Source organism: Streptomyces sp. MGP-P1, from assembly GCF_057766565.1.
In genome coordinates this window covers 225,411-280,845 of the sequence record NZ_JBYMEM010000005.1, presented here as the reverse complement: position 1 = coordinate 280,845, position 55,435 = coordinate 225,411, and the positions used below count along the sequence as shown (strand labels likewise).

51 protein-coding genes, 1 tRNA gene and 2 pseudogenes (2 of these 54 only partly in view) are annotated in these 55,435 nt (G+C 73.2%); 28 read left to right on the top strand and 26 right to left on the bottom strand.

The features are described from left to right. Both AC3CH1_RS10600 and AC3CH1_RS10595 read left to right on the top strand, forming a co-directional pair. A protein-coding gene (locus AC3CH1_RS10600; protein ID WP_488462664.1) for an MFS transporter crosses the window boundary here: on the top strand, positions 1–791 show its 3' portion. The gene continues 589 nt to the left of window position 1, outside the view; 791 of the gene's 1,380 nt are visible here — the last part of the coding sequence; its start codon lies beyond the left edge, outside the window; it ends in the stop codon at positions 789–791. Beyond that, a complete protein-coding gene (locus tag AC3CH1_RS10595) occupies positions 788–1,282 on the top strand; it encodes a ribosomal maturation YjgA family protein (protein WP_488462663.1) in 495 nt (164 codons plus the stop codon). The genes AC3CH1_RS10600 and AC3CH1_RS10595 overlap by 4 nt, the downstream gene beginning before the upstream one ends. Before the next feature lie 69 nt (positions 1,283–1,351). On the opposite strand, the gene AC3CH1_RS10590 is transcribed toward AC3CH1_RS10595, so the two are convergent. Then, positions 1,352–1,477 carry a hypothetical protein gene (locus AC3CH1_RS10590; RefSeq protein WP_488462662.1) on the bottom strand — a complete coding sequence of 42 codons (126 nt, stop codon included), beginning with the start codon at positions 1,475–1,477 and terminating at the stop codon, positions 1,352–1,354. A 190-nt stretch (positions 1,478–1,667) separates the two neighbouring features. On the opposite strand from AC3CH1_RS10590, the gene AC3CH1_RS10585 reads away from it, so the two are divergent. Continuing rightward, entirely contained in the window at positions 1,668–2,975 is a 1,308-nt protein-coding gene (locus AC3CH1_RS10585) for an MFS transporter (protein ID WP_488462661.1), read from the top strand. A 3-nt stretch (positions 2,976–2,978) separates the two neighbouring features. Here AC3CH1_RS10585 and AC3CH1_RS10580 read toward each other — a convergent pair whose 3' ends face one another. Continuing rightward, entirely contained in the window at positions 2,979–3,569 is a 591-nt protein-coding gene (locus AC3CH1_RS10580; RefSeq protein ID WP_488462660.1) for a TetR/AcrR family transcriptional regulator, read from the bottom strand. A gap of 81 nt (positions 3,570–3,650) precedes the next feature. On the opposite strand from AC3CH1_RS10580, the gene AC3CH1_RS10575 reads away from it, so the two are divergent. Continuing rightward, positions 3,651–4,667, top strand: a complete 1,017-nt coding sequence (locus AC3CH1_RS10575; RefSeq protein WP_488462659.1) for a saccharopine dehydrogenase — start codon at positions 3,651–3,653, stop codon at positions 4,665–4,667. On the opposite strand, the gene AC3CH1_RS10570 is transcribed toward AC3CH1_RS10575, so the two are convergent. The 3 genes from AC3CH1_RS10570 to AC3CH1_RS10560 form a co-directional block, all read right to left on the bottom strand. Further along, complete coding sequence (locus AC3CH1_RS10570) at positions 4,607–5,629, bottom strand: TIGR03571 family LLM class oxidoreductase (RefSeq protein ID WP_488462658.1); 1,023 nt, start codon at positions 5,627–5,629, stop codon at positions 4,607–4,609. The two genes, AC3CH1_RS10575 and AC3CH1_RS10570, sit on opposite strands and share 61 nt — an antisense overlap. Before the next feature lie 91 nt (positions 5,630–5,720). Beyond that, the gene (locus tag AC3CH1_RS10565) at positions 5,721–6,365 is read right to left on the bottom strand and encodes a pyridoxamine 5'-phosphate oxidase family protein (protein WP_488462657.1); all 645 of its coding nucleotides are present in this window, start codon (positions 6,363–6,365) and stop codon (positions 5,721–5,723) included. Between the two features lie 10 nt (positions 6,366–6,375). Then, positions 6,376–6,912, bottom strand: a complete 537-nt coding sequence (locus tag AC3CH1_RS10560) for an HPP family protein (protein WP_488462656.1) — start codon at positions 6,910–6,912, stop codon at positions 6,376–6,378. A gap of 101 nt (positions 6,913–7,013) precedes the next feature. Here AC3CH1_RS10560 and AC3CH1_RS10555 point away from each other — a divergent pair, with 101 nt between their 5' ends. Beyond that, on the top strand, positions 7,014–7,661 hold the full coding sequence (locus AC3CH1_RS10555) for a CGNR zinc finger domain-containing protein (protein ID WP_488462655.1): 648 nt from the start codon (positions 7,014–7,016) through the stop codon (positions 7,659–7,661). A 127-nt stretch (positions 7,662–7,788) separates the two neighbouring features. Here AC3CH1_RS10555 and AC3CH1_RS10550 read toward each other — a convergent pair whose 3' ends face one another. Together AC3CH1_RS10550 and AC3CH1_RS10545 are read right to left on the bottom strand one after the other, a co-directional pair. Beyond that, on the bottom strand, positions 7,789–9,195 hold the full coding sequence (locus tag AC3CH1_RS10550; protein ID WP_488462654.1) for a vanadium-dependent haloperoxidase: 1,407 nt from the start codon (positions 9,193–9,195) through the stop codon (positions 7,789–7,791). A 212-nt stretch (positions 9,196–9,407) separates the two neighbouring features. After that, the gene (locus tag AC3CH1_RS10545) at positions 9,408–10,046 is read right to left on the bottom strand and encodes a CGNR zinc finger domain-containing protein (RefSeq protein ID WP_488462653.1); all 639 of its coding nucleotides are present in this window, start codon (positions 10,044–10,046) and stop codon (positions 9,408–9,410) included. Between the two features lie 265 nt (positions 10,047–10,311). Between AC3CH1_RS10545 and AC3CH1_RS10540 the strand changes: the two genes are divergently transcribed. The 6 genes from AC3CH1_RS10540 (at position 10,312) to AC3CH1_RS10515 (ending at position 17,715) form a co-directional block, all read left to right on the top strand. Then, positions 10,312–11,229 (top strand): LysR family transcriptional regulator, encoded by a 918-nt coding sequence (locus tag AC3CH1_RS10540; protein ID WP_488462652.1) that lies wholly within the window; start codon positions 10,312–10,314, stop codon positions 11,227–11,229. Between the two features lie 217 nt (positions 11,230–11,446). Next, positions 11,447–11,863: a cupin domain-containing protein gene (locus AC3CH1_RS10535; protein WP_488462651.1), complete on the top strand. Its 417-nt coding sequence runs from the start codon at positions 11,447–11,449 to the stop codon at positions 11,861–11,863. An 85-nt stretch (positions 11,864–11,948) separates the two neighbouring features. After that, the gene (locus AC3CH1_RS10530) at positions 11,949–12,467 is read left to right on the top strand and encodes a cobalamin B12-binding domain-containing protein (protein ID WP_488462650.1); all 519 of its coding nucleotides are present in this window, start codon (positions 11,949–11,951) and stop codon (positions 12,465–12,467) included. A 2-nt stretch (positions 12,468–12,469) separates the two neighbouring features. Beyond that, positions 12,470–13,795, top strand: a complete 1,326-nt coding sequence (locus AC3CH1_RS10525) for a methylaspartate mutase (protein ID WP_488463463.1) — start codon at positions 12,470–12,472, stop codon at positions 13,793–13,795. A gap of 87 nt (positions 13,796–13,882) precedes the next feature. Next, positions 13,883–15,985, top strand: a complete 2,103-nt coding sequence (locus tag AC3CH1_RS10520; protein ID WP_488462649.1) for an FAD/NAD(P)-binding protein — start codon at positions 13,883–13,885, stop codon at positions 15,983–15,985. Continuing rightward, entirely contained in the window at positions 15,982–17,715 is a 1,734-nt protein-coding gene (locus tag AC3CH1_RS10515; protein ID WP_488462648.1) for an AMP-binding protein, read from the top strand. The genes AC3CH1_RS10520 and AC3CH1_RS10515 overlap by 4 nt, the downstream gene beginning before the upstream one ends. A gap of 75 nt (positions 17,716–17,790) precedes the next feature. On the opposite strand, the gene AC3CH1_RS10510 is transcribed toward AC3CH1_RS10515, so the two are convergent. Next, on the bottom strand, positions 17,791–18,375 hold the full coding sequence (locus AC3CH1_RS10510; protein WP_488462647.1) for a CGNR zinc finger domain-containing protein: 585 nt from the start codon (positions 18,373–18,375) through the stop codon (positions 17,791–17,793). A gap of 160 nt (positions 18,376–18,535) precedes the next feature. Between AC3CH1_RS10510 and AC3CH1_RS10505 the strand changes: the two genes are divergently transcribed. The 4 genes from AC3CH1_RS10505 to AC3CH1_RS10490 all read left to right on the top strand — a co-directional run bounded on the left by AC3CH1_RS10505 (position 18,536) and on the right by AC3CH1_RS10490 (position 21,470). Then, on the top strand, positions 18,536–18,991 hold the full coding sequence (locus AC3CH1_RS10505) for a VOC family protein (RefSeq protein ID WP_488462646.1): 456 nt from the start codon (positions 18,536–18,538) through the stop codon (positions 18,989–18,991). A gap of 104 nt (positions 18,992–19,095) precedes the next feature. Next, complete coding sequence (locus tag AC3CH1_RS10500) at positions 19,096–20,031, top strand: pyridoxamine 5'-phosphate oxidase family protein (RefSeq protein WP_488462645.1); 936 nt, start codon at positions 19,096–19,098, stop codon at positions 20,029–20,031. 42 nt (positions 20,032–20,073) lie between these two features. Further along, complete coding sequence (locus AC3CH1_RS10495; RefSeq protein ID WP_488462644.1) at positions 20,074–20,265, top strand: ferredoxin; 192 nt, start codon at positions 20,074–20,076, stop codon at positions 20,263–20,265. Further along, the gene (locus AC3CH1_RS10490; protein WP_488462643.1) at positions 20,262–21,470 is read left to right on the top strand and encodes an NAD(P)/FAD-dependent oxidoreductase; all 1,209 of its coding nucleotides are present in this window, start codon (positions 20,262–20,264) and stop codon (positions 21,468–21,470) included. Before AC3CH1_RS10495 ends, AC3CH1_RS10490 begins: the two co-directional genes overlap by 4 nt. A gap of 4 nt (positions 21,471–21,474) precedes the next feature. Here the strand turns inward: AC3CH1_RS10490 and AC3CH1_RS10485 are convergent. Continuing rightward, a pseudogene (locus AC3CH1_RS10485) lies at positions 21,475–21,579 on the bottom strand (enoyl-CoA hydratase); the annotation flags it as partial. A gap of 188 nt (positions 21,580–21,767) precedes the next feature. On the opposite strand from AC3CH1_RS10485, the gene AC3CH1_RS10480 reads away from it, so the two are divergent. Then, positions 21,768–21,841, top strand: a tRNA-Met gene (locus AC3CH1_RS10480). Between the two features lie 163 nt (positions 21,842–22,004). Next, positions 22,005–22,871 (top strand): NAD(P)H-binding protein, encoded by an 867-nt coding sequence (locus AC3CH1_RS10475; protein ID WP_488462642.1) that lies wholly within the window; start codon positions 22,005–22,007, stop codon positions 22,869–22,871. Positions 22,872–23,001: 130 nt separating this feature from the next. On the opposite strand, the gene AC3CH1_RS10470 is transcribed toward AC3CH1_RS10475, so the two are convergent. After that, entirely contained in the window at positions 23,002–24,009 is a 1,008-nt protein-coding gene (locus tag AC3CH1_RS10470) for an AraC family transcriptional regulator (RefSeq protein ID WP_488462641.1), read from the bottom strand. 101 nt (positions 24,010–24,110) lie between these two features. On the opposite strand from AC3CH1_RS10470, the gene AC3CH1_RS10465 reads away from it, so the two are divergent. Next, positions 24,111–24,962, top strand: coding sequence for an NAD(P)H-binding protein (locus tag AC3CH1_RS10465; protein WP_488462640.1), 852 nt, complete (start codon positions 24,111–24,113; stop codon positions 24,960–24,962). Between the two features lie 36 nt (positions 24,963–24,998). Here the strand turns inward: AC3CH1_RS10465 and AC3CH1_RS10460 are convergent, their stop codons facing one another. Further along, positions 24,999–25,472, bottom strand: coding sequence for a carboxymuconolactone decarboxylase family protein (locus AC3CH1_RS10460; RefSeq protein ID WP_488462639.1), 474 nt, complete (start codon positions 25,470–25,472; stop codon positions 24,999–25,001). A 165-nt stretch (positions 25,473–25,637) separates the two neighbouring features. Further along, positions 25,638–28,553 carry an AfsR/SARP family transcriptional regulator gene (locus tag AC3CH1_RS10455; protein ID WP_488462638.1) on the bottom strand — a complete coding sequence of 972 codons (2,916 nt, stop codon included), beginning with the start codon at positions 28,551–28,553 and terminating at the stop codon, positions 25,638–25,640. Between the two features lie 104 nt (positions 28,554–28,657). On the opposite strand from AC3CH1_RS10455, the gene AC3CH1_RS10450 reads away from it, so the two are divergent. Continuing rightward, complete coding sequence (locus AC3CH1_RS10450; protein ID WP_488462637.1) at positions 28,658–30,352, top strand: MFS transporter; 1,695 nt, start codon at positions 28,658–28,660, stop codon at positions 30,350–30,352. 85 nt (positions 30,353–30,437) lie between these two features. Here AC3CH1_RS10450 and AC3CH1_RS10445 read toward each other — a convergent pair whose 3' ends face one another. The 4 genes from AC3CH1_RS10445 to AC3CH1_RS10430 form a co-directional block, all read right to left on the bottom strand. After that, positions 30,438–31,631 carry a flavin-containing monooxygenase gene (locus AC3CH1_RS10445; protein ID WP_488462636.1) on the bottom strand — a complete coding sequence of 398 codons (1,194 nt, stop codon included), beginning with the start codon at positions 31,629–31,631 and terminating at the stop codon, positions 30,438–30,440. A gap of 172 nt (positions 31,632–31,803) precedes the next feature. After that, positions 31,804–33,519, bottom strand: a complete 1,716-nt coding sequence (locus tag AC3CH1_RS10440; RefSeq protein WP_488462635.1) for a hypothetical protein — start codon at positions 33,517–33,519, stop codon at positions 31,804–31,806. Positions 33,520–33,684: 165 nt separating this feature from the next. After that, the gene (locus tag AC3CH1_RS10435) at positions 33,685–34,524 is read right to left on the bottom strand and encodes a class I SAM-dependent methyltransferase (RefSeq protein ID WP_488462634.1); all 840 of its coding nucleotides are present in this window, start codon (positions 34,522–34,524) and stop codon (positions 33,685–33,687) included. A 14-nt stretch (positions 34,525–34,538) separates the two neighbouring features. Further along, positions 34,539–36,407, bottom strand: coding sequence for an NAD(P)/FAD-dependent oxidoreductase (locus AC3CH1_RS10430; RefSeq protein WP_488462633.1), 1,869 nt, complete (start codon positions 36,405–36,407; stop codon positions 34,539–34,541). Positions 36,408–36,877: 470 nt separating this feature from the next. On the opposite strand from AC3CH1_RS10430, the gene AC3CH1_RS10425 reads away from it, so the two are divergent. Further along, positions 36,878–37,042 carry a hypothetical protein gene (locus AC3CH1_RS10425; protein ID WP_488462632.1) on the top strand — a complete coding sequence of 55 codons (165 nt, stop codon included), beginning with the start codon at positions 36,878–36,880 and terminating at the stop codon, positions 37,040–37,042. 26 nt (positions 37,043–37,068) lie between these two features. On the opposite strand, the gene AC3CH1_RS10420 is transcribed toward AC3CH1_RS10425, so the two are convergent. After that, positions 37,069–37,485, bottom strand: coding sequence for a hypothetical protein (locus AC3CH1_RS10420; RefSeq protein ID WP_488462631.1), 417 nt, complete (start codon positions 37,483–37,485; stop codon positions 37,069–37,071). Between the two features lie 78 nt (positions 37,486–37,563). On the opposite strand from AC3CH1_RS10420, the gene AC3CH1_RS10415 reads away from it, so the two are divergent. Next, positions 37,564–38,385: a helix-turn-helix domain-containing protein gene (locus AC3CH1_RS10415; RefSeq protein ID WP_488462630.1), complete on the top strand. Its 822-nt coding sequence runs from the start codon at positions 37,564–37,566 to the stop codon at positions 38,383–38,385. Next, positions 38,382–38,636 (top strand): DUF397 domain-containing protein, encoded by a 255-nt coding sequence (locus AC3CH1_RS10410; RefSeq protein WP_488462629.1) that lies wholly within the window; start codon positions 38,382–38,384, stop codon positions 38,634–38,636. Before AC3CH1_RS10415 ends, AC3CH1_RS10410 begins: the two co-directional genes overlap by 4 nt. Before the next feature lie 33 nt (positions 38,637–38,669). Here the strand turns inward: AC3CH1_RS10410 and AC3CH1_RS10405 are convergent, their stop codons facing one another. Continuing rightward, positions 38,670–39,647, bottom strand: coding sequence for a cytochrome P450 (locus tag AC3CH1_RS10405; RefSeq protein WP_488462628.1), 978 nt, complete (start codon positions 39,645–39,647; stop codon positions 38,670–38,672). Between the two features lie 679 nt (positions 39,648–40,326). Between AC3CH1_RS10405 and AC3CH1_RS10400 the strand changes: the two genes are divergently transcribed. After that, a complete protein-coding gene (locus AC3CH1_RS10400) occupies positions 40,327–41,544 on the top strand; it encodes a cytochrome P450 family protein (RefSeq protein WP_488462627.1) in 1,218 nt (405 codons plus the stop codon). 31 nt (positions 41,545–41,575) lie between these two features. On the opposite strand, the gene pspAB is transcribed toward AC3CH1_RS10400, so the two are convergent. The 4 genes from pspAB to AC3CH1_RS10380 all read right to left on the bottom strand — a co-directional run bounded on the left by pspAB (position 41,576) and on the right by AC3CH1_RS10380 (position 44,865). Continuing rightward, the gene (gene pspAB / locus AC3CH1_RS10395) at positions 41,576–42,169 is read right to left on the bottom strand and encodes a PspA-associated protein PspAB (protein ID WP_488462626.1); all 594 of its coding nucleotides are present in this window, start codon (positions 42,167–42,169) and stop codon (positions 41,576–41,578) included. Between the two features lie 60 nt (positions 42,170–42,229). After that, positions 42,230–43,138: a zinc metalloprotease HtpX gene (htpX, locus tag AC3CH1_RS10390; protein WP_488462625.1), complete on the bottom strand. Its 909-nt coding sequence runs from the start codon at positions 43,136–43,138 to the stop codon at positions 42,230–42,232. A 121-nt stretch (positions 43,139–43,259) separates the two neighbouring features. Further along, on the bottom strand, positions 43,260–43,940 hold the full coding sequence (locus AC3CH1_RS10385) for a pyridoxine/pyridoxamine 5'-phosphate oxidase (protein ID WP_488462624.1): 681 nt from the start codon (positions 43,938–43,940) through the stop codon (positions 43,260–43,262). A 277-nt stretch (positions 43,941–44,217) separates the two neighbouring features. Further along, positions 44,218–44,865, bottom strand: a complete 648-nt coding sequence (locus tag AC3CH1_RS10380) for a TetR family transcriptional regulator (RefSeq protein ID WP_488462623.1) — start codon at positions 44,863–44,865, stop codon at positions 44,218–44,220. A 356-nt stretch (positions 44,866–45,221) separates the two neighbouring features. On the opposite strand from AC3CH1_RS10380, the gene AC3CH1_RS10375 reads away from it, so the two are divergent. Both AC3CH1_RS10375 and afsK read left to right on the top strand, forming a co-directional pair. After that, a complete protein-coding gene (locus tag AC3CH1_RS10375) occupies positions 45,222–46,031 on the top strand; it encodes a VOC family protein (protein ID WP_488462622.1) in 810 nt (269 codons plus the stop codon). Positions 46,032–46,430: 399 nt separating this feature from the next. After that, positions 46,431–48,854, top strand: coding sequence for a protein serine/threonine kinase AfsK (gene afsK / locus AC3CH1_RS10370; RefSeq protein WP_488462621.1), 2,424 nt, complete (start codon positions 46,431–46,433; stop codon positions 48,852–48,854). A gap of 287 nt (positions 48,855–49,141) precedes the next feature. On the opposite strand, the gene AC3CH1_RS10365 is transcribed toward afsK, so the two are convergent. Continuing rightward, positions 49,142–49,819 (bottom strand): hypothetical protein, encoded by a 678-nt coding sequence (locus tag AC3CH1_RS10365; protein ID WP_488462620.1) that lies wholly within the window; start codon positions 49,817–49,819, stop codon positions 49,142–49,144. 204 nt (positions 49,820–50,023) lie between these two features. Here AC3CH1_RS10365 and AC3CH1_RS10360 point away from each other — a divergent pair, with 204 nt between their 5' ends. Next, positions 50,024–50,551, top strand: coding sequence for a hypothetical protein (locus tag AC3CH1_RS10360; RefSeq protein WP_488462619.1), 528 nt, complete (start codon positions 50,024–50,026; stop codon positions 50,549–50,551). Between the two features lie 66 nt (positions 50,552–50,617). On the opposite strand, the pseudogene AC3CH1_RS10355 reads toward AC3CH1_RS10360, so the two are convergent. Then, positions 50,618–51,293: pseudogene (locus AC3CH1_RS10355) on the bottom strand (enoyl-CoA hydratase/isomerase family protein); the annotation flags it as partial. A 153-nt stretch (positions 51,294–51,446) separates the two neighbouring features. On the opposite strand from AC3CH1_RS10355, the gene AC3CH1_RS10350 reads away from it, so the two are divergent. Together AC3CH1_RS10350 and AC3CH1_RS10345 are read left to right on the top strand one after the other, a co-directional pair. Beyond that, on the top strand, positions 51,447–51,725 hold the full coding sequence (locus AC3CH1_RS10350) for a hypothetical protein (protein WP_488462618.1): 279 nt from the start codon (positions 51,447–51,449) through the stop codon (positions 51,723–51,725). Continuing rightward, positions 51,725–52,120, top strand: coding sequence for a hypothetical protein (locus AC3CH1_RS10345; RefSeq protein WP_488462617.1), 396 nt, complete (start codon positions 51,725–51,727; stop codon positions 52,118–52,120). The genes AC3CH1_RS10350 and AC3CH1_RS10345 overlap by 1 nt, the downstream gene beginning before the upstream one ends. A gap of 136 nt (positions 52,121–52,256) precedes the next feature. Here AC3CH1_RS10345 and AC3CH1_RS10340 read toward each other — a convergent pair whose 3' ends face one another. Beyond that, positions 52,257–52,433, bottom strand: a complete 177-nt coding sequence (locus tag AC3CH1_RS10340; RefSeq protein ID WP_265599980.1) for a hypothetical protein — start codon at positions 52,431–52,433, stop codon at positions 52,257–52,259. 203 nt (positions 52,434–52,636) lie between these two features. Further along, positions 52,637–55,435 carry the 3' portion of an SARP-family global regulator AfsR gene (gene afsR / locus AC3CH1_RS10335; protein WP_488462616.1) on the bottom strand. 159 nt of this gene lie beyond the right edge of the window, so 2,799 of the gene's 2,958 nt are visible here — the last part of the coding sequence; the start codon falls outside the window, past its right edge — the gene reads right to left on this strand; the stop codon is at positions 52,637–52,639.

Sequence of the window (55,435 nt, the reverse complement as noted above, 5' to 3'; positions counted from 1 at the left end):
CGGTGCTGAGGGTCGCCGAGGCGCTGATGACCATGGCCGGGCCCGCCTTCGCCGGAGTCCTCGTCGGCCTCGCCAGCGCCGGCGCCGTCTACGCGGCGAACGCGGCGACCTTCGCGGTCTCCGGGGTCTGCCTCTTCCTGATGCGGCTGGCCCCGGCCCCGCACGACGATGCGGCGCGCGGCACGTTCGCCGCGGAACTGGTCGACGGGTGGCGGGAGTTCCGGGCCCGGTCCTGGCTGTGGGGAGTGATCGCGGTCTGGACGGTGTACGGCTTCGCGGTCCTCGGCCCGATGCTCCCGCTGACCGCCGTCCTGGTCACCGAGGCGCACGGCTCGGGGGCGTACGGCATGCTGATGGCGGTCAACGGGGCGGGCAGCGTCGTCGGCGGACTCCTCGCCCTGCGGCTGCGCCCGTCGCACCCGCTGGCGGCGGGGGCGGTCGCGCTGCCGCTGGTGGCGGTGAGCCTGCTGGTGCTGGCGCTCGGGATGCCGCTGCCGGTGCTGGCGGCGGGGCAGTTGCTGGCGGGCGGTTCCGCCGCGTTCTGGCTGGTGATGTGGTCCACGACGGTCCAGACGCACGTCCCGCCGGAGGCCCTGAACCGGCTGCACGCCTACGATGTGGCCGGCTCGCTCCTGATGGTCGCGGCGGGCCGCGCCCTGGCGGGCCCGGTGGCCGAGGCGGTCGGGGCGCCCGAGCTGCTGGTGGCGGCGGCCGTGATCAACATGGGGGTGGTGGCGGTGCTGCTGGTGGCCCGGCCGATCCGGCAGCTCAAGAGGATCGGGCTGGTATGAGGCCGTCGGCGCGGCGCCCGGAGCGCGCGGACGATTCCCCGGGGCGACGCCCGACCCGCGTCTCCCCGGTCCGCCCCTCCCCGGCCCGCGTCTCGCCGCCCCGTGTCTCCCCGGCCTGCCCCTCCACGGCCCGTGTGGTCGCGGCGGGGGCGGCCGTCGTCACCGTCGCCGCGGGCGTGGCCGTGCGTGCCGGGGCGGACGGCGCCTTCGCCAAGTACGCGGGGAGCGCGCTCTACACGGTGCTGCTCTGCACCCTCGTCGCGTTCTGCGCGCCCCGCGCGCGGCCGGCCGTGGTGGCCGCCACGGCGCTCGGCCTGAGCTGGGCGGTGGAGTTCGCGCAGCTCACCGGCGTACCGGCCCAGTGGTCGGCGCACAGCACGGCGGCCCGACTGGTGCTCGGCTCGACCTTCAACGCACCGGACCTTCTCTGGTACGCGGTGGGCGCGGCCTGCGCGTGGGCGATGCTGCGGGCGGCCGGCCGGCGCCGCTGACCGCCCGGAGCACTCCTGGGCGTGGGCCCGGTCCCCGGCTCACGTCTTGGCGCGGGCCCGGACCCCGGCTCACTTCTCGGCGCGGGCCCGCTCCTCGCTCGCCCGCGCCTCCAGCACCTCGAAGACATGGGCGCTGACGCACCGTCGGGAGGTGCCGCTGACCACGATCGCCGCGCCCGCCGCGGTCGTGGGCACGGACAGGGCCAGGATGCCGAGCGGTTCCGGCCACGCGCCGGGCTGAGATCGTACGCAGGCCCCGGGCGGAGCCCGGTCGGGGGCGGTGGGCGGGAGCGGGCGGTCCGGATGGCGGGACAGGGTCCTGGTGTGGCCCGATCCCTGCGAAGCATGTCCTCCGGGCCGCTCGCCCCCCTCTGTCCGGCCTCGGATGCTGGCTGACGTGACCTACCTGACCAAGACCGCAGGCCCCGGGGCCGACGCCGCCGGCAGACCCGGCCGCCGGTTCCCCTTCTCCGTCCACCGGGCGTGGCTCGTCGCCGCCGTCACCTTCGTGACGATCATCGGCGGGGCGGCGTTCAACTCCCTGCCCGGGCTGCTCATCGACCCGCTCCACACCGACTTCGGCTGGACCCGGGGCGAGATCGGGCTCGCGGTCTCCATCGACATGGCGCTGTACGGGCTGACCGCGCCGTTCGCCGCCGCGCTCATGGACCGCTTCGGCATCCGGCGGGTCGTGGCGGTCGCGCTCACCATGGTGGCGGCGGGGGCGATCGCCAGCGTCTGGATGACCGCCTCCTGGCAGCTGATGATCTACTGGGGGCTCCTCGTCGGCCTCGGCACCGGGTCGATGGCGATGGCCTTCGCCGCGACCGTGACCGACCGCTGGTTCGTGGCCCGCCGGGGTCTGGTCACCGGCATCCTCACCGCGGCGGGGGCCTCCGGACAGCTCGTCTTCCTTCCGCTCTGCGCCTGGATCGTGGACCGACACGGCTGGCGGCCCGCCTCGGTCACCGTCGCCCTGGCCGCGCTCGTCGTCGTCCCGTTCGTCTGGTTCCTGATGCGCGACCATCCGGCCGACGTGGGGCTCGCCCCGTACGGCGGTACGTATCTGGCGAAGCCCGCGCCGGTCCGGGGCGCCGCGCGCCGGACGGTACGCGTGCTGGTCGACGCGGCCCGCACCGGCCCGTTCTGGCTGCTGGCGGGCGCCTTCGCGATCTGCGGGGCCTCCACCAACGGCCTGATCCGCACCCACTTCGTCCCGTTCGCCCACGACAACCACATGCCCATCGTCGTGGCGGCCTCGCTGCTCGCGGTGATCGGGGTCTTCGACATCATCGGCACGATCTTCTCCGGCTGGCTCACCGACCGCTTCGACGCCCGCAGGCTGCTCGCCGTCTACTACGCGCTGCGCGGGATCTCCCTGCTGTTCCTGCCGCTGCTGATCGGCCCCGAGGTCGAGCCGCCGATGATCTTCTTCATCGTGTTCTACGGGCTGGACTGGGTCGCCACGGTCCCGCCGACGCTGGCGCTCTGCCGCGAGCAGTACGGCGACGACAGCGCGATCGTCTTCGGCTGGGTGCTGGCCTCGCACCAGGTGGGCGCGGCGGTGGTGGCGTTCCTCGGCGGGGTCGCGCGGGATGTCTTCGGCGGCTACGACGTGGTCTGGTACGCGGCGGGGGCGCTGTGCGCGATGGCGGCGCTGATGTCGTTGGTGATCCGCAGACGGACCGCCTAGAAGTCAACGGCCGGCCCGGGCGTCGAGGCTGCCCGTGATCAGGTCGGTCAGGGTGGCGACCGCGTCGGCGGTGGATGCCCGTCCTCGGTTCAGCTCGGCGGCCATCGCCTCGGCCGCGCCCAGCACGCCGACGCACCGTAGCCGGAGGGCGTCGGGAGTGAGGCCGGAGTGCGGCAGCAGGGCGGCGGCCACCAGGTCCGTGTACCGGTCGAGCATCTCGCGCTGGATCGCCTCCATCTCCGGATTCCCCTTCAGGGCGGCGGAAACGGCGGCGAGTTCCGGCAGGTCCGTGGCGCAGGCGAAATACGCGGTGCTGATGAGGCGGGCGACCTCGTCCGCGGTGGGTTCGACCTCCTGCAACGCCTGGGCGATCGCGGCGCGGTGACGTTCGTCGAGGCGTCGGTAGAGCGCGAGCAACAGGCCGGGGCGCGTGCCGAAGTGGTCGTACACGATCGGCCTGCTCACCCCGGCCGCCTCGGCGAGCGTGACCAGAGTCAGCCCGTCGGTGCCCTGGGCGCGCACGATCGCCACGGCGGTGTTCAGCAGCTGCTCCCGCCTGGCCTGCTTGGAGAGGCGGGTCGAGGTGGTGGCCATGGTCCTCCGTTGTGTCGCACCCCAGGCTATGTTACAAAATGTAGGCTACAAAATGTAGCTTCAGGGGAGTGGGGATCTGCGATGGAGCAGTTGAAACCGGTACTGATCTTGGGTGGCTCGGGGCAGGCGGGCTCGGGGGCAGCCGCGCTCCTGCGTCAATGGCATCCGGGGCTGCCGCTGACGATCGCCGGGCGCGCTATCGACCGCGCGCAGCGGGTGGCCGACGGACTCGGCGCCGCCACGGCCGTCACCATCGACCTGCGGCGCAGCGATCTCGGCCTGCCGGCCGAGCGCGGCCACCGCTACTCGGCGGTGGTCGCCGCCCTGTGGGACGACCGCCTGAACGGGCTGCATTACGCGCAGGACCACGGGTTGCCCTACCTCAGCATCTCCAGCGGGCTGGTGGAGATCGCGCCGGAGGTCGTCGCGGGTGCGCGGCGGGCACGTGCCTCGTCGATCCTGGTGGCCAGCCACTTCTGCGCCGGCGTCGTCGTCCTCGCGGCGTTGGGGCCGGCCCGGGAGTTCCGCCGGGTCGACTCCGTCCGGATCGGCGCCGTGCTGGACGAGCTGGACACCGGCGGACCCGCGGGAGCCGCGGATCTGGAGCGGTGGTCCACCGCCACCACGGCGGGGACGGTGCGCCGTGACGGGGTCTTCACCTGGGTCAACGACCCCGACGCCCAGGCGGATGTGCCCAGTGCCGACGGCGTCGTCCTGCCCGGCCGGAGCATCGCCATCCTCGACGTACCGAGCCTCGCCCTCGCGACGGGCGCGCCGAACGTCCGTTTCGACATGGCCGTCGGTGAATCCGCGGCCCGGCGCCGCGGCGACCGCCCCTCCATCGAGATCCGGATCGACCTCGAAGGAACAGGTCCGACGGGTGCGCCGCTCAGGACGAGCCGCTGTCTCGTCCACCCGGCGGGGCAGCGCCCCCTGACCGCACTCGGCATCGCCCTCGGTGTCGAGCGGCAGCTCGGTCTGCGGGGCGAAGCCGCCCCGCCGGGCATCCACACACCGGAAACCCTGCTCGACCCGGCCTACGTGGCCGAGCGGTTGGCGGAGATCGGCGCCACCTTCGTCGACGCACCCTCCACCTGACCGAAAGGTCGAAGCGGGCGGTGGCGGACCGTCCCGGCCGAAGGCCCGGGCTCGGCGGCTGCGGGTGCTGGGTCCGGGGTGGGGAAGTGCGGCAGCAGATGGGCCGCGAGTTCCGCCATGACGTCCTGCGCCGGGCGGGAGTTGAGCCGGAGGTTCAGCATCAACTGGTCGACCCCGCCCGCCTCGTACGTCTTGAACAGATCCAGCAGCGGCTCCCGCCCCATGGCCCACCCCTGCGGCAGGGGTCGCGGCGCGGCGCGGGGGTTCTCGTCCAGGACCAGATAGCCGGCCTGCGCGTACGGCTTGAAGCCCGGGGAGTCCGGCTCGCCGGTCAGCCGGCGCCAGCGCGCGGTGTTCGCCCGCTGGATCTCCGGGGGGAGAGCCGAGTACAGCCAGCCGTCCGCGTGTTCGGCGATCCACTCGGCGGTCCGCCCGCCCCGCCCGGTCATCAGCAGGGGCAGCCGGCCGAAGGCGGGGCCCGGCACCATGCCGATTCCCGGGGCCAGTTCACCGAGCGGTGAGGAGTGCCCGGCGGTGACCGCTCCGCCGGTCAGGTGCCGCAGGTACGCCCAGCTCTCCGCCAGCCGTCCGGCCGGGTCCGCGGCGGCGGGGCCGAACGCCGGAACTTCGCCCGGCCGGTCGCCCACCGCGAGCCCGAGGAGCATGCGTCCGCCGGAGAGCAGGTCGACCGAGGCGGCGGCCTTGGCCACATGGATGGGGTGGCGCAGCGGGAGGACGGTGCTCGCCGTCCCGAGCGTGATGCGGCTGGTCGCCGTGGCCAGGGCGCCGAGATAGACCCAGGGGTCGAAGAGCTGCCCGCCGTCGCCCTGGCCGGGCACCAGGAGCGGGACGTCGCGCAACCAGAGCGAGGCGAACCCCGCCTCCTCCGCCGCGCGGGCCCGCGCCAGGTGGCCGGTCATGGTGGGGACGTCGCCGGTGAACGACTCCAGCGGTGCGATCAAGCCGAGTGTGGCCCGACCGCCGCCGGGGAAGGCCCGGCGCATCCCCGGATGGGCTCCGGGACCGGGCCCCGGACAGCCGCTCCCCTCCGCGTCAGGTCGCACGGCGCGCCGATCCGGCCTCGGCGAGAAGCTCCTTGAGCCGGGTGTTCTCCCGCTCCAGGGCGTCCATCCGCTCGCGGACCGGTCCCAGCGCCTCCTCCAGCTCGGCCGGCGTGTAGCGCGGCTGGATGTGCTGCGGACAGTTCCAGTCGTACGCCTCGACGTCGATGAGCACGACCCGTTCCGGCTCGGCCCGGTAGCCGTCGGGGACCAGGGGGCCCGCCGAGGCCGGCCAGGCCGCCACGTCGGCGGTACGGGCGCGGCCGAGGATCTTCAGCCGACGGCGTGCCGGGTAGTCCATCAGCAGCAGCGAGACCCGGCGGTCGGTGTCGAGGTTTCCGGTGGTGATGTACTGCTTGTTCCCCCGGAAGTCCGCGAAGGCCAGGGTCCGTTCGTCCAGAGCCCGCAGGAAGCCCGGGGGGCCGCCACGATGCTGTACGTACGGCCAGCCGGTCGACCCGGTGGTGGCCAGGTAGAAGCCGGTGCTCTCCGCGGCGAACGCGGCCTCGGCCGGGGTCAGCCGGTCCGCGACGGCCGGGCCTTCGCCCATGGCCGCGTAGTTCCGTCTGCTGCCGTGCCGTTCCTGGTGGACCTGGACCGGTTCGGTGAAGAGGAGTTGGGCGTATCTGCTGGTCATCGAAGCGGCCCTACCACCAGTAGGTGGGGTAGCGGGCGGTCTTGCCGCTGCGGCCCGCGAGGACGCCGATGCCGGCGATCACGACCGTGGCGAGCAGCAGCAGAGCGAGGAAGAGGACCGTCGAGGGCTGGGCCACCACGACGATGACGGCGGTGGCCGCAGCGGGGGAGTGCGCGGTACGGGCCAGGGCCATGGCGCCGATCGCGAGGCCGCCCGCGACCGCCGATGCCCAGACCGAACTGCCCGCGACGGCCAGAACGGCGAAGCCCACGAGGGCCGAGACGAGCTGGCCGCCGATCACGTTGCGCGGCTGGGCCAGCGGCAGCGTGGGCGCGGCGAAGACGAGCGCGGCACTCGCGGCCAGCGGCGGGATGAGCACCGTCTGGTCGAGTGCGTACCCGATGGCGACCAGCAGGACCAGGGCGGCCGTCCCGCCCAGGGTCGCCACGGAGACGAAGGGCAGGGAGGGGCGCGGCGGGGCCTTGCTGGTCAGCAGGGAAGGAGAGCGCGGCGGAGCGGCGAGCGTGGTTGCGGGGGCGTCGGGCACAGGGGTTCCTTTCACGACGGCGTGATCACATGAACTAATGGATGCAGCATAGTTTCATCCATTAGCTTTGCAGGGGCTTTTCCGCGAGAAAGGATGGGGGGATGGCTGAAGGCGTCGCGGAGGAGCGGGGAGAGCGGGAGTGGTCGATGGCGGTGCCGTTGACCGGCGAGCCGCTCCCTCTGGAACTGGTCAACACCACGTACATCAAGGGGGGTGTGCGGGGGCGGCTCAGGGACGTGCTCGCCGCCGGGCCGGAGGCCCTGGACAGCTGGCTGGCCGCGGAACGGCACCGCTTCGCGCCCGGCGTCGCCGACGCGCTGGCCGCGGCGCCGCCCGCGGGCCCGGCGCAGTACCAGGAGTTCCTGGTACTGCGCCGGGCCCTGCGGGCGCTGGCCGGGGCGCGGACCTCGGGTGAGGGCCCGGACCCCGAAGCGCTGGCCGTGGTGAACGCGTACGCGCGGACGGCCGCCGACTGGCGGGAGCTGGCTCCCGGACCGGAGTTCCGGGCCGTCGTCCGCCGTGCGGTGGAGGACCCGTTGCGGCTGGCGCTCGGGGCGATCTCCGCAGCCGCCGTCGAGCTCTTCACGGGCGAGGGCGCGGAGCGGCTGAGGGCCTGCCCCGCTCCGGGGTGCATCCTCTACTTCGTCAGGACCCACGCCCGGCGCGAGTGGTGCACCGTGGGGTGCGGGAACCGCGTGCGCGTGGCGCGCCACAGCAGGCGTGCCCGCGAGGACGACGAAGCGGTGTGACGGGCGAAGCGGTGTGACGGCCGAAGCGGTGTGACGGGCGGAACGGCGTGACGGGCCGGCCGGGCGACGGCCGTGGGGACCGGTCCTCCGGGCCGGCCCCTCCGGCACGTCACCACGGACGTCGGTGTCAGCCGAGGATCGTGCTGTGGACCTCGTCGGAGACCTGGTAGCCGAGGGTCAGGGCCGCCGCGTTGTCCCACTCGAAGTGGACGCCGATGTACTTGCGGCTGGCGGCCTTCTCCTTGGCGGCGGCGCTCAGGCTGGGGAACGTACGGGTGACGCCCTGGGCCAGCGGGTCGTCGGTACCGGCGGTGAAGGACAGGTTGTCCGTACCGAAGTAGTGCTTCACGATGCCGGCCCAGGCGGCGCCGATGCCGGAGTGGCCGGAGACGTAGGTCGGGAAGTTGGGCGAGAAGCTGTTTCCGGCGGTGTCCTGCTCCTCGGGCTCCCAGCTCGGGTCGGCCACGATGTTCGGGTTCGGGACCTCGTCGGCGCGGTTGATGGCCGCGGCCGGACGCCACACGTCCCAGTCGGTGTTGAACTTGGAGTCCCAGATGGCTATCGCGGCGTCGGCGAGCGCGGCGGAGGTCAGGCCGAACAGCTTGGCGCTCTCGAAGGAGCTGCCGTGGGGGCGGTACTTCCGGAAGATCACCGCGGTGTGGTCGAACTGCTGGCCCACCGGCTTGTACGTGCCGTCGAGGTCGTTGGCCCAGTAGTGGGCGAGCTTCGTCTGGTCGGCGGTTCTGGCGGTGGAGTTCTTGCCGCCGATGGTCTTGATCTCGTTGACCTGGGCCGCGTACTGCGGGCTCTTCAGCAGCTCCTGGGGGGTGGTGAACCCGCCGATCGGGCCGGGACGGTACTTGCTGCCCGAAGTCAGCGCGAACGGCTTGACCTTGCCCCAGTTGGGCGCGCCGACCGGCTTGCCGGGGGCGGGCGTCCAGTGACCGGGGCCGGTGGTCGCCACGTACGGGGCGGTGTTCGCGGAGCCGTCGTTCGCGCGATTCAGCAGGTGGGCCTTGGCGATCTTGACCCCGAGGGTCTTGCCCTGCGCGCGCTGGGTGGCGTTGCCGATGTCGGGCAGGGCGAGGGCGGCGGCCAGTTTGGCGTCGAGGTCCGCCACCGGGTAGTTCGGGAACGCGCCGCGCAGGGCGGAGTAGGCGGCGTGGTCGATCGCCGAGTTGAGGGCTCCGTAGGCGCCCGCCGCCGTCGAGTCCTTGACGAGGTAGGGCTTGCCGATGGTCCGGATCGAGTTCACCGCGTCGTAGATCGACAGGTCCATGATGGCGCCGCCGCGGGTCAGCGGGCCCGGGGTGCCGCCGGTGTGCCGGAAGACGTCGAGCAACGCGTTGTTCCAGTACAGGACGTGGTCCTTGGAGCCGCGCGAGGTCTCCGGGATGGTGTCGGTGGACGAGGCGCCGGGGGACGAGGTGGCGGCGGCCGGCGCGGAGGGGGCGAGCGTCGCGACACCCGCGAGAGCCAGGCCGGCGACGGCGGCCCGGAACGTTGTCCTGCGCTGATGGACGGTGCGAAGCATGAAGACATCCCTGTCTGTCGGTACCGGCGGCGGCCCTGTCGGACGCCGTCGCTGTGGCGTGCGTGTCCTTCGCCAGAAACGTAGGGCGCTGTCGAGTTCCGTCACCGATGGCTTCGCAGATGCCCGTCATCGGTAATTCCGATGACGGCAGGTAGGGGGCGGCGTTCATGTGCCCGCCATGGTCCTCTAACGCCTGAGCTGCCTTCGAGGCGTTAGATTGGAGAATGGCTGGAAGTCGAGCCGCTCTGATGCCGTGCGTAGTGCCGGGCCGCCCGGGCCCGGTTGCCGCAGCCCTGCGAGCACCACTGTCGCCGGGCGCGTCCGGCGTCGAAGAAGAAGACGCAGCCGGGCGCCGGGCACGCGGTCGGGCGGACCTCGGTGATCCCGGCGAGCAGTTCGATCAGGGCCTGGGCGATCTCGGTCTGCACGGCGACGGCGGGCGGTGCGGTGCTGCAGTGCAGGGCGGCGGGCCGTCGGCCGGCCTCCCAGCGCAGGCTGGGCCAGGGCCGGCCCAGCGCGGAGACGCGGTTGACCTGGGCGATGTCCCACCGTTCGGGGTCATGCCCCTGGACGTGGGCGTCGATCAGCCGGCGGGCGGAGTCGCGCAGGAGCACGAAGCAGTGGGCGTCCGTCTCGTCGATCTCGACGAGGTCCGGTTCACGGAGGGGGGTGGTGAAGAGGTGTCGGCAGGAACGCAGCCACCAGGACACGTGTTCCGGGGTGCGGAACCCGTCGTGGAGGACGCCGCGCATCGGGAAGACGGTGTTGGAGAACTCCAGGGGAAGCGGTTCTCCGTTGAGTGGAGGGACGCCCTCCGGAGCGATGGCCGGGGACGGGTGACGGGACGGCATGGGGAGGCCTCACGAAGGGGTGGTGGATGGTGGGCGCATCGGGCTTGTCCGTGGCACATGCCACATGCTTAGATCTTCAACCTAACGTAATATTGTGGATGTATCCGTTAGGTTACTGAGTCGGTTGGGTGAAAAGGGAGGCGTTTATCCGCCTCCCCGATCCGCACGTCCGGCTCCGGTCGTACCTCGCCGCGGCTTCCGGTTGCGGCGAAGCGGCGCCGGTGCCGCCGCTGTTCGGAAGAAGCTGCGTTTCTTGGGGGGAAACATGACTTTGGATCTTGCTCTGTACCAGCTGAGAACCTTTCGGGAGGTTGCCCGGTTGGGGAGTCTGACGAAAGCCGCCAGGAGCCTGGGCTACGCCCAGTCCAGCGTTACTTCACATATTCGCCTGCTGGAAACCCGCATGGGAATGCCCTTGGTCCAACGGTTACCGCACGGCGTACGGCTCACTCCTTCCGGAGTCATATTCCACGAGTACGCGAAGCGTATATTCAACGTCGTCGACGAGATGGCCACTGCCCTTAATCCGCCGGGTGAGCCCGAGGGGCGTGCGACCGTCGGCGCATCCGCCCTGTTGCTGGAAACCCGCCTCGGGTCGCTGATCAAGGAGAGCCGCTACCGCTACCCGAAGGTGCAGGTGTCGCCCCGTCAGCTGTCGATCGGCGCAGCCGCCACGGCCGTTCGTGACGGGGAGCTCGATCTCGCCCTGGTCCACGGCGACTTCATCGGGAACGAAAGCGATCCGCCCGGCGTGGTGGTGGAGCGACTGCCGGACCTGGAGGTCCTTCCCGTCGGCTCCGTCTCCCTGGTCGACGCCGTCGACCGGCGGGCGGCCCTGGCCTCGGTGAAGGTGCTCGCGGTCGATCCCGACTGCGCGTCGCACCAGGTCCTGGTCACCGCCCTCCGCGAGGTGTACGGCATCGACCCGCAGGTCATCGAGGCGGGATCGATGGGAGGGGCGCGGGAGTTGGCGCGCGCCGGGTACGGCATCGCGATGCTGCCGGCCGAATCCGTGGGGCCGGAGGGCGAGGGGCACGGCCTGACGGTGCTGCCCGGACTGCCCCGCGTCCGGCTCGGGGTGCGGGCGATGTGGCTCGGTCCGGAGATGGCCGTCGCGGCGGTCTCGGCCGTCCGCGAGGTCGCGATCCGGGTCGGCAGGGAGAGGCAGCCGCAAGCGGCTTGAGGAGCCGGGGCCGCGAAGACGGCGGACCGGCTCGTCCACGGGCGGGTGGGAGAGCGGATGATTCCGCCTCTCGCCCGCCCGCTGCTGTGTGTCCGACCTCTGCGGTGCGAGCGATCGGGAAAAGCGATAACGCCTATCGATGTCTGTGCGGAACGGTGCACGAGGTTCGCTGACAACCTTGTCGGTAAATGCGGATCATCTCGCGAGAGGCGTACACGTGTCAGACATCAGCTATATACCCAACGTATTCCGTAGCGGCTTCGCACTCGACGACCTCAAGTGGGTCACCTGGGACGAGCCCGGCCGTACCGGGGTCGAGCACCACGTCCTGTGGGCGCCGGACGAGGAAGTGGACGAGCGGTCGGTCGGCCTGCTGCTGCGTTTCCCGCCCGGCGCCCACGGCGACTTCCACGAGCACCTCGGCTACGAACTGATGCTCGTGCTCGACGGCGTACTGGACCACAGCGACGGCATTTCGTACGTCAAGGGAGACCTCGTCGTCGAAGGACCGGGCACCGAGCACCAGATGTCCAGCCGCACCGGCTGCACCGTGCTCGCCATCCGCACCCGGCCGGTCGAGGCCCGCGCCCCGCAGAAGCCGGTCCGCCCCGTCGGCGTGTCCGCCGCCCTCTGACCGCCGGCAGGGCAGGCCGCGCCCCTTCGGCCCGGCCGCCCTGCCCGCCCCCGTACGTTCCCGCCCCGAGCGAAAGAACAGTGTCTTGTCGTCGTACAGCGTCCAGCCCCTGAACCTGAACGGACAGGCCGTGGAGCCGGGGGCGGCCCAGCCGGCCGCCCAGACGCGTCCCGGCCGCCGGGTGCTCGTCTCCAGCGTCTCCTCCGACTCCCACACCTGGAACCTGGTCTTCCTGCAATTGCTGCTGGAGGAGATGGGCCACGAGGTCACCAACATCGGCTCCTGCGTTCCCGACGCGCTCCTGATCGAGGAGTGCCGACGCGTCCGGCCGGACCTCGTCGTCATCAGCAGCGTCAACGGCCACGGCGCCCTCGACGGCAGCCGTGCGGTGCGCCGGCTCCGCGAGCAGCCGGACCTGAGGGACCTCCCCGTCGTCATCGGCGGCAAGCTGGGGGTCCAGGGAGCCGACGCCGGCTCGTACGGCCCGGAGCTGCTGGCCGCCGGGTTCGACGCGGTCTTCGAGGACGGCGCTGGGATCGCGGAGTTCCGCCGCTACGTGGACCGGCCCGCCCGCCCCGAACTCCTCACGTCGGGTGCCCGGTGAGCCTGCCCGCTTCCCACCCCGCCCCCGCGGCGCCGGCCGGCCCGCCCGCACCGGCCCGGGGTGCCTTCGCCGAGGCCGTCGCCGATGCCCGGCGCGCCGGGGAACTCCTGGTGCAGCCCCGCATGGGCTTCGCCGACCTGCCCCGGATGCGTGAGGGACTGCTCGCGGTCAAGAACGCCCGTGCCCGGACCGTCGGCACCCTGACCATCGACAGTTACACCCGCGTCGGTGACGACGAGTCGGCCGCCCGCGCGCTCGCCGAGGGCACCGACCTCAACGGCTACCCCATCGTCGCCCACGGCGCCGACACCACCCGGCGGCTCGTCTCCGGACTCGGCGGCGACGGATTCGCCGTCCAGGTACGGCACGGCTCCGCCAACCCGATCGGCATCATCCGCGCCCTGCTGGACGCCGGACTCGACGCCACGGAGGGCGGGCCGATCTCGTACTGCCTGCCCTACAGCCGTACCCCGATCCACACCTCCGTCGAGGCGTGGGCGCGCAGCTGCGAACTTCTGGCGTCCCGGCCCGGCACCCACCTGGAGAGCTTCGGCGGCTGCATGCTGGGGCAGCTCTGCCCGCCCGGCCTGCTCGTCGCGCTCTCGGTGCTGGAGGGCGTCTTCTTCCGGCAGCACGGACTGCGCAGCGTCTCCCTCAGCTACGCCCAGCAGACCCACCACGGCCAGGACGTGGAGGCGCTGCTGGCGCTGCGGACCCTGGCCGGGGAGCACCTGGCCGGACTCGACTGGCACGTGGTGCTCTACACGTACATGGGCGTCTTCCCCCGTACCCCCGGCGGAGCCCTCGGACTGCTGCGGGACAGCGCCGTGCTGGCCATGCGGACCGGAACCGAGCGCATGATCGTGAAGACTCCGGCCGAGGCGCACCGCATCCCCACCATCCAGGACAACATCCATGCCCTGGAGGAGGCGGCGCTCGCCGCGGCAGGACCGCACGCGCGAGCCGGCGCGGCGGGGACCGAGTTCGGGGTGCTGGCCGAGGCCAGGACCCTGGTCGACACCGTCCTCGGCCTCCACCCGGATGTCGGGCGGGCGCTCGCGGAGGCGTTCCGGCGGGGGCTGCTGGACGTTCCCTACTGTCTGCACGCCGACAACGCCAACCGCTCGCGCAGCTACATCGACGACCGCGGCTCGCTCCAGTGGCACTCCACCGGGGCCATGCCGATCGGGGCCACGCCCGTGCCGGGCCGGGATCGGCTGCGCGCCGACGACCTGCTCGGGATGCTCTCGCACACCCAGGAGTCCTTCGACCGGGCCGCTGTGGCGCGGAGTGAGGGGCCCGACGGCCGGACCGCCCTGCCGGTCTGACCTCCCGTCGCGCGCACCGGCCCGGCCCCTGGGGCCGGGCGGTGCGCCCATCGCCGTGTGTTCCCTCCTCACTCCAAGGAAGCTCCTGTGTCCGGACTCAACTCCGTTACGCGTCCCCTGGTCATCGCCGTCGTCGGCAGCGGCCCACGCGGCATATCCGTGCTGGAACGGATCGCCGTGCGCGCCGCGGCCGAAGTCGCAGAAGCGGCCGGCGCCGCCGAACGGGGCGAAGCCGTCGCACCCGCCGAACCCTCCGCGGCGGCCGGCGGCGGGGCCCCTCGCCCCGTGCGCGTCCACCTCATCGACGCCACGGAGATCGGCGCGGGCCGCGTGTGGCGCACCGACCAGGACGACTGGTTCACCATGAACACCGTCATCAGCCAGGTGACCATGTACTCCGGCGGGCCCGACGGAGGCCCCGACCGGCCCGGCGCGGGCCCCTCGCTCGGCGAGTGGATCGCCCACCGCCACGCAACGGCGGGCGAACCGGCGCTCGGCCCCGACGACTACGCCTCACGCGTCCGCTACGGCCAGTACCTCAAGCACGTCCACCGGACGATCGCCGAGCACCTGCCGTCCCACGTCGAGCTGGTCCCGGTGACCGGCCGGGTCACCGCCCTGCGCACCGGCCCGGACGACGGCTACCTGCTGAGCCTGGACGCCGCGCCGCACCTCCTGGAGGCGGACCGGGTGGTCCTCGCCACCGGCCATCCGTTCAACGCCCCCGACGCGTTCGAGCGCGCCATGCTCGACTTCACCGGGCGGAACCCGGGCACCCACTACCTCTGCGGCGACTCGGCCGCGGACATGGCGCTCGGCGAGGACACCGTGCCCCCGGGCAGCGCGGTCGGGATCAAGGGCCTCGGTCTGTCCTTCTACGACGTGATGCTCTCCCTCACGGTCGGCCGCGGCGGCACGTTCCGCCACGAGGAGGGGGCGGTCGGCGGCGGGCTGCGCTATCTGCCCAGCGGCCGGGAGCCGCGCATCGTGGCCGGCTCGCGCAGCGGTCTGCCGATCCCCGCCCGCGGCCGTAACCAGAAACGGCCCGACTTCAGCCACCGGGCCCTCTTCCTCACCCGCGACGCCCTGCTGCACGCGCGCCGGGCGCGCGGGGGCACAGGCCAACTGGACTTCGCCGAGGACGTGCTGCCGCTGCTGCGGCGGGAGATCGACCACGTCTTCTACGTCACCCATGTCAGGAACTCCTCCGGCCGGGAGGCGGCCGACGCCTTCGCCGAAGCCCACGCCGAGCTGCTGCGGGCCGGACGGGACCCCGGCCCGCTGCGGGCCTCCGCCGGGCTCGGGGACATACCTCCGGTCGATCTCGACGCGCTGGCCCGGCCGTTCGGCGACACCCGGTTCGCCTCGGCGGAGGAGTTCCGCGAGCGGCTGCTCGCCGTGATGGACGAGGACCTCGCCGAAGCGGAGCTCGGGACCCTGGACGGCCCGCTGAAGTCGGCGCTCGACGTGCTGCGCGACATCCGCAACGTGGTGCGGCTGGCGGTGGATTACGGCGGTCTGCTGCCCGCCTCGCACACCGGCTACTTCCACGGGCGCTTCCTGCCGGTCAACGCCCTGCTCTCGGCCGGTCCGCCGATGGCCCGGGTCGAGCAGCTCAGGGCGCTCGTCCGGCAGGGGATCGTGGAGGTCGCGGGACCCGGCACCCGCTTCGAGGCGGACGACGAGGCCGGCGCGTTCCGGGTCGTCTCCCCGCAGGTCGCCGGCTCCGAGCGGCACGTGCGGAGCCTGATCGACGCCCGCATACCCACCCCGGACCTGCTCCGGGACACCTCGCCGCTGACGCGCCAGCTCGTCGACGAGGGCCTGGTCCGGCCCTACGTGATCGAGGGCGGCCCGGCGGGGGAGGCGCACGCCACCGGGGGCCTGGAGGTCACCATGAGCCCCTTCCACGTGGTCGACAGGTCCGGCGGGATCCGCCCCGACCTGTACGCCCTGGGCATCCCGACGGAGCACACCCGCTGGTTCACCCAGGTGGGCAGCAGCAGGCCCGGCGTCAGCACCCTCTTCTACCAGGACGCCGACGCCATCGCCGTGGACGCCCTGCGCCCGATCGGCGCCGGCCCGGCCCGGGAGGCGGCACCGGCCTTCATCCCCGCCCAGCAGTCCGGTTCGCCGGCCCCGACGGGCCGGGGCGCCACGGTCGGCGCGCGGCCGGGGAAGGCGTCATGACGAACCACACGAGCACTCCGGACGGGCTGTTCCAGGACCCCGCGGCGGAGTTCCTGGCGGCCCGGGACGCCCTGCTCCTGCACCGTACGGATCTGACCAAGGCGGTCGAGACCTTCCGCTGGCCGAGGCCCGAGCACTTCAACTGGGCCCTGGACTACTTCGACACCGTCGCCGTCCGGGGCGACCGGGACGCGCTGCGGGTCGTCGGACCGGGCGGCCCCTCCTCCGACCGGCTGATCGGCTACGGGGAACTCTCCCGCCGCTCCGCCCAGGTCGCCAACTGGCTGCGCGGGCTCGGGGTGCGCCGGGGCGAGGCGGTCCTGCTGATGCTGGGCAACCGGGCGGAGGTCTGGGAGACGATGCTCGCCGCGATCAAGCTCGGGGCGGTCGTCATTCCCACCTACACCACCGCGACCCCCGGCGAACTCGCCGACCGGCTGGACCGGGGCCGGGTGAGGCACGTCGTCGCGGAGGCGGAACTCGCGGACCGGTTCGCCGGTGCGCCGGGCGGCTGGCAGGGGATCGCCGTCGGCGGCGAGGTCCGGGGCTGGCGGCGTTACGCCGACTCCCGCACGGCCCCGGAGGAGTTCACGCCGGACGGGCCGACCCGGGCGGCGGACCCGCTGTTCCGCTACTTCACCTCGGGCACCACATCGCGCCCGAAGATGGTGGAGCACACCCACGTCAGCTACCCCGTGGGGCATCTCTCCGGCATGTACTGGAACGGGGTCCGGCCGGGCGACGTCCACCTGAACATCTCCGCTCCGGGCTGGGCCAAACACGCCTGGAGTTCCCTGTTCGTGCCCTGGAACGCCGAGGCCACCGTCGTCGCCCTGGACGCCGCGCGCTCCACCCCCGGGCAGATCCTGGAGGTCCTGCGCACCCGCCGGGTCTCGACCTTCTGCGCGCCGCCGACCGTCTGGCGGGGCCTCGCGGCGCACGGCCTGGGCGCCCGCCCGCCCGAGCTGCGCGAGACGGTCGCGGCGGGCGAGCCGCTTGAGCCCTCCTTGGTGGAGCTGGTGGCCGGAAGCTGGGGGCTCGACCTGCGGGACGGGTACGGGCAGACGGAGACCACGGGCCAGATCGGCAACCCGCCCGGCCGCGCCGCACTGCCCGGCAGCATGGGCTTCCCGCTGCCCGGATACACGGTGGTGCTCGTCGACCCGGAGACCGGGGAGCCCGTGGCCGACGGGGAGCCCGGGGAGATCTGCCTCGACCTGGCCGACCGGCCGCTGGGACTGATGCGCGGATACGTCGGTGACCCCGGCCGCACCGCGAAGGCGCTGGCCGGTGGCTACTACCGGTCGGGGGACCTGGCCCGGCGGGAGCCCGACGGGTCGCTGACGTATCTGGCGCGGTCGGACGACATGTTCAAGTCGTTCGACCACCGGATCTCGCCGCGCGAGCTGGAGGACGCCCTGCTGCGCCACCCGGCGGTGGCCGACGCGGCGGTGGTCCCGGTCCCCGACCCGGTGGGGCTGTGGGCGCCGAAGGCCTTCGTGGTCCCGGCCGCCAGCCGGCCCGCGTCCGCCGGGACCGCCCGGGAGATCCTGGACGCGGCGAGCGCTCTGCTGCCGCCGGAGAAGCGGGTGCGGGTGCTGGAGTTCGCGGCGGTCCTGCCGAGGACGACCTCGGGCAAGGTGCGCCGTGCCGCGCTGCGGGAACAGGGGCCGCGGGCGGCCGAGTACCGGGCGGAGGAACCCGACGCACCGTCCCTGTCCGGGCGCTGACCCGGCGGGGGAGCCGGGGGCCCGGTCGCCGTCCGTCACCGGGCGGGGGCCGGCCCTTCGCCCGTGCCGGAACGTTTACGCGCCCGTGCGGCGGGCGTAGTGGCGCTGGGCCTTCGCGCGGTTGCCGCAGCCGGCCATCGAGCACCAGCGGCGGGTCCCGTTCTTGGACACGTCGTAGAAGTGCAGGACGCAGGCGTCGTTCGCGCACGGGCGGATGCGGTCGGGCCGGTCCGCCACCAGACGCAGCCAGTTGTCGGCGGCGTACCAGGAGGGCCCCCAGGACGGGTCGTCCACCTCCACCACCGACTCCGGCAGCCCGTCGGACCCCAGGGCGCGGCGGATACGGCCGTGGGCGAGGACCTCGTTGAGCGCCGCCATGGCGCCAAGGGTGGCCGTCCTCTGCTCGGCGGCCGCCGCGACCAGGGCTTCGAGTGCGGTGCGGGTCTCCAGCAGCCGGCCCAGGGTGGCGCCGTCGGCGGGCGTGGACAGGGGCGCCAGCTCCTCCCGTACCGGCGTACTGGACAGCCAGAGGGCCAGGCCGGCCTCGGAATCGAGGAGGTCGTGCGCGCCCTCCGCGTCGCTCCAGCGGGTGTTGAGCAGATCGAGGGCGAGCGGTTCAGCGGTCAGCGGCCGGGGGTCGGCCCCTATGGGGTGCGGCACGGCTGGATCCTTCCGTCGCGGGCTCGGTCGGGGATGGTCCATCGATGGTAACCGGACAAACGGAGATCACCGGTTGACCGATGCATCTCTAACCTCTAAAGTCATTTTCACAGGTTACGAGACCACCTCGCAGCCCTGACCGAAAGCATGGGGACCGACCATGAGCAAGGCGAACAACCTGCAGACCGGCCACATCGGCCTCAACGTCACCGATCTGGACCGCTCGCTCGCCTTCTACCGCGAGGTCTTCGACTTCGAGGTGCTGGCCGAGGGCAAGGAGGAGGGCCGCCGCTGGGCGTTCCTCGGCCGCGGATCCCGGCTCCTGGTGACGCTGTGGCAGCAGAGCGAGGGCACCTTCTCCACGACCCTGCCCGGCCTGCACCACCTCTCCTTCCAGGTCGACACCGTCGAGGAGGTCCGGGCCACCGAGGAGGTCCTGCGCACCCTGGGCGCCGAGTTCACCTACGACGGCGTCGTGCCGCACGGCGAGAGCGGGAACTCGGGCGGCATCTTCTTCTCCGACCCCGACGGCATCCGCCTGGAGATCTACGCGCCCACCGGCGCCGACCCGGCCGACGCCCCGACCTCGGGCGCACCCACCTGCGGCTTCTTCTAGGAGCAGGCGCTCCACGCGGTATCGCCCGGTGCTGTGCGGCACCGGGCCACGGCGCCGGCGACAAGGTCCGGCACCGTCCCCTTCCTCGGTGGAAAGGCAGAGTCATGGGCGGCTACCACCACGGTGAGATCGCCGTGCAGGAGCGGGCGGGCCTCGCGAGCGAGGCCGGACACTCGCAGGGCGCCATCGGCAGCGCCGTCCCCGAGGTGGCGGTGGCCTTCCTCGCCGAACAGCCCCACGTGGTGGTGGGCGGCACGGACGAGCGGGGCCGGATCTGGGCGACCCAGCTCACCGGGGAGCCGGGATTCCTGGCCGTTCCCGAGCCGCACACCCTCACCCTCGGCGCGCTGCCCCCGCCGGAGGACCCGCTCGCGGGGGTCCTGGCCGGAGCCGGAACCGGCCCCGGCCAGAAGCCCGTACGGATCGGCATGATCGGCATCGAGCCGGCCACCCGCCGCCGGATGCGGATGAACGGCCGGGCCGTCCGCGACGGCGACGGGCTGCGCGTCCAGCTCGACCAGGTCATCGCCAACTGCCCCAAGTACATCCAGAAGCGCGCCCACCGCCCGGCCGCGGACGGGGAGGCCCAGGCCCCCCGCAGGGCCGTCGACGGCACGGAGCTGAGCCCAGAGCAGCAGCGGACGCTGCGGGCCGCCGACACCTTCTTCGTCGCCACCGCCTCCGACCGGGGAGACGCCGACGCCTCGCACCGGGGCGGCAACCCCGGTTTCGTCCAGGTGCTCTCCCCCCGGCTCCTGCGCTGGCCCGACTACGTTGGCAACGCCATGTTCCTGACCCTGGGTAACCTCGAACTCAACCCGGCCGCAGGCCTCTTCGTGCCCGGCTGGGAGGCCGGTACGTCCCTTCACCTGACGGGCGCGGCCCGCACGGTGTGGGACGAGGACGAAGTCGCCGGCCACCCCGGCGCCCAGCGGCTGGTCGAGTTCGAGATCACCGCCGTGCGGGAGGTCGCGGCGGCCTCCCCGTTGCGCTGGTCCGCGCCCGCCTACTCCCGTTTCAACCCGCCGACGGCCGGCTGACCTCCACCCCGGCCGCCGCGCCCTACCCGTGACGGAGTCACCATGCAGATCACCGTGGACATGGACGTCTGCGCGAGCCACGGCAATTGCGTCTTCGCCGCCCCCGAGACGTTCTCGTTCGACGACGACGACTACCTCCAGTACGAGCCGACGCCGGACGAGGCGCTGCGCGACGGGGTCGAGAAGGCCGCCGCGTCCTGCCCGGTCCGCGCCATCACCGTGACCACCCCGTGAGCCCCGTCGGCTCTCCGCGCGACGTGGTGATCGTCGGGGCCTCGCTGGCGGGACTGCGGGCCGCCACGACCCTGCGGGCCGAGGGATTCACCGGCAGGCTGACCGTCGTCGGGGCCGAACTGCACGCCCCGTACGACCGCCCGCCGCTCTCCAAGGAATTCCTGACGGCCCCCTCCCCGGTCGACACCGGGCTCCCGGCCCCCGACAGCCTCCGGGCCCGCTGGCTGCTGGGGCGGCCCGCGGTCGGGCTCGACCCGTACCGCCGGACGGTCACCCTCGCCGACGGCACACGCCTGCCCTACGACGGTTTGCTGATCGCCACCGGCGCCGCCGCCCGGGCCGGTGCGGTGGACGGTGAACCGGGCCCGGACCAGAGGGTGTTCACCCTGCGCGACCGCGACGACGCGGTGGCGCTGCGGGCCGCGCTCGTCCCCGGGCGGCAGCTGCTCGTCGTCGGCGCCGGATTCCTCGGCGGCGAGGTCGCCGCGGCGGGCCGTGCCCTCGGACTCGACGTCACCCTCGTGGAGGCCGGGCCCGTACCCCTGGAGCGGGCGGTCGGCACCGAGGCCGGCGAGTTCGTCGGGATGCTCCACCGGGAGGCGGGCATCGATCTGCGTACCGGCGCCACCGTCGCCGCGTTCCGGACCGCCCCGGACGGGGGCCTCTCGGGCGCCCGGCTGGCCGACGGACAAAGCGTCGCGGCCGATGCCGCGGTCCTGGCCCTGGGAGCGGTCCCGGCCACCGGATGGCTGGCCGGATCGGGCATCGAGGCGGCCGGCGGCGTACGCACCGACTCCCGGCTGCGGGTCCTGTTCCCCGACGGTACGACCGTGCCCGGCGTGGTCGCGGCGGGGGATGTGGCCCTGGTCCCGCAACCCCTGGCGGACGGCGCCTCGCCTGCCCTCGGCCACTGGTCCGGTGCGGTGGAGCAGGGCGCGGCCGCTGCCCGCACACTGCTGCTCGGCGGGGCGGCCCCGGCCTTCGACGAGGTGCCATCCTTCTGGTCCGACGTCCACGGCGTCCGGCTCCGCTCGGTGGGCCTCCCGGGGCTCGGCGACACGGTGAAGGTCCACGAATGCGACCGGGCCGCCCGGCGGCTGGAGGTCAGCTACCACCGGGACGGACGGCTGATCGGCGCCCTGACCATCGGCCGGACCTCCCGACTCGCCGCCTACCGACGGACCTTGGCCGAATACACCCCTTAGCGCCCCCCCGGTACTCCGGCGACCGGCGCTCCACGAACGACGCCACGCCCTCGTGGGCGTCGTGCGTGGTCATGTTGATCTCCTGGGCTGCGGCCTCCGCCGCGAACGCCGCGGTGCAGCCGGGCCCCGACCCGGTCGGCCCAGGCGCTGAGTTGACAGTCAGTCAGGTCATGGAAATGACGCTGCGTCAGGAATGGGTGTGCAGGCAAAGGCTCCTGCGAGCACCGGGCGGGCGAGCGGGCGCAGGCTCTCGTGGTCATGGAGAGGCATTCCGTGGCGTAGGGTGGTGTTTACCGACGCGGGGTGGAGCAGCTCGGTAGCTCGCTGGGCTCATAACCCAGAGGTCGCAGGTTCAAATCCTGTCCCCGCTACTGAAGAACACGACCGAGGCCCGGATCCCAGTGGATCCGGGCCTCGGCCGTTTCCTCGGTGGAACGCCGGAGCGCCGGAGTGCCGCCTCCGCCGGACGCTCGGACATCCTTCCCGGTCACTGAGCCATGGGCGAGGGCCGCCCCGCCGGGCGAGGCTGGTGCCATGACGCAGACAGACACGACCTCCGCGCAGGAACCCGTACTCGTGACCGGCGGCACCGGCAAGACCGGCCGCCGGGTGGTGGCCCGCCTCCGAGAGCTGGGGGTGGAGACCCGGGCGGCCTCCCGGTCCGGCGACACCCCGTTCGACTGGGCGGACCCCGCCACCTGGGCCGCCGCCCTGGACGGGGCCGCCGCCGTCTACATCACCCCGCTCGACGCCTCGCCCTCCCCGACGCCCGCCTTCGTCGAGCAGGCCGTCGCGAGCGGGGTGCGGCGGCTGGTGCTGCTCTCGGCCCGGGGCACGGACGAGCCCGGCTACTTCGGCCCCGGTTACGAGGACGGCGGCCCGCACGGCGAGGGCGAGCGGGCCGTACGCGCCTCCGGCGTGACCTGGACGATCCTGCGACCCGGCTGGTTCGCCCAGAACTTCAGCGAGGGCGTCTTCCTCGACGGCGTACGCGATGGCGAACTGGCGCTGCCCACCGGGGACGGGAGGGCCGCGTTCGTCGACGCCGACGACATCGCGGAGGTGGCTGTCGCCGCGCTCACCGAGGACGGTCACGCGGGCCAGGAGTACGGGCTCTCGGGCCCCCGCGCGCTCGGCATCGACGACGTCCTGGACGAGATCGCGAAGGAGACCGGGAAGCGCGCCGCGTACGTCCCCGTCGACGCCTCCGCCTTCCGTGCCGGGCTCGTCGCCCAGGGCTTCCCGGACGAGGAGGCCGGCCTCTGGACGGACGCGCTGAAGCCGATCACCACGAGCCGGGAGGCGCCCGTCCTGGACGGGGTGCGCCGGGCGCTCGGCCGAGAGCCGCGCGACTTCGCCGCCTTCGTCAGGGACGCGGCGGCGCGGGGCGTCTGGGGCTGAGCCCTTCGGTACGCCGGGGCCGATCTTCCCCGTTCGGACGTGCCGGTGAGCGGCGGTTCGTATCCGCCCGCCTCCCGCAGGCCGGGGGCAGCCGGCCCGCTGCCCCGCCTCCGCGGGCCCGTGGGGCGGCTCACCCCGCCGGGGCGGCCGTCCCCACCGGGTCGGCGGCCGCCGCCGCGCGCCGGAACGCGGTCGGGCTCTCGCCGCGCAGCCGCTTGAACGCCGCGCTGAAGCCGAACGCGTCCGCGTAGCCGACCCGCCGGGCCACGGCCGCCACCGTCAGCTCCGGGCGGGTCAGCAGGTCGGCCGCGAGCGTCATCCGCCAGGCGGTCAGATAGGCCACCGGGCCCTCCCCGACCAGCTCGGTGAACCGCTTCGCCAGGGTCGTCCGGGAGACCCCCGCCCGGACCGCCAGCTCCGCCGTCGTCCAGGGGTGCGCCGGGTCCGCGTGCATCGCCCGCAGCGCCGGCCCCGCCACCTGGTCGCCGAGCGCCCCGTACCACCCCGGCGGATCCGCCTCCGGGCGGTCGAACCAGTCGCGCAGCGTGCACACCAGCAACCAGTCCAGCAGCCGGTCGAGCACGATCTGTTCGCCCGGCCGCCCGCCGCCGATCTGCCCCTCCAGGTAGTCGCGCATCGGCGCGCAGTCCTGCTCGTCGGGCACCACGAGGGCGGGCGGGAGCGCCTGGAGGAGCCGCTGGGGCACCTGGGCCCGTACGTCGTAGGTGGCCGCCAACAGCACGGTGGGGAAGCCGGGTTCGGTTCCGGGGCCGGGGCCGGGTTCGGTTCCGGGACCGGGGCCGGGTCCGGCCTCCGGTGCGGGTGCGGGGGCGGTGTCCGGGGCCGCGCCCCTGCCCACCGCCCGTACGCCACCGGCCCGGCCCGTCCCCGTACCTCCGGACGGGTCGTCGGTGAAGACGAACGGGGCCGGGCCGCGGACGATCGCCGCCTCGCCGACCCTCACCCGCAGCGGCTCGCCGCCCTCCGGCACGATCCACCCCCCGCCCCGCATCGGCAGGCACAGGGTCAGATACGCCCCGTCGGTGAACCGCAACGACCACGGCGCGCGCAGCACCGAACGGCCGAACACCGCGCCACTGCCCCGCACGCCCCGCAACAGCTCGTCGAACACGTCCATGACGCAACTGTAGGCAGAGTCGGCCGTGCTCCGGACGCTCACCTATGCACGGCGGACGGACGCCCATGGGCCCGCCGGGTCCGCCGCGATGGACTGGACCCATGACGACGAAGAGCACCTACCGCGGTCCGTCCGGCATCCTCGTCCTCGGCGGCACCGGCAAGACCGGCCGCCGGGTCGTGGACCGGCTGCGCGCGACCGGAACCACCACGGTCCGCCCCGCCTCCCGCTCCGGTGAGATCCGGTTCGACTGGACCCTCCCCGACACCTGGGAACCCGCCCTCGCAGGGTCCGAGGCGCTCTATCTGGTCGCCCCCGACGACCCCTCCCCCGTAAAGGAGTTCGTGACCCGCGCCGAGGCCTCCGGGGTCCGCCGCTTCGTGGTCCTGTCCGGCCACGGCATCGAGCACGCGGGCGAGGGCTTCGGCCGGGGCATGGCGGCGGCGGAGGACGCGGCCCGGGAGTCCGGGGCCGAGTGGACCCTCCTGCGCCCCAACAACTTCTTCCAGAACTTCGACGAGGACCTGTGGCGGGCCCCGCTCCGAGAGGGCCGCATCGGCCTGCCGATCGGGGACGTCCCCGAACCCTTCGTCGACGCCGACGACGTGGCGGCGGTCGCGGTGGCCGTCCTCACCGAGGACGGCCACGCGGGCCGCACGTACACCCTGTCCGGCCCCCGCGCCCTCACCTTCGCCGAAGCCGCGGAGACCATCGCCCGCGCGACCGGCCGCCCCGTCCGCTACGAGGAGCTGAGCCCCGAGGCGTACCGCGCCGAACTTCTCGCCCAGGGGTGGCCGCAGGCCGCCGCCGACTCCCTGGGCTCGATGTTCGCCCTGCACCGCGCGGGCCACTCGGCCGCGGTGACCGACGACGTCCGCCGGGTGCTCGGCCGGGAGGCCGCCGACCTGGAACCGTGGGCGCGGCGCATCGCGGCCACGGGGGCCTGGGCGTAGGCCCGGGTCCGCCCGGGTCCCCCCGGCTACGCCCGGCTACGCGAACTGCCCCACCTGGTAGCCGCCGGCCGGCTGCTGGAGGATGACGTTCAGCCGGTTGAAGGTGTTGATCAGCGCGATCAGCGACACGAGAGCGAGGAGCTGCTCCTCGTCGTAGTGCTTGGCGGCGTTCGCCCAGACCTCGTCCGGGACCCCGCCCGCAGCGTCCGCGATGCGGGTGCCCTGCTCCGTCAGCTCCAGCGCGGCGCGCTCGGCGTCTGTGAAGACGGTGGACTCTCGCCACGCGGCGATCAGGTTCAGGCGCAGCGAGGTCTCCCCGGCCGCGGCGGCTTCCTTGGTGTGCATGTCCAGGCAGCCGCCGCAGCCGTTGATCTGGCTCGCGCGGATCTTCACCAGCTCCTGTGTCACGGCGGGCAGCGTCGTGTCCTCGATGATCTTGCCCGCCGAGACCAGGTGCTTCACGAGCTTGCCCGTGACCGGGCTGGCGAAGGCGTTGAGTCGGGCGTTCATGGTGTGCTCCCTCTGCTGTCTGCTGTCTGCTGTCTGCTGTCGTCACTGGCTACACACACAGGACGGAACAGGCCCCGGGGATGTGACATCCGGGGGAGGGGAGTGACGGGCGTCACCCGGAGGGCGGCGCGGGAGGCCGTTCACGCCCGCGGTGCGGGAGGCCGCTCACGCCCGGGGCGGGGTAGGCAGTTCCGCCAAGGCGGCCTCGGCGTGTGCGGCCTGGCCCGACGCACGGCTCTTGGCCCGTGCCCGATTCAGGTGGCGCCTGGCGGCGTCCAGGTCGCCGCGGAGCCGTGCCGCGTGTCCCAGGCCGATCTCGGCACGGATCTCGCCCGCGCTGTAGGCGCGCTCGGCCGACACGGACAGCGCGCGCCCGTACAGCTCCGTCGCCCGCTCGGCGCTGCCGCCCGCCAGCGCGGCCCTGCCGAGCCAGGTCAGCGCCTCGACGACCTCGGTCCACAGGCCGAGTTCCTCGGCCATCAGGAGACCTTCCCGGTGGAGTCGTTCCGCCCGGGCGCCGTCACCCCGGCGCTCGGCCGCGAGCGCCAGGGCCCGGGTGGCCCGTAGCCTGCCCCAGCGGTCGCCGGCCTCCGCGAACAGCGCGGCGCCCAGCTCCGCGGACTCCTCCCGGCCCGGGGCGTGGCTCGCGAGCTCGACCAGGGCCGCTGCCTCGCCCCAGGGGTCCCCGGCGGCGCGCGCGCCGGCCAGGCCCGCCTCCACCAGCCGCCGCCCCTCGCGGTGGTGGCCGCCGCCGGTCAGCCCGGTGCCGACGAACCACTGCAACCGGGCTCTCAGCACCGGGTCCTCGACGCCGGAGGTGGGATCCTCGTCCGCCGGCGCCGCTGCCCTGCCGTCCCCCGAGCTGCGCAGCTCGATACCGGCCAGCCAGACCCGCGCCGCCACGCGCGCGGCAGGGGCGGCCCCGCCCCCGGCGGCCAGCGCCGCCCGGAGCGACCTGCGGGCCTCGGTGAGACGGCCGCGCAGGAACCAGTACCACGCCTGCGCGTTCACCAGCCGTACCGCGTATCCGGCGGCGTCCTGGGCGACCGCGAGGTCCAGGGCGCGGCGCAGGTTGACGGTCTCCGCGTCGAGGCGCTCCAGGCAGCGCCGCTGGTCCGGGCCGCGCAGCCGCTCGCTCTCCCGCTCGGCCAGCTCGGCGCAGTGGCGTACGAACCGGGCGCGTACGGCGGTCTCCTCGCCGGCCTCCGCCAGGCGTTCGGCGCAGTACGCGGCCACGGATTCGAGCAGCCGGAACCGGTCTCCCTCACGGACCACCAGCGAGCGGTCCACCAGCCGGGACAGCAGGTCGGGGACCCGCCCGGCGCCCAGGCCGGCGTCGGCGCAGACCGCCTGGGCGGACGCCATGACGCAGCCGTCGGCGTGCACGACCAGGCGCCGCAGCACCGTGCGCTCGTCCTCGGTCAGCAGCTGCCAGCTCCAGTCGAGCATGCCCCGCAACGTCCGCTGGCGGTCGGGGAGCCCGCGTACCCGGGCGTCGGGCCGGGCGAACCGGTCGTCCAGCCGGGCGGCCAGCTCGTGCGGGCTCAGCGTCCGGAGCCGGGACGCCACGAGTTCCAGGGCGAGCGGAATGCCGTCGAGGCGACGGCAGATGGTGGCGACGGCCTCCGCGTTCTCCGCGTCGAGGACGAAGCCGGGCGCGGCCGCCGCGGCCCGCTGCACGAACAGCTCGACGGCGCCGGCCCGGGCGATCGCCGGTGGACCGGTGCGCTCCGGCAGGGTCAGCGGCGGTACCGGATGCACCACCTCGCCGGGGATGTCGAGGGGTTCCTGGCTGGTGAGCAGGAGGTGTGCCGAGGGCACGGCCGACAGCACGGCCCCCGCGAGCACGGCGACCGGCTCGACGAGGTGCTCGCAGTTGTCCAGCAGGATCAGCAACCGTCTGTCGGCCACGGCACGGCACAGCCAGCCCACCAGGTCGTCCAGATCCGGCTCCGTCGCCGCGGTGTCGCACAACCCCAGCGTCGTGATGACCCGTTCGGCGATGTCGTCCGGGGCCGAGGTCGCGCCGAGGCCCGCCAGCTCGACCAGCCACACCCCGTCGGCGAACCGGCCCGACGCCTCGCGCGCCGCGGCGACCGCCAGCCGGGTCTTGCCCACTCCGCCGAGACCGGTGAGGGTGACGAGACGGGTGTCCGCGGCGGGGTCCAGCCGGGCCAGCACCTGATCGGCCGCCTCCTGCCGGCCGATCAGCGGGGTCAGCGGGGCGGGCAGGTTGGTACGGCAAGACAGTGATCCGACGGCGGGTGTGGCCAGTCGCGTCTCCTGGCGCAGGATCGCCCCGTGCAGCGCGGCGGCTTCCGGACCGGGTGACGCCCCCAGCTCCTCGGCGAGTCGCCGCCGCAGGTCCTGGAAGCTCCGCAGGGCGTCGCCCTGCCGCCCGGCCCGGTACAGGGCGCGCATATGGGTCATGCGCAGCCGCTCGCGCAGCGGGTGGCGTCCCACGAGTGTCCCCAGCTCCGCGGCCAGCGCGGTGTGCTCCCCCCGGGCGAGGCGCGCCTCGGCGTGGTCCTCGACGACGTTGAGGCGCAGCTCCTCCAGCCGCGTGATCTCGCCGCGGGCGAACAGGGACTCGGCCACATCGGCGTAGGCCGGGCCCCGCCACAGCGCGAGCGCTTCGGCGAACAGGTCGGCCTGGACCGCCGGTTCCCGTTGGGCGCGGGCGCGTTCGGCCAGCTCCTGGAACTCCAGGGCGTCGACCGTGCCGACCACGTCACGTACGCCGTTCACTTCACGTCCGTCACGTCCGTCACGTCCGTCACGTCCGTCACGTACGCCATGTCCGTCGTCCGTGAGCAGCAGCCGGTAGCCGGCGGGCTCGCGCACCACCCGCTCCCGGCCCAGTACCCGGCGCAGCTGGGAGATCTTGGTCTGGAGCGTGTTCGCCGAGCCGCCCGGTGGGCCGCTCGGCCACAGGTCCTCGATCAGGCGGTCCGCCGGCACCGGTTCGCCGCCGTGGACGAGCAGGTTCGCCAGCAGGGCGCGGACTTTCGACTCGGGAACCCTGACCGGCCGCCCCTCGGCGTCCCAGACGGCCAGCGGGCCGAGCACCCCGTAACGCATGACCGGAGTCTAAGGGCTGTCCCGAGGACCCTCAGGAAACCGTGCGCGGGGGGCGGCACCGTGGCGCGTGCACGTTGCCGAGACGCGAAACGCAGGGGAGTTCCATGACCATGACGACCGTACGCGGAGCGGGGGCCCGGGAGTGGGGAGGACTGGCCGTCCTCTCCTTGCCCACCGTGCTGCTGGGCCTCGACGTCACCGTGCTGTACCTGGCCCTCCCCTCGCTGGCGGAGGACCTGCGGCCGTCGGGCACCCAGGAGCTGTGGATCATGGATGCCTACGGCTTCCTGATCGCCGGCTTCCTGCTCACCATGGGCACGCTGGGGGACCGGATCGGCCGTCGCAAGCTGCTGATGATCGGAGCCGCGGCCTTCGGGGCCGTCTCGGTGCTGGCGGCCTGGTCCACCAGCGCCGAGCTGCTCATCGTCGCGCGTGCGGCCCTGGGGATCGCCGGGGCCACACTGATGCCGTCCACGCTGGCCCTGATCAGCAACATGTTCGCCGACCAGCGGCAGCGCTCCCTGGCCATCGGGGTCTGGGCGACGAGCTTCGCGCTCGGTATGGCGCTCGGGCCGGTGGTCGGCGGCGTGATGCTGGACCACTTCTGGTGGGGTTCGGTGTTCCTCCTCGCGGTCCCGGTCGCGATCGTGCTGCTGGTGGCCGCTCCGGTCCTGATCCCGGAGTACCGGGCGCCGCGGACCGGCCCGTTCGACCTGCTCGGCGTCGCGCTGTCGCTGACCGCGATCCTGCCGGTGGTCTACGCGGTGAAGCGGTTCGCCGAAGCCGGCCTCGACGTGCCCACGATCGCCGCCGCGCTGATCGGCGCGGTCTTCGCGGTGCTGTTCGTCCGCCGCCAGGCGGGGCTGGCGAACCCGCTGCTGGACGTGGGCCTGTTCGCCGACCGGACGTTCAGCGCCGCGCTGAGCGTGCTGCTCGTGGGCCTCGTCGGCGTCGGCGGCTCGATGCTTCTGATCACCCAGCAGCTCCAGTTCGTCGAGGGGCTGCCTCCCGTCGAGGCGGGCCTGTGGATGGGGCCGCCGGCCCTGCTGATGTTCCTGGCCGCGATCGGGTCGCCCCTGGTGGCCCGCCGGGTGCCGCCGGGAATCGTGGTGGCGGCCACCCTGGCGCTGTCCACGGTCGGTTACGTGCTGCTCGCCCTGGTGGACGCCTCGGACGGCGTCGCCCTGATGGTGATCGGTTTCGGCCTCGTGTACCTCGGGCTCGGGGCGATCGCGGCCCTGGGCACGGACCTGGTGGTCGGCGCCGCCCCGGCGGAGAAGGCGGGCTCGGCCTCGGCGATGTCGGAGACCGTGCAGGAGCTGGGCCTCGCACTGGGGGTGGCGGTCCTCGGCAGCCTGGCCACCGCGGTCTACCGCGACCGGATCGACGACGCGATGCCCGCCGGCGTCCCGCCCGAGGTGGCCGACGTCGCGGGCGACAGCCTCGCCGGCGCGGTCTCCTCGGCACAGCGGATGCCCGTCGGCTGGCTCGATCACGCCAAGGAAGCTGCTACCTCCGGGATGAACACCGCGATGATCGTCGCCGCGGCGTGCACCTTGCTGCTCTCGCTCCTGTCCGCCGTCGTGCTGCGGCGCGTCGGCGTCATCGGCGGCGGCGACGTGCCGCAGCACGGCGGGGACGGTCCGCAGCACGGTGGGGACGGTCCGCAACAGGGCGGGGACGGTCCGCAACAGGGCGGGGACGGTCCGCAACACGGTGGGGACGGTCCGGGGACTGACGGGGACGGTCCGGGGACTGACGGGGACGGTCCGGCGGAAACGGCATTGTCGGAGGTCTGACCGGGGCGGGGGCCCTGACCCTCCTTCGTCCCACCGGCATGCGGGACCCAGGGGGCCTCGGCCATCCGGGGCTTCCGGGCCGCCCTCAGTGCGGCGCCCGGGCCACCCTCTTCGCGATCTTCTCGGCGTCCAGGGCCATTTCGCGGAACATCCCGCTGATCGGGTTGGTGAATCCGGTGAAGTAGAGCCCGGGGGCTCCCTTCGCTGAGCGCCCGCCGTGGGCGACCGGGCGGCCCCGCCCGTCCAGGACGTCCAGGTGGCCGAGCAGCGGCTCCAGGGCCCGGTCGTAGCCGGTGGCGGCGATGACGGCGTCCGGGGTGAGGCGGGTGCCGTCGGCCAGGACCACGGTGTCCCGGTCGAAGGAGGCGACCGTCGCCACCGGGGTGACCGCGCCGGACCTGACCGCGTCGATCAACCCGACGTCCTGGACCGGGATCGCGCCCTGGCGGACCCGGGAGTACAGGCCGGTGTCGGGGCGTGGGAGGCCCTGGGCGGCCAGGTCGGGCACGGCTATCCGGCACATCACGGCCCCCGCGCGGTCGACGAGCCGCACCGGGAGGCGGCGGACCAGGATGCCGGTGGCCTGGGCGGGCCAGCCCGCGGTGGAGCGGCGGACGATGTGCGGGACCGTCCGGACCGCGATGCGCACCCGGGAAGCGCCGCCCTCCGCGAGGTCGGCGGCGATCTCCGCGCCCGTGTTGCCGATGCCGACGACCAGGACGTCCCGGTCGGCGTACGGGGCCGGGGCGCGGTAGTGCGCCGCGTGCAGCAGTTCGCCCGTGAAGGTGTCGCGGCCCGGCCAGTCGGGGATGCGCGGGGTGTGGTTGAAGCCGGTGGCGACGACCACCGCGCGGCCCCGCAGGACCCGCCCGCCCGTCGCCGTGAGCTGCCAGTCGCCGGAGCCGTCGGGGGCCCGGTCGATCCTCGTCACCTCGACGCCGGTGACCACTTCAAGACCGTGGTGCTCGGTGTACTTCTCCAGATACCGCACCACGTCGTCCCGGCCCACCCACCGCCCGAACCTGCGGGGCATGCGCAGCCCCGGCAGCGCCGACCAGCGGCGGGTCGTGTGCAGGCGCAGCCGGTCGTAGTGGCCGCGCCAGGAGGCGCCGACCCGGTCCGACTTCTCCAGCACCACGACCCGTACGCCCCGGGCTCGCAGCGCGGCAGCGGCGGCGAGGCCTCCGGGGCCGCCGCCGATCACGTAGACGGGACGGTCGTCCGTACGGTCGGTGAGGGCGGCGGCGTCACTGCCTGTGGGGGACGGGCTGTTGGGCATGGTTCGGAGCGTAATCGTCCGCTCTGTTGATGGGTCTCGGTCAAGAGCGAAATCGATTGCGAATTGATCACGGTCGGGAGTCGGTCGAACGCGGTCGGGGGTCGGTTCAGTACGCGTGGGGGCCGGTTCGTCACCGGCGGGGTCTGGTTCGTCACGGGTGGGGGCCGGTTGATCAAGGGCGGGGGCCGGGGGCGGTCAGAGCAGCTGCCAGCGCCTCGGCCCGGGCGGCGGCGACGGCCGGTTCGGCGCCGGTCGCGGCGACCATGGCCCACCGTCGCGGTACGCAGGCCACCGCCTCCAACAGTGCGCCGGGCACCGCCATGGACCGGGCCGCCGCGGCCATCTGATGGAGCGTCCGGTCCGCCGGCGGCAGGAAGACACGGGTCGCCGCGTACGGCTCGTCGATCCCCTGCTGTCGGGCGCGGTCCCGGAAGGTGTGCAGGCTCTCGGCGCCGTGCGCGGAGAGGTTGAAGTCGATCGCCCCGACGAGGAGCCTGTCGCCGAACGCGCCGCCGAGCCGGCCCACGGCGAAGTCGATGCCGCCGGTGACCAGTCCTCCATGGCTGCCGTCCGTGACGCTCTCCGGGCCCTGGAAAGCCGCCCGGACGGCCTCCAGCGCGGCGCGGACGGTCCGGTAGGCGTCCCGGGGCAGCCCGAGAGCGGACCAGCCGGCCTCGTCGACGTAGTCGTTGCCCCGCCAGGAGTAGCCGTCCAGCATCTGGAGGGTCAGCCCTTCGGCGACCTGCCCGTGGCGGATGTGCCCCGACGGCACGACCGGGACGCGGCGGGCCGCCGGTGAGCCGGGCTCGGCCTCCTCCTCGCCCAGGGAGACGCTGAGGAAGGTGACCCAGGCCTCCAGGAGGTGATCGTCGCCGACCGCGTGCGCGGTCCGGGCCTCCGCGGCCAGCCGGTCGGTGTCGGCGAGGTCCAGGTTGCCCACGATGCGCGCCCCGTCGCCCGCGTCGGCGGGCTTGAGCGCGGCCCGGTCCAGTCCGTACCGGGTGCGGAGCAGCGAGGCCGCGTCGAGCACACCGGCGACGAAGGCGTCCCGGTCGACGCCGGCGCGGGCGATCGTGTAACCCGGGAGGACCGGGACGGTCAGCCCCAGCCGCTGATGGGCCCGGCCGAGCCGCTGTTCGGCGGCGAGCAGCTCCTCGGGGGGCAGTTCCAGCGCGGACGCGGGCAGCGCGCGGGCGGCGGCCACCGTGGGGTGGATGTGGTTCTTCCGGTTCCATTCGGTGGCGACCGCCGGGCTGTTGGCGTCCGTGGCCAGCTCGGTCAGGCCGGTCCTGCGGAGCAGCCAGAGCAGGAAGATCTGTGTCTCCACGTCCAGCGCGTACAGCCGGACCACCGCGTCGGGCCGGTCGCACAGCCAGTCGATGACATGGCGCAGGGGGGTGTCAGCCCCTTCCTCGTGGGTCTCCGCCATCAGCAGCAGGGCATGGGTCAGGTAGTAGTGGTCCAGGTCGCCGATGTCGACGGCGGGGACGCCCCGGAGCGCGGCGGCCTCGGCCCAGGGCGCGGTACGGCCCAGGGTGAGGTCGTCGGGGGTCCCCAGATACACCGATCTGGCTTCGACGTACGTGGTCACGTCGTGGGGTTCCTGGCCGTTCAGCAGAGCGGCCAGGTCCCCGTCGAACGCCTTGAGCAGGGGCGTGGTGGTGTGCAGCAGGAGCGACGGGGCGGTGCGGCCCGGCTGGGCCCGGTACGGCCGCACCGCCTCGCCGGCGACCCTCGCCACGGCCGCGGTGTCCATGCCGAGAAGCCGTTTGGCGCTCTCCGCGACGCGTGTCCCGTCCCAGACCTGGTGTCCGGTGAAGAAGCCTTCCCAGCGTGCCTTTCCGCCGTCTCGTGCGGAGCGGACGGACGCGGCGACGGGTGAGAGCACCGTGTTCCCTTTCGGCGATGACGTTTCCGGTTCTCCGTGCCCCGGTTCCCGGTTCCCTTTGCGTTCCGGTTTCCTCGGCGTTCCGGGTCCCGGTTTCCGAGGTTGGGGGTTTCAGATCTCCGGGGTTCCAGATTTCCGGGTTTTCCGGTTTTCCGGTGCGGTTCGTCAGTTGCGGACCGTGGTGAATACCACCGTTACGTAGGGTAGCTCGAAGGTGTTGCCGCTTTTCAGTTCCGGGTGCACGGTGGCGAGTTCGCGTATGCGTTCCTCTATTTCCCGGCGGCGTTCCGGAGAGGACGTCAGGTAGTACGACCGTGATTTTATGAGCGTGACGAGAGACTCGATCGTCTTTGTCTCGGAATGCGGGAAGAATCCTTGTTCGACGGCTCCGAACTCCGGTCCGAACGTGGGATCGCGCAGCCAGCCGCTGAGCCATTCGGTGTCCTGGGCGCGCAGCGCCTTCAGCGCGCCGTGCAGCATGATCGCCGCGGGGGTGCGCGGGTCGGTCCCGGTGTCCTCGTCGGCGAGGATCCCGGACAGCGCCGCCGACCAGGGGACCTCCTCGTCGCGGAGGTTCCAGAGGGTCGCCAGGACTCCGCCGGGGCGCAGTACGCGCGCTATCTCGGCGTGGGCGGGGGCGGGGTCGAACCAGTGGTAGGCGTGGCTGACCAGCACCGCGTCCAGGCTGGCGTCGGGCAGCGGGATACTCTCGGCGCTGCCGGACAGGGCCTCGGCCCCCGGGGCGGTGGCGGTGATGCGGGCGCGCATCGCGTCGTCCGGCTCGACCGCCCGGGTCCGGTGGCCCTCGGCGGCCAGGACCCGGGTGAGCAGGCCGGTGCCCGCGCCGAGGTCCAGCACGTCGCGCGGTTCGGCCCCCAGGACCCACCGGACGCTCTCGACGGGATACCCCGGCCGGGTGGTCTCGTAGGCGTCGACCCCGTCACCGAAGGAACTGCCTCGCTGCTGCCATGCTTTCGTGCCGTCCGTGGCTTGTTCGTCCGCCATTCGGGGAGCGTCCGTCATTCGGGGAGCCTCGCATCCTTGTGTCCGTAGAACATACGGAGTCGATTCGGGTGGTAGTCGATGTGCATCGGGTGGCTTTCCCCGCTAAGGGCCGCGGCCACCGCCTCGGCGGTCACGGGAGCCTGGGCGAATCCGCCCGTGTTGTGACCGCCGGTGATGAGGAGGAGCCCGCCCCCGGCGGTCCTCGCGGTCTCGAAGACCGGAAGGCTCGAAGCGGTCCAGGGCCGCACGCAATACCTCCTGCTCCGCTCCAGCAGTCCGGATCGGCGGGCCGCGTCGAACGCGTCGGGGAAGAAGGACGAGGCCGTGTCCTCGACCGCCGCGTAGAGCGCTTCGAGCTGGGTGGGATCGACGTTGTCCGGGTCGGCTCCCGTCCAGCCGTAGCCCGATCCGACGGTGAGGAAGGAGTGGCCGTCCGGCCCCTCGGTGACGGTGACGTTGGCGTCGGCCGCCGTGTGCCCGCTCCTGGTGATCTTCAGGGAGTTCCTCAGCCCCCGGCCGGGGTCGGGGAGGGTGAGCCAGGCGCCGACCATGCCGTGGATCAGCCCGGCGGAGGCCGTGCCGCGCAGCAGCGCCTCCCCGTAGGCGCCGGGGGAGAGGACATAGTGATCGGCGCGGACCGTCTCGCCGTCGCGGCAGCTGATCCCGTCCGGCGCGCCGCCCTCGCCCGGGACGAGAGCGTCCACCGGCCGCCCCCAGTGGAAGACCGCACCCGCCCGCTCGGCCGCGTCGGCCACGGCGCCGAGGAACCGGTGCACCTGCACGGTGAACCCGTTCACCTCGATGCCGCCGACGAAGGCCCCCGCCCGGTGCGCCGCGGCCAGCGCCGGGTGGCGGGCGCTGATCCGGTCGCCGGACAGGATCTCGAAGTGCCGTTCTGTCAGGGAGCGTTGACGCGCCACATGGGCCTCCAGCACGTCCTGGTCGCTGTAGACCCGCAGGATGCCCTCCCGCAGGCCGACTCCGTCGAACAGCTCCGGTGCGTCGTCCCGGAGCTCCCGCCACAGCCGGTCGGACGCGAGGTTGTAGCCCAGGACGTCCTCGGTGAAGGACCGGGCCAGCCAGCCGGGCACCCGGGCGTTGTCCTCGGTCCAGGCCCTCTCCGCCGGTCCGATGCGGGCCAGGTCGGCCAGGCCCCAGCCCTGGTCCTTCACCGGCTGGGCGAAGGGCGGGGGCCCGCCCCCGGGGCTCGCGAAATAGCCGTCGGCCTCGGTGAGCGTGAACATCCGGGCGTCGCCCCCGCCCCTGCTGCATCCGAAGGATGCCCACGGCGCGTCGGACCGGGGGTCGGGGCCGCTGTCGTAGAAGCTCACGCGGTGACCGGCCCGGAGCAGCCGCAGTCCGGTCAGCAGGTTCACCACGCCGGCGCCCACCAGGACGACCGAGGCCGCTTCCGGCCGGACGGCGCCGAGGTGCCCGGCGAGCACCGGCCCGACCCGCTCGGCCAGGAAGCGGCGTTCGGCCGTGGCGAGCGCCCGGGCGTAGAGGTCCGCCGGGGGCTCGGCCGCCCCGGCCGACGGGCACGCGGTCACGCGTAATCGGGATCCGGCCGGTCCGGCCCCGGGTAATCGGCGGGTGGACGGGCGGCGGACGCGCGCGGCGCTCCCGCGCGCCCCGCCCGGTCCGGCCGCCCGGTCCAGGAGGACGACGAGGAGAGGGCGCCCGCCCGCCGCCGCACCCCAGGCGGCCGTCTCGGCGGCCGCGGGCATGGACCGGGTGAGCAGGACGTCCGGCCGGACCCGGGCCAGCGCCCGACCACGGAGGGCACCCGGCCGAGCCCCCAGTACGGGGCGGTGCAGTATGTGGGCGCCGTTCAGCAGCGGCTCGACGGAGGTCGGCACTGGATGGTCCAGCAGAACCAGCAAGGGGCCTCCTCTGCAGGCTGGTTGGTCAGTTTCCAAGCGGTCGGGCGGCGAAACGCCGAGGGGGTCCGGTGGCCGGATTTACGACGTTCTACGTCTCGGAATCCCGACGGCGGGCCTCCGGCGTCGCAGGGCGCGGCCGACGCCGAGCGGCGCCCCCACATGCTCCCGGCACGTGCCACGGCTCCTCCCTCTTGCGCCCAGCCCTCGCATCCGCTGAATTGACGCATCGTCAATATTGCTTCTGTGGAGGCCTGATGCAGACGATCTGGCTCAGCGGCGCGGAGGGCGTCATTGCGCGCACGACTGCCTGCGGATCGGGATGGGGCTGACGGTCACGTTCCGGGTCGCCGGGGAGGGCGAGAACGGGGAGGCCGTGGCGGTGTTCCGGCCCCGGGGCTGACCTCCGAGCGCGCATCGGGTCCCTCGAACGGGGGGACGTCCACGCGTTCGCCGTCGAGCTGGTCGACACCATGCGTGCTGCGGAATCCCTCTCCCACAATGCGTCGGTCGCGCAGATGCTCATCGCCTGGCAGCACACGGCGGAGGCCTACTCCGACCCGGAGCTGCTGGTGGCACTGGCGACCGACCACGCCGAGGGCTACGGCCCGACCCCCGGCCCCGAGTCCGTTCAGTGAGCACTGTGCTCGCCCGTCCTCCTTGCTCACCCGTGCTCCTCCGCCGCCGGGGCGAGCTGGGCCAGCACGAGCCCGTGCAGCAGCTCCGCGTCCACGAACTCGTCCTCTTCCGGCGCCCCGCACCGCCAGCTCAGCGGGTAGGTGTTGCCGTCCGGGGCCGGGATGCCCACCCACTGGTCGCGCGCGGCCGGCCCGAAGCACTTCGCGCCGGGCGGCCAGTCGTACCCCTCGCTCGCGCCCGGCGGGATCAGGAAGTACGTCCACCGCGCCCCCGCCAGCTCCCGCACCACCGGACCCGGCTCGCCCTCCGTCAGGGTGGCCAGATGCTGGAGCACGGCCTCGCCCCGGACACCCCGGAGCCGGATGGCGTCGAAGTAGATACCGGAGAGGTGCAGTTGGTGCCCGGCGACGGGTACCCATTCGGGGTGCTTCTTGCTCGTCATGGCCCCGAGCATTCCGCCGACTGCGTAGCGTGACCAGCAGGACACGGTCCACATCGACGTGATGTGGGGAGGGTGGTGATGGCTGTGGGGACGAGTGGCGAGCTGACACACGGACGGCGGCTCGTGGGAGAGCTGATCCGCATCCACCGGGTACGGGCCGGGCTCACGCAGAAGGCCGCGGCGGATCAACTGCTGATCTCGGAGTCCCTGATGGGCGCGGTCGAGCGGGCGGAACGCATCCCCTCGCGCGACCTGCTGACGGACGCCGAACGCGCGTTCGCGGCGGGCGGGGCGCTGGAGGCGTGCGGGGAGTTGGTGGACGAGGAGAAGTACCCGCCGAAGTTCCTGGACTGGGCGCGGCTGGAACGGCTCGCGCGGGTCATCAGCGCGTACGAGACGATGCTGATCCCGGGCCTGCTCCAGACGGAGGCGTACGCGAACGCGCTGTACCGGTCACGCGTACCGGCGTACTCGGAGGCCGAGATCGTCCGGCACGTCGAAGCGCGACTGGAACGGCAGGCGGTGCTGACCCGGAAGCCGCCGCCGCGCATCGGGTACGTCATCGAGGAGTCGGTCCTGGACCGGACGCTGGGCGGACCGGAGGTGCTGAAGGAGCAGTTGCGGCACCTGCTGGACTGCATCGAGCGGTTCAACCACCTGACGGTTCAGGTGATGCCGTCGGACCAGCACACACACGCGGGGTTGATGGGGCCCATGCAGTTGATGTCCACGGCGGAAGGCCGCAATCTGGTGTACGTGGAGGCGCAGGGCGGCGATAGGTTGATCTCGAAGCCGGAGTCGGTGAGCGATCAGCTCGACCTCTTCGGCATTCTGCGGGCCCAGGCGCTCAACCCCTGGAAGTCGGCGGAGATCATCGAGACGAAGGTGAGACAACTGTGAGCCACGGACCCGGACTGACCTGGTTCAAGTCCAGCTACAGCGGCAACGAAGGCGGGGCCTGCATCGAAGTCGCCTACGACTGGCACAAGTCCAGCTACAGCAGCAATGAGGGCGCTGCCTGCGTAGAGGTCGCCACCTGCCCCCACACCGTCCACGTCCGCGACTCCAAGGTCACCGACGGGCCCACCTTCGCCGTCGCCCCGGCCGCCTGGACCGTGTTCCTGGACCACGCCACCACCGTCAACGGCTGAGGCCCGACGGTCGAAGGCCGGTGCCGCCGCGCCTCAGCGGGGCCGCAGCCCCAGGGTGAGGCGGGCCGGGAGCAGCGTCGTCCGTACGTCCGGGAGCGGGTCCATGTGCTCCACCGTGAAGCGGAACCGGGCCACGAGCGTGGACAGGACGGTCGCCAGTTCCAGGTCCGCCAGCGCCTTGCCGACGCACCAGCGGCTGCCGATCCCGTACGGGAGGTACTCCCCGGCGGCCGGCTGGAGCGACTCCCAGCGGTGCGGGCGGAACGCCGAGGGGTCGGTGAAGAGGGGTGCGGTGCGGTGCATGACGTACGGCGAGATCATGACCGCCGCGCCCGCCGGGAGGCTCCAGTCGCCGCACGTCTGCTCACCCCTGGCCGTGCGCAGGATCAGCCAGTTGGGCGGCCACAGGCGCAGTGACTCGGCGATCGTCCAGCGCAGGATGTCCGGGGTGGTGCCGCCGACCGGATCGACGGCGGCGGCGCACTCCTCGGCCACGTCCGGCTCACGGGCCAGCGCCACCAGGGCCCAGGTGACGGCGGCGGCCGGGACCCGGTAGGAGGCGAGGCCGTTGGAGACGAGCATGCGGACCGTCGCCTCGCCGTCCAGCCCGGCGGCGGCCAGTGACGCGACGAGCCCGCCCTCGCCCGGCGCGTCGAGCACCCGGCGCAGCTCCTCCTCGAGCTTCTTCTGCGCGCTGACCGACCGGCGGTAGCGGGGCAAGAAGCGGCGCACGGCGGGCGGGAAGTGGAAGGGGCTGCTGATCAGCGGGGTGAGCGAGTTCAGCAGGTCGCCGGTACGCCGGGCGGCGGCCCCGGCGTCACGGGTGCCGAAGCAGAACCGGGCGAACGAGCGGGCGGACAGCTGCTCCAGCTCGGCGACGGGATCGATGACCGAGGAACGGGCCCGCCAGCGGTCGCACAGCCGGCCGGTCTCCTCCTCCAGCCAGGCCCGGTGGGCCTCCAGCGCCGGGGAGACATGCCCTTCTGCGTGGCACGCCGGCCCCGCATCCACGCTTCGGTGGCCGGATCGCCACGCTCGCCGCTGACCTCGTCGCGCCGGATGTTGCCCGTGACGAGGAAGTCGGTGTTGGTGCGGCGGAGTACGTCGTGGACGGCGGCCGGGTCGTTCACCAGGACGGTGCCCCCGGTCAGCTCCACCACCGGCCCGTGCCGCTCGACCGAGGCCAGGAGATGGCCGAGGCGGTCCTTCTCGTAACTCTCCATCAGCCCGGCCTGCGTCGCGCCCGTACGGACCGGCGGCCGGGGCGTGGTCTGTTCGGTCAACGGTGACACCCCTGGGTCGGAGGACGGCCCGGCCCCGACAGGCGGGGCCGGGCCGTCATCGGGCCTGACGTGCTACGGGATCCAGGGGTAGGCCCCGGCGGCTCCCTTGGTCGTGAAGCCGAACTTGCTCGCAGCCTTGTACAGAATGCGCTTAGCCATCAGACACCTCCTCATACATGGGGAACATCGACGGTGTGACCACCGTCGTCAGCGATAGAGACCTAGCCCAAAGAGGCTACGTATAAACAGAGTTACGAAAGAAGTTCCGGCAACTCGCCGTTACGGCAGGAAGCTTGACGAGCTAGGGTGACCGGACGAACCGCCGGGACCTACGGAACCACCAACTCACCGACTCGTCGGCCCACCGACCCACGGTTCGTTGCCACACCTCATCGGGGGGAGCTGCTGTGACGGACCAGGCCGCGGTCGATCTGCTCGACATCGATCCCGACTTCGGCACCGATCCCTACCCCGCCTACGCCGTGCTGCGGGCCAGAGGGCCCGTCCACGAGATCCGCGGGCGCGGCGAGGAGCGGTTCTGGCTCGTCGTCGGCCATGACGCCTGCCGGGAAGCGCTCGTCGACCCCCGGCTCAGCCGGGACTGGCGGCGCAACGGCCATCTGGCCACCGGTCTCGACGCACCGCCCGCCACGGACGGCCCCGGCAACGCCCACATGCTGCTGAGCGACCCGCCGGACCACACCCGGCTGCGGCGGCTGGCCGCCCGCGCGTTCACCCCGCGCCGCGTCGCCGCTCTCGCCCCGCGCATCCAGGAAGTCACCGACGGGCTGGTGGACGGCATGCTCGCCGCCGAGGACCGTCGGGCCGACCTGGTGGACGCGCTCGCCTACCCGCTGCGGATCACCGTCATCTGCGAGCTGCTCGGCATTCCGGAGCTGGACCGGGACGCCTTCAGGCGGTGGTCCGACGAGATCACCGCGCCCACCGGTGCGGAGGCGGCGCGGGCGGCGCAGGCGCAGGCGGTGCCGTATCTCGGCGGGTTGATCGCCGCCAAGCGGGAGGCGCCGGGGGACGACCTGCTCAGCGACCTGATCCATACGGTCGACGAGGGCGGGGACCGGATGAGCGAGGACGAACTGCTCTCGATGGCTCTCCTGCTGCTCCTGGCAGGACACGAGTCCACGGTGAACTTCCTCTGCAAAGGCGTCCGCGCCCTCTTCGCTCACCCCGAGCAGTTCGCCCTGCTCCGAAGCGACCTGGACGGCCTCGTGGAGGGGGCGGTGGAGGAGATGCTGCGCTATGACGCCCCGGTGGAGACCGCGCCGCCCCGGGTGGCCGTCGAGCCGGTGGAGATCGGTGGCCGGCTCGTCCCGGCGGGGGCCGTGGTCCTGATCGCCCTGGCCGACGCCGGCCGGGACCCCGCCCGTTCCCCCGCCCCGGACCGCTTCGACATCCGCCGCACCGCCACCGGGGACCGGGGGCATCTGGCGTTCGGCCACGGCGTCCACTACTGCCTGGGGGCACCGCTGGCCCGGCTGGAAGGGCGCATCGTCTTCCGCACCCTGCTCGACCGCTGCCCGACGCTCGCCCCGGACGGGGCCGAGGGGGGCCGGATGTCGGGGCTGCTCGTGCGCGGAGAACGGAAGGTGCCGGTCCGGTGGTGAGGGTGGGGTGCCGGAGCGCCGACGCGGGCTCTCACAACCCCGGCGCGCCCCACACGGGGAACCACCGGGACAGGTCCTTCTCCACCCGGAGGTCGTCCCCGAGGACGCCCCGCACCTGGAGCTCCAGCTGGTTGTCCCGCTTCTCGACACCGCCGGGCAGCGGGGCGAACGGATAGAACGTGCCGCGCTTGTAGAGGTAGACCAGCGCCAGCGACCGCCCCTCCGCGCCCTCCCCGGCCCGGAAACCGATCAGCGAGCAGAGCAGATGCGGGCCGAAGCCGCCGTCCTGGAGCAGGGTGTTCACCGCGTGCAGGTCGTTGACCAGGGCGGCGGAGTCGTCGGCCGGGTGGCGGGCGAGCAGCCAGGTGTAGCCGTACGCGTCCCGGCTGAACTCCACCGGGATGCCGCCGCGCTCCGTGTCCGCGTCCAGCAGTTCGCGTACGTCCTCCTGGAGCCGGGCGAAGCCACCGCCCTCCACCCCCGCGAAGCAGACCGAGCCCAGGCCCGTCGGTGCGAAGCCGGCGGCGGCCTGGAGGGTGAGGGCGGCGGAGGGGACGGCGAAGAGCTGGTCGAGGTCGGGGCGGACCGGTTTGCTCCGGCCGAGGATCGCGTCGAGCAGGCCCACGGGCGTGACTCCTCACTGTTCTCTACTGCGTGCTCAGCGGGACAGGTCTCTCCTGCGTGCTCAGCGGGACAGGTCGGCGGAGATGTGGGACAGCTGGTCCAGGCGCTGCTCCAGCGTCGGGTGGGAGGAGAACAGCCGGCCCAGGCTCTCCTTCGCGGAGAACGCCGGCATGAAGTAGAACGCGTTGTACGGCTCCGCCTTCCGCAGGTCCTCGGTCGGGATGCGGGCCATCTGCCCGCTGACCTTCGTCAGGGCGGAGGCGAGCGCGGAGGGCCGGCCGGTCAGCAGGGCGGCGGCCCGGTCGGCGGACAGCTCGCGGTAGCGGGAGAGCAGCCGGGTCAGCAGGAAGCTGATCGCGTACACGACGGCGCTGATCAGCGGGATCAGCAGCAGGAGGATGCCCGCGGGGTCGTTGCCGGGCCTGCTGCGGGCGAAGCCGCCCCACAGGGCGATACGGGTGATGACGCCCGCCAGCACCCCGAGGAACGAGGCGATCGTCATGACGGCCACGTCCCGGTGCGCGACGTGCGACATCTCGTGGGCGAGAACGCCCTCCAGCTCCTCCGGCTCCAGTCTGCGCAGCAGGCCCGTCGTCGCGCAGACCAGGGCCGTCTTCTCGCTCCGGCCGGTGGCGAACGCGTTCGGTACGTCGCTCTCGGCGATGGCCACCTTGGGCTTCGGCATGTCCGCCAGCGCACAGATCCGGTCGATGGTGCCGTGCAGTTCGGGGGCCTGCTCGGGGGTGACCTCGCGGGCCCCCATGCCGTACGCGGCGATGCGGTCGCTGAACCAGAACTGGGCGACGAACAGGCCGCCCGTGATGACCAGGATGATCGGCCAGGAGCCCCGCAGGGCCGCGAGCAGCACGCCCACGAAGACGACGTAGAGCAGACCGATCAGGAACATGGTGGTGACCATGCGACCGGTCAGGCCCCGGTCGGGGGCGTAGCGCGAACGGGCTCGTGGCATCGGTGCCTCCCAACAGCTCACCTCTCACCTGACTCCCATAGTGCCCCTTTACGGTGAGAACCGGATAAGCGTGCGGAATGCACTGGTAGGGGACGGAACGGTGTGGGGTCGCCCGCACCGGTCAGGGCCAGAGCAGCTCGCGCGTCCAGGAGCCGCCTGCCGGGCGCCGGTAGCGCAGCCGGATGTGGCGGCGCCGGGCGTCGCCCTGGAAGAACTCCACCTCGGCCGGCTCGACCACGTACCGGGTCCAGGTCGGAGCCTCCGTGTCCGGTTCCGCCCGCGCCCGGTCCCAGGCAGCGTCCGCCGCCCGGTGCAGCTCCGCCACGGAACCCACGACCTCGCTCTGCGACCCGGTCAGTGCTGCGGCGAGCGCCCCGGTGGACCGCGCGTGCAGGTCGGCGTGGCTCTCGGCGGGCGTGCAACGGACGACGGGGCCCCGGACCCGTACCTGCCGACCTTGCGCGGGCCAGTAGAAGCCGAGGGCGGCGTACGGGCGTACGGCGAGCTGGTGCCCCTTGGCGCTGGTGGCGTGGGTGGCGAAGTGGAAGCCGCGCTCGTCGGCGTCGTGGAGAAGCAGCGTCCGTACGTCGGGCAGCCCCTCGGCGTCGGCGGTGGCCAGCGACATCGCGTGCGTCTCCGGCTGTCCCGCCGCGACGGCCTCGGCGAACCAGGCGTGGAAGAGGGGGACCGGGGCGGGCGGGGCCGCCGCCGGATCGAAGGACGGCAGCTCGGTGTCCCAGACGCGCTGGGCGTGCAGGAGGTCGCGGAAGTGGGGCGGGACGGGGGAGTCGGCTTCGCTCATGGGGTCATTCCACCCGGTCCCGGCCGCGAGGGGGCAGCGGGGTGGGGTCGCGCCGCGCCGCGCGCGCGGTAGCGGTCGGTGCGCGCCCGATGGCCCGTTCCGGTCTTCCGGGAACGTTCCGGTCCTCCGGGAACGCCGACGGCGGACCACCCGCAGGGGCGCGTGGGTGGTCCGCCGTCGGTGAGACAGGACGTGGGGCGTCCGGGTGGGCGGGTGCCCGCCCGGTGGCGTGGGGCGTCTTTGGGGCCGGTCGGTCGGCCTCCCGCGCCCGGGCCGCTTACTTCGTCGGCTTCTTGCCCGTGATGCCGAGGTGCACCAACAGGGCGAGATTGGGACGCAGTTCGGCCTGCTTCACACCCCAGGTGGTGAAGCCCTTCTGGTGCGAGGCGACCGCGGCCAGCATCGCCACCAGGGAGCCCGCCATCGCCGCCGGACTGATGTCCTTGTCGACCTTGCCCTTGCTCTGGAGCTCCTTCACGGAATCCGTGAGGGAGTTGGTGACCGAGTTCAGGATCTTCATACGGATCTTGTAGAACCGCTTGTCCCCCTCGGCCGCTCCGAGGTCGATCACGCGGAGGATCGCGTCGTTGTGCCGCCAGAAGTCGAGGAATCCCTCGACGAGTTGTTCGGCCGTGGTCCAGCCGGCCTTGCCGACCCACGGGCGTCCGGCGACCAGTTCGGTCAGGCCGGCGCCCTCCTTGGCGACCTCCTCGGCGATTTCGAGGACGGCGCCCTCCACGTCGGGGAAGTACTGGTAGAAAGTCGCGGGTGAAGTCCCGGCCTTCCGGGCGACGTCGATGACTTTGACGTCCCGGTACGGCGAGGAGCTGAGCATCTCGCTGAGGCAGTCGAGCAGCTTCTGCCGCGTCGCCTGACCGCGTCGACCGGCCACGCGGCCGTCGACGGTACGTACTTGTCCTGTCATGCCGTCAGCTTACCGAGGGGTGATGGGAGCGCGATTCGGCCGACTGCAAATGGGGAACGCCGCAGGACCGGCGGGGCGCGCAGGGGTAGCGAGCGGCGGTTTTCGGCCGCCGTACGAGAGGTGCCGAAGCCCGGAGAGCGGCCGGGAGGGGGCCAGGGTCACTCTCGAAGTAAATGTTATCAACAGCCTGTGGACAACTTCGGTGGACAACTTTCGTCCACATGGTGAGCGTGCCCTTCACTAATCGGTCAAAGGTTCTCTTTAGGTGCGTCTTAGGTGCGTCCGGAGCGCGCGGGGCCGGACGCGACGTTACGTTGACTGTGACGGGCGTCACTGCTACGGAAGGACCCGGTCCCATGGCCGCATTCGCGCATTCCGCGCCGTGCTGGGCGGACGTGCAGCTCTCCGACCTCGAAGCGGGCAAGCGCTTCTACGGCGGGCTCTTCGGCTGGACCTTCCGGGCCGGCGACGGCATGCCCTTCGCGGACGCGCTCAGCGACGGCCGCCTCGTCGCCGGCATCGCCGCCAAGAAGGACGGCCGGATGCCCACGGCCTGGGGCGTCTACTTCGCCACCGGCGACATCCGGGCCACCGTCGCGGCGATCCGCGAGCACGGAGGCCAGATCATCACCGACCCCGTACGGGCGGGGCGCGCCGGCATCGTGGCGCAGGCGGCCGACCCCGGGGGCGCCGTCTTCGGACTCTGGCAGCCGGAGGAGCGAGCGGGCTTCGAGAAACGACACGACCCCGCCTCCTTCCGCTGGACCGAGGTCTACACCCGGCAGCCGGACAAGGTGGACCCCTTCTACGAGAAGGTCTTCGGCTTCCACGGCACCGACCTGGACGAGGCGGGCCACGACATCTCCGGCGACTCCGAGGCGCTGGTCGACTTCCGGATGTGGTCTCCCGAGGGCACCGAACCGGGCCCGGACACCGCTGTCGGCGGCCGAAGCGTCATCACGGACGCGTTCCCGGCCGAGATGCCGAGCTACTTCCTCGTCTACTTCGCCGTCGCCGACTGCGACGCCGCCGCCGAACTCGCCGTACAGCTCGGTGGCCGGGTGACCCAGCCGCCCTTCGACGTCCCCTCCGGGCGGATGGCCGTGCTGCACGACGACCAGGGGGCCGTCTTCGCCGTGCTGGAGCCCGGCGAGCCGCGTCCGTAAGTCCGTAACCCCGCTTCCGCACCTTCGCAACCTCGGTCTCCGCGCCCCCGTAACCCCGGCTTCCGCGCGGGCGCAAGCCAGGCCTCCGCGCCCCATAACCCCGGCTTCCGCACCCCCGTAACCCCGGCTTCCGCACTGTCGTAACCTCGGCTTCCGCGCCCTCCACCCCCCTCTCCGCACCCCGGTGTGGGGGGATACCGCCCGAAAGGACATGAGACACCCCCATCCGCCCCCGGGTTCGCAACCGGGGCCCGGGCCAGGAAGAATCGGGGTGCGTACCGCCAGGTGATGCCCAGTGGTGAGACCCTGCACGAGGCGAGCTGCGCAGTGCGGGATTCGACCGGGCGGTAATTCGCGGACTTCGTCGCCGAGGTCCGTCTACGGGGAGGTGGCAGGCAAGTGGTGGAGCAGCTGACGCAGCACGACCCGAGACGGATCGGCCCGTTCGAGGTGCTGGGACGGCTCGGCGCCGGCGGCATGGGGCTGGTCTATCTCGCGCGGTCGGCGTCCGGCCGACGGGTGGCGATCAAGACGGTGCGGACCGAACTCGCCGAGGACCAGCTCTTCCGGGTCCGCTTCACCCGCGAGGTGGAGGCCGCCCGCGCGGTCAGCGGGTTCTACACCGCCGCCGTGGTCGACGCCGACCCGCGGGCCGCCGTGCCCTGGCTCGCCACCGCCTACGTGCCCGCACCCTCGCTCGAAGAGATAGTGAACGAGTGCGGTCCCATGCCGACCCAGGCGGTGCGCTGGCTGGCCGCCGGCATCGCCGAGGCCCTCCAGTCCATCCACGGCGCGGGCCTCGTCCACCGCGACCTGAAGCCGTCCAACGTCCTCGTCGTCGAGGACGGCCCCCGGGTGATCGACTTCGGCATCGCGTCCGGCGTCTCCAACACCCGGCTGACCATGACGAACGTCGCCGTCGGCACGCCCGCGTACATGTCGCCCGAGCAGGCCCGGGACTCCCGCAGCGTCACCGGGGCCAGCGACATCTTCTCGCTGGGCTCCACGCTCGTCTTCGCCGCCACCGGGCACGCCCCCTTCCACGGGGCCAACCCGGTCGAGACGGTGTTCATGCTGCTGCGCGAGGGCCCCGACACCGAGGGGCTGCCCGAGGACCTGCGGCCGCTGATCGAGTCCTGCATGCAGATGGCCGCCACCCAGCGGCCTAGCCCCGCCGACCTCCAGGCCCAGCTCGCCCCGCACCTCTTCGCCTCCGGCAGCGACGACAGCGGCACGGCCTCGGCCTGGCTGCCGTCCGTGGCCACCGCGATGATCGAGCGGCGCAGGGGCGGCGGGCGCACCGCACCGCCCGCCCCGGCCGTGCCCCCGCCGCCCCCGCAGCGGCCCCCCAGGGCTCCGGAGCGGGACACCGCCTGGCGCAGCGGGGCGGACCTGCGCTCGCCGTCCCCGCTGTCCTCGCCCTCGCCGCTGTCCGGCGCGTCAGGCCCGGCCGCGGGCCCTTCCGCCGCTCTCGACGGCGGGCCCGTCCAACTGCCCGGCGCCAAGGTGCCGATCGGCCCCGGTCCGCGTGCGGGGGAGGGGCGCGGGGCCGCCGCCGCGCACCCGGCCGCCGCGACCGGGTGGGTCCGCCCGCCCGCCGGAGTGAACGGTTCGTCGGCGGTCACGGCCTCCACCGCACCCGTCCCGGCCCCGTCGGCCTCCCCGGACGGCGCGGTATCCGTACCCGACCGCTGGCGGCCCTGGCGCTTCCGCATGTCCAACGACGTGTGGGGCACGCCCGTCGTCTCCGGCGACCTGCTGTACGTGACGTCCTTCGAGGTCCACGCGCTGGACGTGGGCAACGGGCGGCGCCAGTTCAAGACCCGGGACGTGGCCTGGGCGATGGCCGTCGAGGGCGGCAGGATCCACGCCTCGGACGGCCCCTCGCTGTACGCGCTGGACGCCACGACCGGCGCCGAGCAGTGGCGGCTGGCGACCGACGCCTGGGTGTACGCCCTCAAGGCCGACCGGGGCACGGTCCTGACCGCGACCCGGGGCGGCGGCGTCCAGGGCTGGGAGGCGTCCAACGGCGAGAAGCTGTGGGAAGTCACCGGTGCGCAGAGCGACTTCGAGACGGCGGAGGCCGGCCCGGTCATCCACGACGGCACGGTGTACGTCTGGCAGGACGCCCGGCTGCGCGCGCTGGACGCCCGTACGGGCATCGAGCGCTGGTCGTACCCGATCGGCGACGCGGCCTCCTGCGGCGGCGTCCCGGTCCGGGTCACCCCGGCCCCCGACGGCTACGTCTACATCGCGGCGGGCACGCGGGTGCTGGCGGTGGAGACCGGCTCCGGCCGGGTGCGCTGGCACTTCGAGGCTCCCGCCGTCTTCCTCTCCCCGCCCGCGTTCGCGCCGGGCCCGGCGGTGACCGGCGGCGGGGTCTACCTCGCGGACTACCTCGGCACGGTGTACGCGCTGGACGCGACGACCGGCAAGGACCGCTGGCGGATCGCCACGGAGGCCCGCTCCTCCATCGAACCGGTGCTGGTCGCGGTGGGCAACGTGCACGTGGGCAGTGGCAGCGCGCTCTACACCCTGGACGCGGTCACCGGCACCCCGAAGTGGCGCTTCGCGGCGGGCGGGGACGTGGTGGGCTCCCCGGTGGTGGCGGACGGCCGGGTCCACTTCGGCTCGGCGGACCACGTCCTCTACACCCTGGACGCGGCGGGCGGCCAGCTGCGCTGGAAGCTCGCGACGGGCGGCGAGATCACGGGGTCGCCCGTGGCGCAGGCGGGCGTGGTCTACGCCTGCAGCAAGGACCGCTGCGTGTACGCGCTGGACGCGCTGAAGGGCACGGGCACGGGGAACAGGGCCCGGACCTGAGCGGGGTTCTGTCCTCAGCGCCGGACGGGCTCGACGGATGTCCTCAAGCGCCGGACGGGCTTGAAAGACGTCCTCAAACGCCGGACGGGCTGGATGTCCCGCCGGTCCGGCGCCCACCCAGCCCGTCCGGCGTTTGAGGACGGAAGCCTTGTCCGGGGGGCCGTGGGCTCTGCGGTGTTCCAGCCTGTCCGGCGTTTGAGGACGGAAGCCTTGTCCGGAGGGGCGTGGGCTCTGCGGTGATCCAGTCCGTCCGGCGATTGAGGACGGAACCTTCGACGGGGTGGCCGTCAACCCTGGGGCGGCGGCCGGTGCGGCGGGTGTACCGGGTCCCGGGGATCGTCCTCCGGATGCGGGGTCCGGGGAGAGGGCCGCGTACGGGGGTCATGCGGGTCGGGCGGCCCCGTGTACGGGTCCACCTCCGGCTCCGGCCACGGCGACGTCTGCACGGACATCCCCGGCTCCTGCGTCGGCGGCCAGGTGTCCACCTGATCCGGCCCCGGCGCGGCATACGGCTCCACCGGCTCCCGCTCCCGCCGGCTCCGCCGGCCACGCCGATCACGCCCGCTCATGAGCAACGCCCCGATCAGCATCAACAGCCCGCCCGCCAACGCGTTCACCACGCCCACCTGGAGCCCTGACCCGTCCCCGGCCACCACCAGCGACCCCGCGGCCTGCCCCTGGCGGACCATCCACAGGATCGTGAAGCCCAGCACCACCAGACCCGCGAGGGCGACCACGAGCCGCGACCGGAGCACCACGCCCACGACCACCAGCAGCGCCGCGCCGAGGAACGGCAGCAGCATCGAGACCAGCACCCCCGACTCCGCGGCGGTGATGCCTCCGAAGAGGTCCTCCACCCGGTAGTCCTGCCCCGCCCGCCCGGCGTACCAGTCGCGGAACGGACTCAGCACGGCCGAGGCCGCCCCGGCCAGGGCGACGACGGAGCCGAGGACGTTGCGGATCATCGTCAGCCTCCAGGGCGTCGTCCCGCGAACACGCATCCCCCGCAGCCGACGCTACGCCGGGACGATCACCCCCGCCATGCGGACGATGACGGGACCGTGACAGGGTCATGACGTGGACATGGGGTCGCGTGCGGCATGCTGAGGGCGACGACGCACGCCGTCGGCGCGGCGTATCGGCAACGAAACTCAAGGGGGGCTGCATCCATGATGCGGCGACAGACGAAGCTCGCGGCGGTCCTGGTCGTGGTGGTGCTCGCGCTCACCGGGTTCTCCACTTCCTCCAGCGGCGGCAAGGGCAAGAGCGGCAGCTCGGGCGGCGGCGGCGGCGGTTGCTCCAGCTCGAAGAAGAGCAACAACGGCTACCGGGACAACGACTTCGACGAGGACTACGACGACGACTCCTCGTCCTCCGGCTCGTCCGGCTCCTACGGAACCCCGACGCCCACCGCGTCCGACGCCCCCGCCGTCCGGGTGGTCCGCTGCGCCGTGCCGCGCAAGGGCAAGCGCAAGGCGGTCACCTCGTCGCTGGTCGAGGTGCGGTCGAACTACCCGGGCACGCAGGCGTACGAGATCGACGTGCGGTTCCTCGACGGCCTGGGCAACACCGTGGACACGGCCGAGGCCACCACGATCCTCGACGCCGATGAGGTGGACACCCTCACGGTGCGGATGGAGAGCCCCGGCAAGGTCTCCCGGGTGAAGCGCTGCGTCGTGACCGCCGAGGCGGTCTGACCCGGCTCTGGCCCCCAGGGGGCCGGGCGGACGGACAAGGGCGAGGGCAGGGGACACCCAGGATGCTCACCGCACCCGAGGCTCCCCGCCCCCGCCCCGCCCCGCGAACAGCCCCGCCTGCCGTTCCGGGGGCAGATCGCCCAGGGCGATCAGGGCCGGGGCCTGGGACATCGCCTGGGTCCTGGCCGCCTCCGTCGCGGACCACACCGCCCTCACCGTGCCCTGCACCGCCTCCGTCGGGTAGTGGGCGATCACCGTCGCCGACCGCAGCGCCGCCGCCACCGCACAGCCCGGCTCCGTCACCTCGCTGACCAGCCCGATCCCGTACGCCCGCCAGGCGCTCAGCCGTTCCGCCGTGCCCATCAGGGACATCCGGGCGACCTCCCCCAACGGCATCCGCTGGCCATCGCGATGGCCTCGTACGCCGAGACCATCCCGTACGTGGTGTGCGGGTCGAAGAACGTCGCCTCCCGGGACGCGACCACGAACTCCGCCTCGCCCAGCAGATAGAACGCCCCGCCGCAGGCCATCCCCTCCACCGCGGCGATCACCGGCTTCCACAGGTCGTTCGCCTTGGGGCCGACCCGCAGGAGGGGGTCGTCGACGGCGTACGGGGACGGGGGCTGCGGCACGGTGACGCCCGGTCGATCCCCGTACAGAAGGCACGCGTCCCGGCCCCGGTGAGGACGACCGCCCGCACCGACTCGTCGTACCGCAACCCCCGCCACAGCACGGCGAGTTCTCGTCCCGGAGCTGCCGCGCAACGCGAGCGGCAAGGTGGTGAAGGGGGAGCTGCGGGGGCGGTGGACCCCGGGTCGGGGACGTTCGTTCGGTTTCACCGGATGGGGTGAACGAGGGAGGGCGTCGCGACCCTCGTGGCGGTATGGTCGAGGGTATGGCAACCAAGAAGTACACGGTCACCCTGCCGGAGGAGCTGGCGGAGGAGATCCGCAGCGAGGTGGGCCCCGGCGCGTTCAGCGCGTATGTCACGCGGGCCATAGAGCGGCAGCGTGAGCATGACCGGCTGGGCGAGCTGGTGGAGCGCCTGGAGGGCGAATACGGCCCCGTCACCGACGCCGACCTGACGGCGGCCGAGGTCGAGCGCCGCGAGATCGAGCAGTGGTTCACCGACCAGGAAGCCGACGCCCCCGCACGCCGGGACGCGGCCGCCTGATGCCGGACATCACCTACGCACTGGACTGCGAGGCCGTCTCGCGGGCGGCCCTCGGCAACCCGGAGATGAAGAGCCGGCTCAAGGACGCCCACCGGGCGGGCATCCGCGTGGTGACCAGCTCGATGACCTTGGTCGAGGCCTACCACAGCAAGATCCGGCGGCCGGTGTGGGACTGGGCGATGTCCGGGATCGTCGTCGAACCCGTCACCAAGGACATCGCCGACGAGGCGATCCGCCTCCTGCACGAGGCCGGACTGCACGGCCACAAGTACGCCATCGACGCCGCCCTCGCCGCGATCGCGAACCGGCAGCCGGGCCGGACGGCGCTCTTCACGTCCGACGTGGACGACCTGCGGAAGCTGTGCCGGCCGAGGGTCCAGCTGCGGGGCCTGTAGGCACGGTCCCGGACATGCGGGAGGGGCCCGAGCGCTTCCCCGACTCGGGCCCCTCGCCATTCCCCCGTACCGCGGCCGCGGTGGCTCCCCCTCGGTGCCACCGCAGCCGCTTCCCCCGTATCCCCGTCGGGAAGGTCTAGGCGGGCTCGCCCGTCGCGTGGTTGTCGAGCGGCTTGGCCGTGCCGCCGGTGGCGTGGTTGTCCAGCGGCTTCAGCACGCCACCCGTCGCGTGGTTGTCCTGCGTCGTGGCTTCCCCGCCGGTGGCGTGGTTGTCGAGCGGCTTCACGACCGGCTTCTTCTGCGCATCGCTCATGGTGTTCTCCAGCTCCCTGAATGGCTGTGCTCGGACTCGACGAGCCCGCCCGGCAACTCCCCCGTCGGGTTGCCGGGCGGGTGTCGTTCGGCCGTTCAACCTACCTCTGCGGCCGAGGCCGGCCCGTCTGCCCCCCGACGCGACGGAACGACTGGAACCACCATGTCGGGGCGCGATAAACGAATGATGAACGCCTCGTCGGCTCACGCGGGCAGCGTCGAGGCCAGCAACTTCCGTACGGCTTCGACCTCCGCCGAACCGAGAGCCTCGTATATGTCCAGCGCCTCGCGCCAGCACACCGCGGCCCGTCCCGGCTGGCCGATGTCGTTCAGCGCCTGGCCCAGGACGGTGAGGACGTTGCCGCGCCGCCACTCCCCGCCGATACCGCGCAGCACCGCGAGCGCCTGCTCGGCCTTCGTGGCAGCCTGGGCCGGAAGCCCGGCGGCCAGATCCACCTCCGCCAGACGGAAGGTGGCCATCCCTTCCCAGAGGCGCTGCCGGCTGTCCCGGAACACGGCCAGCGCCTCGTGGAGCTGCTCCGTCGCGTCGGCGAGCCGCCCGCTCTGGGTGAGGGCGAGACCCAGGGCGTACCGGCCGTTCGCGCCGCGCAGTGCGTGACCCAGTTCGTCGTATATGTCGATGCCCTGCTGGGCCAGGGCCACCGCGCTCGTCGTGTTGCCCATCGCGAGGTGGATGCGGGAGAGATTGCACAGGGCGCTCGCCTCGCCCGGACGGTTGCCGTCGGCCCGGAAGTTGGCGATGGCCTGTTCGAGGTAGGCCTCGCCCTCCGCGTGGCGGTTCTGGTACAGCGCGATGATGCCGAGGTCGTTGGGGGCCCAGCAGCTCGGCAGGGGGTCGCCCACCGAGTGGGCGAGCCGCATGGCACGCTGCGCGTCCCGCTCCGCCTGGTCGAACCGGCCCGCGACGAGACGGGCGTTGGTGAGAGTGATCAGCGCCCGCCCCTCGGCCCGCGCGTCGTTGCTGGACCGGGCCAGATCGCGCATGGTGATCGCCGCAGCCTCGTACTGCTTGGAGTTCGCGCCCGACTCCGCGAGGTCCTTGGTGGCCCAGAGCAGGTCGACCGCCCGGCGTACCCCTCCGGGCCCCGACGCCTGACGTACGCACGCGAGCAGGGAGTTGGCCTCCGTGTAGAGCCAGTCCTGCGCCGTGTGCCGGTCGGCGAACGTCAGCCCGCTGTACTGGGTGGGCTCCCGATGGTCGGCCAGCCGGTCCCCCGGCCGCTCCAGCGCGTACACCCCCGCAGCCGTCGCCAGGTAGAAGTCCAGCAGCCGCGACAACGCCAGCTCCCGTTCCACCGGGGACTGTTCGTCCCGCTCGGCGCACGCACGCGCGTAGAGGCGCACCAGGTCGTGGTACCGGTAGCGGCCCGGGGCGGCCGACTCCACCAGGCTCGTGTCGACCAGGGCCTCCAGGAGGTCCTCCGCCGCGTGCGGGTCCAGGTCGAGCAGGGCCGCCGCCGCGGCCAGGGAGATGTCCGGGCCGTCCGCGAGGCCCAGGAGGCGGAAGGCGCGGGCCTGGGCCGGTTCCAGCTGGCCGTAGCCGAGTTCGAACGTGGCCTTCACCGCGAGGTCGCCCGCCTGGAGCTCGTCCAGGCGGCGGCGCTCGTCCGCGAGCTTGGCGGCGAGGACCGAGACCGTCCACGTGCGGCGCGCCGCCAGGCGCGAGGCGGCGATGCGGATGGCCAGGGGCAGGAAGCCGCACGCGGCCACCACGTCCAGCGCCGCCTCGCGCTCCGCGCCGACCCGTTCCGCCCCGACGATCCGGGTGAAGAGCTGGAGCGCCTCCTCGGGCGACATCACGTCCAGGTCCACCAGATGCGCCCCCGCCAGGTCCACCATCCGCACCCGGCTCGTCACCAGCGCCGCGCACCCCGGCGTACCGGGCAGCAGCGGGCGGATCTGGGCGGCGTCGTGGGCGTTGTCGAGGAGGATCAGGACGCGGCGGCCGTCCAGCGTCGAGCGGTACAGCGCGGCCCGCTCGTCCAGGGTGTCCGGGATCGCCGAGTCGGCCGTCCCGAGCGCCCGCAGGAACGAACCGAGGACGGTCTCCGGCTCGGCCGCCCGCGCCCCCGCGCCCTGGAGGTCGACGTACAGCTGCCCGTCGGGGAAGTGCCGGCGGGCCTGGTGGGCGACGTGCACGGCCAGCGTCGTCTTGCCGACGCCGCCGATACCGGCCACCGCGGAGACGGCCATCACCGAGCTCCCGGCGGTGGCCAGCCGGCTGCCCAGCTCGGACACGAACGCGGACCGGCCGGTGAAGTCCGGCACCGTGGCGGGAAGCTGCGCCGGCTTCAGCGGCGCGGGCGCGGGGGCCGGCTCGTCCGCCGGGCGCGCCAACTCCTCGTCGGCGCGCAGGATGCGCTGCTGGAGCTGGGCCAGTTCGGGACGCGGGTCGACGCCCAGCTCCTCCGCGAGGAGCCGGCGGGTGTCCGCGTACACCGCGAGGGCCTCGGCCTGCCGGCCGCTGCGGTACAGCGCCACCATCAGCAGCTCGCGCAGCCTCTCGCGCAGCGGGTGCGCGGCGGTGAGCGCCGTCAGCTCGGAGACGGCCTCCGCGTGGCACCCGACCTCCAGGTCCAGGTCGAGCCGCGCCTCGGTGAGCTGGAGCCGCCACTCCTCCAGCCGGGTCCGCTGGTTGTCCGCGTACGGGCCCGGCACCGAGGCCAACGCCTCGCCGTCCCACAGGCCCAGCACCTTGTTCATCAGGCTGCGTGCCTGGTAGCGGTCCCCGGCCGCCCGGGCCTTCTCCGCCTCGGCCGCGAGGTCCTGCGCCAGCGTCAGGTCGAGCGCCGCCCGGTCGGTCCGGATCGCGTAGCCGCCGGACTCGCTCACCAGGGTGTCCTGGCCCAGGATCTTGCGCAGCCGCGAGGCGTACGTCCGGATCGTGGCCAGCGCCTGCGAGGGCGGGTCCTCGCCCCAGAACGCGTGGATCAGCTCGCCCGCGGTGGCCGTCCGGCCCTCGCGCAGCAGCAGCGCGGCCAG

Excerpts from the sequence above, each read along its gene's own strand:
- AC3CH1_RS10455 (WP_488462638.1), bottom strand. The coding sequence starts at position 28,553 with ATGCGTTACGGGGTGCTCGGCCCGCTGGCCGTCTGGGACGCCGAGGGG.
- AC3CH1_RS10585 (WP_488462661.1), top strand. The coding sequence starts at position 1,668 with ATGCTGGCTGACGTGACCTACCTGACCAAGACCGCAGGCCCCGGGGCC.
- AC3CH1_RS10495 (WP_488462644.1), top strand. The coding sequence starts at position 20,074 with ATGCAGATCACCGTGGACATGGACGTCTGCGCGAGCCACGGCAATTGC.
- AC3CH1_RS10540 (WP_488462652.1), top strand. The coding sequence starts at position 10,312 with ATGACTTTGGATCTTGCTCTGTACCAGCTGAGAACCTTTCGGGAGGTT.
- AC3CH1_RS10545 (WP_488462653.1), bottom strand. The coding sequence starts at position 10,046 with ATGCCGTCCCGTCACCCGTCCCCGGCCATCGCTCCGGAGGGCGTCCCT.
- AC3CH1_RS10360 (WP_488462619.1), top strand. The coding sequence starts at position 50,024 with ATGATGCGGCGACAGACGAAGCTCGCGGCGGTCCTGGTCGTGGTGGTG.
- AC3CH1_RS10550 (WP_488462654.1), bottom strand. The coding sequence starts at position 9,195 with ATGCTTCGCACCGTCCATCAGCGCAGGACAACGTTCCGGGCCGCCGTC.
- AC3CH1_RS10425 (WP_488462632.1), top strand. The coding sequence starts at position 36,878 with ATGCGTGCTGCGGAATCCCTCTCCCACAATGCGTCGGTCGCGCAGATG.
- AC3CH1_RS10575 (WP_488462659.1), top strand. The coding sequence starts at position 3,651 with ATGGAGCAGTTGAAACCGGTACTGATCTTGGGTGGCTCGGGGCAGGCG.
- AC3CH1_RS10470 (WP_488462641.1), bottom strand. The coding sequence starts at position 24,009 with ATGGACGTGTTCGACGAGCTGTTGCGGGGCGTGCGGGGCAGTGGCGCG.
- AC3CH1_RS10435 (WP_488462634.1), bottom strand. The coding sequence starts at position 34,524 with ATGGCGGACGAACAAGCCACGGACGGCACGAAAGCATGGCAGCAGCGA.
- AC3CH1_RS10580 (WP_488462660.1), bottom strand. The coding sequence starts at position 3,569 with ATGGCCACCACCTCGACCCGCCTCTCCAAGCAGGCCAGGCGGGAGCAG.
- AC3CH1_RS10500 (WP_488462645.1), top strand. The coding sequence starts at position 19,096 with ATGGGCGGCTACCACCACGGTGAGATCGCCGTGCAGGAGCGGGCGGGC.
- AC3CH1_RS10460 (WP_488462639.1), bottom strand. The coding sequence starts at position 25,472 with ATGAACGCCCGACTCAACGCCTTCGCCAGCCCGGTCACGGGCAAGCTC.
- AC3CH1_RS10345 (WP_488462617.1), top strand. The coding sequence starts at position 51,725 with ATGCCGGACATCACCTACGCACTGGACTGCGAGGCCGTCTCGCGGGCG.
- AC3CH1_RS10595 (WP_488462663.1), top strand. The coding sequence starts at position 788 with ATGAGGCCGTCGGCGCGGCGCCCGGAGCGCGCGGACGATTCCCCGGGG.
- AC3CH1_RS10415 (WP_488462630.1), top strand. The coding sequence starts at position 37,564 with ATGGCTGTGGGGACGAGTGGCGAGCTGACACACGGACGGCGGCTCGTG.
- AC3CH1_RS10365 (WP_488462620.1), bottom strand. The coding sequence starts at position 49,819 with ATGATCCGCAACGTCCTCGGCTCCGTCGTCGCCCTGGCCGGGGCGGCC.
- AC3CH1_RS10385 (WP_488462624.1), bottom strand. The coding sequence starts at position 43,940 with ATGAGCGAAGCCGACTCCCCCGTCCCGCCCCACTTCCGCGACCTCCTG.
- AC3CH1_RS10475 (WP_488462642.1), top strand. The coding sequence starts at position 22,005 with ATGACGCAGACAGACACGACCTCCGCGCAGGAACCCGTACTCGTGACC.
- AC3CH1_RS10465 (WP_488462640.1), top strand. The coding sequence starts at position 24,111 with ATGACGACGAAGAGCACCTACCGCGGTCCGTCCGGCATCCTCGTCCTC.
- AC3CH1_RS10450 (WP_488462637.1), top strand. The coding sequence starts at position 28,658 with ATGACCATGACGACCGTACGCGGAGCGGGGGCCCGGGAGTGGGGAGGA.
- AC3CH1_RS10350 (WP_488462618.1), top strand. The coding sequence starts at position 51,447 with ATGGCAACCAAGAAGTACACGGTCACCCTGCCGGAGGAGCTGGCGGAG.
- AC3CH1_RS10375 (WP_488462622.1), top strand. The coding sequence starts at position 45,222 with ATGGCCGCATTCGCGCATTCCGCGCCGTGCTGGGCGGACGTGCAGCTC.
- AC3CH1_RS10515 (WP_488462648.1), top strand. The coding sequence starts at position 15,982 with ATGACGAACCACACGAGCACTCCGGACGGGCTGTTCCAGGACCCCGCG.
- AC3CH1_RS10555 (WP_488462655.1), top strand. The coding sequence starts at position 7,014 with ATGGCTGAAGGCGTCGCGGAGGAGCGGGGAGAGCGGGAGTGGTCGATG.
- AC3CH1_RS10445 (WP_488462636.1), bottom strand. The coding sequence starts at position 31,631 with ATGCCCAACAGCCCGTCCCCCACAGGCAGTGACGCCGCCGCCCTCACC.
- AC3CH1_RS10420 (WP_488462631.1), bottom strand. The coding sequence starts at position 37,485 with ATGACGAGCAAGAAGCACCCCGAATGGGTACCCGTCGCCGGGCACCAA.
- AC3CH1_RS10380 (WP_488462623.1), bottom strand. The coding sequence starts at position 44,865 with ATGACAGGACAAGTACGTACCGTCGACGGCCGCGTGGCCGGTCGACGC.
- htpX (WP_488462625.1), bottom strand. The coding sequence starts at position 43,138 with ATGCCACGAGCCCGTTCGCGCTACGCCCCCGACCGGGGCCTGACCGGT.
- AC3CH1_RS10505 (WP_488462646.1), top strand. The coding sequence starts at position 18,536 with ATGAGCAAGGCGAACAACCTGCAGACCGGCCACATCGGCCTCAACGTC.
- AC3CH1_RS10340 (WP_265599980.1), bottom strand. The coding sequence starts at position 52,433 with ATGAGCGATGCGCAGAAGAAGCCGGTCGTGAAGCCGCTCGACAACCAC.
- AC3CH1_RS10565 (WP_488462657.1), bottom strand. The coding sequence starts at position 6,365 with ATGACCAGCAGATACGCCCAACTCCTCTTCACCGAACCGGTCCAGGTC.